The sequence below is a fragment of the Arthrobacter halodurans genome (assembly GCF_041877255.1).
Taxonomy (GTDB): domain Bacteria; phylum Actinomycetota; class Actinomycetes; order Actinomycetales; family Micrococcaceae; genus Arthrobacter_N; species Arthrobacter_N halodurans.
In genome coordinates this window covers 57,672-113,836 of sequence record NZ_JBHDLJ010000011.1, presented here as the reverse complement: position 1 = coordinate 113,836, position 56,165 = coordinate 57,672, and the positions used below count along the sequence as shown (strand labels likewise).

The following is a 56,165-nucleotide window of genomic DNA, read 5'->3' as shown; positions in this document are numbered from 1 at the left end:
GGCTGCGCGCGGGCCGCCAATGGAGCGATCCGCCCGTCCCACAACCGGTCCACGGCGGCCTCCAGTTCGGCGGTGGTTCCGGAGTTGTCCAGCACGACGTCGGAGACCGCCGCGCGTTCCGCGTCGGACGCCTGGGAGGCGATGCGTGCCTCGGCCTCCTCCGCGCTCATCCCGCGGCTCGCGACCATGCGCCGGATCCGCTCGTCCCTCGGCGCCTGGACGGTCACCACGAGGTCGAAGTTCTTCGCCTGGCCGCTTTCGACGAGCAGGGGGATGTCCTGGACGACGATCGAGCCCGGCTCGGCCCCGGCCCGGCGCCGGGCCGCCGCGGCCCGCACGAGCGGGTGGACGATGCCGTTGAGCAGCGCCAGGGCGTCCGGGTCCCCGAAGACCAGCGCGGCGAGGGCGGGACGGTCCAGCGATCCGGCCGGCCCCACGACGCCGGGGCCGAAGGCCTCGACCACGGCCGCGAGGCCGGGGGTCCCGGGTTCGAGGACCTGCCGGGCCAGCACATCCGCGTCGATCAGCACGGCGCCGCGTTCGGCCAGCCGCCGCGCGACGGCCGATTTCCCCGCGGCGATTCCTCCGGTGAGCCCGATGTTCAGCATGGTCTCAGCGTAGTGGCTCGCCTTCCGCGGCGCCCGTCCGGTGCCCAGGGGGCGGTAGGGTGCACCCAGAGGCACGGACCGGATGGACCACGGAGCTGAGACGGAGAGCCACCCATGACCACACCCCACGACGGCGCTGCCACCGGCCGCGCCGCGGCCGCCGCCCGCGCCACGACTGCCGCGCAAGCCGCCGCCGCCACCGAACCAGCCGCCGCCGCCGCGCAAGCCCCCGCCGCCGAACCAGCCGTCCTCGCGGACGCCGCGCTCGCGGACCGCGCCGCGGTCGCGGACCTCGCAGCCGCCCACGGCCTGGCCCTTGATCCGCGGTCCGTGCGGTTCAACGAGGCCGGGCTGGACTACCGCGTGGCGTTCGCGAACGACGCCGACGGCGCTGCGTGGGTGTTGCGCATGCCGCGGCGCCCCGACGTCGCGTCCAAGGTCGGCGAGGAGGCGGCCATCCTCCGGCACGTGCGGCCGCTGCTGTCGGTGGCCGTGCCCGACTGGCGGATCCAGGGCGAGGACCTCATCGCCTATCCGCTGTTGCCGGGAGCCGTCGGGCTGACCCTGGACGACAACAACGAACCGGTCTGGCACTACGACCGCGAGTCGCCGCGCCATGCCCGTTCCCTCGGCCTGCTCATCGCCGAGCTCCACGGCCTCGACACCGGTACGGCGCGGTCCGCCGGGGTCCCCGGCCAGACGCCGGAGGAGGTGCGGCGGGAGTGGTCGTCGGTTCTCGCGGACGTGCGGGCGGAGTTCGCGGTGGCGCCGGAACTGTCCGCGCGGTATTCGGCCTGGCTGGACGACGACGGCCTGTGGCCCGGAGAGACGGTCTTCACCCACGGGGAGCTGTACCCGGCACACCTGCTGCTGGACGAGGACCAGGACATCGTCTCGGTCCTCGACTGGACGACGGCCCGGGTGGGGGATCCCGCGCTCGATTTCGCCTTCCACCACCAGATCTCGGGCCCGGCCGCCTTCCGAACGGCGGTCGACGCCTACACCGAGGCGACCGGCAGGGCCCTGCCTCGACTCGAGGAGCGCTGCGCCGCCATTTTCTCCGCCGCGCCGCTCACCTACGCCCGCTTTGCGCTGACCACGGGCGTTCCCGAGCACGCCGCCGCCGCGGCCGCACTGCTCAATCCGGCCGGCGGCTAAGCTTGTCCGGTGGATGAAGACGGCAGCATCGCGACCAGCTACACGACCCTCGCCGGAGACCACGTGCGGGAAATCCAGATCCGGCGCTCGCGCTTCATCACCCACCTGCGCCGCTCCGGGACGGAGGACCAGGCGCGCGCCCTGGTCGCCGAGCTCCGCAAGACACATGTCGACGCGCGGCACCACTGCAGCGCGTTCGTGATCGGACCGGACCGTGCCGTCCAGCGCAGCAGCGACGACGGGGAACCGTCGGGAACGGCTGGCGCGCCCATGCTGGAAGCGCTGACGCGTCGGGAAACCGCCCCGGGACGCGCAGACCTCAGCGACGTGGCCGCCGTCGTCGTCCGCTATTTCGGCGGCGTGCTTCTCGGCGCGGGGGGCCTCGTGCGGGCCTACTCCGAGGCGGTGTCCGCCGCCTTGGACGACGCCACCCTGGTGCACCGGCAGCGCATGCGCCTGTTCGGCATCGACGCGGACCACGCCCGGGCCGGGCGGCTGGAGAACGAGTTGCGCGGGTTCGGAACAGAGGTCCTCGGCACCGACTACGGCGCGTCCGCGGCCACGCTGAGGATCGCCGTGCCGGACGACGCGGAAGCGGTCGCCTCCTTCGCCGAGCGGCTGGCGACGCTGACCGCCGGCGCGGCCACCGCCGTGCCCGGCGGCACGCGCTGGGTGGACCTCCCGTGAGCGGCGACGTGCGGCCGCCGGGCGACGCCCCGTCGCCGGGCCGCGCCGTCGAAGCGGGAGCCGTCGACGACGGCGTCGTCGCGGCGGGACCCGTCGCCGGAGGCGCCCTGGACTTGGACGCTCTGGACTTGGGCGCCCTGCGCCGCTGGCCCGACGTCGAGGCGCCGAACCTGCACGCGTACGACGCCGGCGACCGGCTGCTGCTGGAGACCGCCGGCTCGGCGGGCCTCCTGCCCGGGGTCGACGGGCGGGTCGCCATCGTCAACGACCACTACGGGGCCCTCACCCTGGGCGCACTGGCGATGGGCGCCAGCGGTCTGCGGGTCCACCAGGATGCGCTGTCCGGGGAACGCGCGATCGACGCCAACGCGGCCCGGCTCCACCCCGGCCGCCCGGCACCGGGCGTTCCCGGCTACCGCCACGTGCCGCTCGGACCCGCGCTGCTCGAGGGCGCGGCGGCCGTGCTGCTGCAGTTGCCGCGGTCCCTGGACGCGCTCGAGGAGATCGCGGCCCTGGCCGCCGCCCATGCGGCCCCCGACGCGGCCCTGCTGGCCGTCGGCCGGGTCAAGCACATGTCCCGGGCCATGAACTCGGTCCTGGACCGGTACTTCTCGGGCGTCGGCGCCGGGCTGGCGCGCCAGAAGTCCCGGGTCCTCACAGCGCGCCTCCCCCGGTCCGCGGCCGAGCGGCCGGGGCCGCGCTTTCCGCTGGCGGCGTCCCACGACGTCGGCCTCGCGAGGCCGTTGGAACTGCGCGCGCTCGGGGCGACCTTCGGCGGGGCCAAGCTGGACCCCGGCACCCGGTTCCTGCTGCCCCACCTGGCCGGCCTGCGGGACGTCCGCTCCGCCGTCGACCTTGGGTGCGGCAACGGCACCATCGCCGCCTACCTCGCCCTCGCGCGTCCGGGGGTCCGCGTGCTGGCCTGCGACCAGTCGGCGTCCGCCGTGGACTCCGCCCGCGCCACGGCCGCGGCGAACGGCGTCGCCGACCGGGTGGAGGCCATGCGCGACGACGCCCTGTCCGCCGTTCCCGACGGATCGTGCGAGGCCGTGGTGCTCAATCCGCCGTTCCACATGGGCAACACGGTGCACGCCGGCATCGCGCTGAAGCTCATCGCCGACGCGGGGCGGGCGCTGGTCCCGGGCGGGGAGCTGTGGTGCGTCTGGAACTCCCACCTGGGCTACCGGCCCCACCTCCAGCGTCTGGTCGGTCCCACGCGCCAGGTCGCGCGGAACCCCAAGTTCACCGTCACGGTGTCCACGCGGTCCGTGTCCTGACTCCTCCCGGCGGTCCCCCCGCATGCCGGGGACCCCGGCGCCGGCGAGGTGCCGCCCCCAACGACGAGGGTCCCCCCGCCTTGCGGCGGGGAGACCCTCGTGTGCTACCTCAGGCGGCGCGGACGCCGCCGTGGGTGGGCGACTTAGGCGCCGGTGAGCTTCTCGCGCAGTGCGGCGAGAGCCTCGTCGGAGGCCAGGGTGCCGGCCTCCGGGGCCGGAGCCTCGGAGGAGTAGCTCGTCGACGCGGACTCGCCGCCACCCTCGGTGGCTGCGGTGTCCTCGGCCATGTGGCGCGCGACCTGCTTCTTGTGCGCTTCCCAGCGGGCCTGGGCGTCGGCGTACTGCTGCTCCCAGACGGCGCGCTGGCTCTCGAAGCCCTCGAGCCACTCGTTGGTCTCCGGATCGAAGCCCTCGGGGTACTTGTAGTTGCCCTCGTCGTCGTACTCCGCGGCCATGCCGTAGAGTGCCGGGTCGAACTCGGTGCCCTCGGGGTCGACCCCGTCGTTGGCCTGCTTCAGCGAGAGGCTGATGCGGCGACGCTCCAGGTCGATGTCGATGACCTTGACGAACAGCTCGTCGCCCACGGAGACGACCTGCTCGGCCAGCTCGACGTGGCGCACGGCCAGCTCCGAGATGTGCACGAGGCCCTCGATGCCGTCCTCGACGCGCACGAACGCGCCGAACGGAACGAGCTTGGTGACCTTACCCGGGACGACCTGGCCCAGGGCGTGCGTGCGGGCGAAGGTCTGCCACGGATCCTCCTGCGTGGCCTTGAGCGACAGCGAGACGCGCTCGCGGTCCAGGTCCACCTCGAGAACCTCGACGGTGACTTCCTGTCCGACCTCGACAACCTCGTTCGGGTGGTCGATGTGCTTCCAGGACAGCTCGGAGACGTGCACGAGGCCGTCGACGCCGCCCAGGTCCACGAAGGCGCCGAAGTTGACGATCGAGGAGACGACGCCGGGACGGACCTGGCCCTTCTCCAGCTTGTTGAGGAACGTCGAGCGCACCTCGGACTGGGTCTGCTCGAGCCACGCACGGCGGGACAGGACCACGTTGTTGCGGTTCTTGTCCAGCTCGATGATCTTCGCCTCGATCTGCTGGCCGATGTACGGGGCCAGGTCGCGCACGCGGCGCATCTCGACGAGGGACGCCGGGAGGAAGCCGCGCAGGCCGATGTCGAGGATGAGACCACCCTTGACCACCTCGATGACGGTGCCGGTGACGACGCCGTCCTCTTCCTTGATCTTTTCGATGTCGCCCCAGGCGCGCTCGTACTGCGCGCGCTTCTTGGAGAGGATCAGACGGCCTTCCTTGTCCTCCTTGGTGAGGACGAGTGCCTCGACGTTGTCGCCGACGGCGACGACGTCGCCCGGGTCAACGTCGTGCTTGATGGAAAGCTCGCGGGAAGGAATGACACCCTCGGTCTTGTAACCGATGTCGAGCAGAACTTCATCGCGGTCGACCTTGACGACGATGCCCTCGACGAGGTCCCCATCGTTGAAGTACTTGATGGTGGCGTCGACGGCGGCGAGGAAGTCTTCAGCAGTACCGATGTCGTTGATCGCGACCTGAGGGGTACCGGTCTTCTCGTTGGAGGTGATGGTCATGTAGTAGGGGCTCCGATGTGGATAGTCTGTGGTGAGTCGGGCGGCCGGAAGTCCCGGCATTTTCCGACAGGTGAAAACTCTGTGGACGCGTTTCTTCCGCGCGCGGTTGCACGCGGGAGACGCCCGATAAGTCTAACGGCTCAGCCAAGGCCGGTCAAAGGACGCACCGTGCCCGGCGGGAGCCGGAATCCGGGCCTCAGAAGTGGGTGATGCAGTACGGGCGCTCCGCGGTGCCGAAGAGCCGCTGCAACGCCTCCACTCCCGTCCCGTCGACACCGGGCAGGCGCCCCGCGGACGCGAGGGTCCGGGCTCCCGCCCCTCCCAGGTACAGCGACCCGAGGACGTCCACGGCGACGCGGGCGTCGACCGTTGCGTCGTCCCGGAGCCGCTCGACGCCCGCCCGGCCGGCCGCCACGTCCACGCGGAACCGGCCCGCGGCGAGGCCGAGGTCGTCGACGATCTCCAGCGAGACCTCGCCGTCCCGCTCGTACGGCCGCGCGGACAGCGCCGCGACGGGGTCCAGCACCCGCAGCCACAGCACGTCCTCGACGGACTTGACCTCGTAGCCCCGGCCGTCCAGCATGCTCCACGGCAGCGGGTCCTCCACGGGCGCCGCGGGAAACCGCACGCGCTCGACGAGGTCCACCGCGCCGAGGTACCGCCAGAGCTCCACGTAGGCGTCCTGGGAGGCGGCGACCAGGTCCACGATCTTCAGCGTCGGCGGCTTCGTCTCCCACCCGGCGAACTTGTAGCTGGCGTAGCCGTCGGCGCGGCCCTCGGCGTCGTAGTGCACGGCGACGCGCAGGGCCTTGTCGACCTCGGGCTTGTCGCCGCCCCAACGGCCGGAGGCGCGCTTCGCGTAGCCGAACTGGCGCCCCACGGATCCGGTGGTCCGGCCGTGGAAGCGTTCGAAGATCCGCGGGGCCAGCCCGAGCATCGACGCCGGGTCCGCGACCTCGACGCTGCCCGTCGCCGGCGCGCGCAGGCCGAAGCGCTCGCGGACGTCGACCTCGACCTCGCGGGTGAACGTCGCCACCCCGAAGCCGAAGCGGCCGTAGATGGTCGCCTCCGAGGCGGTGAGCGCGGCCATGGCCAGCCCCCGGGACGCGGCCCGGCGGAGGTCCTCGGTCATCATGGCGCGCAGGATGCCGCGGCGGCGGTGCGTCGCCCGGACCGTGACGGCGGTGACCTGGTGCGTGGGCAGCATGCGGCCCGCCCCGACGTTCAGGTCGTTCTCCAGGGTGGCGTAGGTCGCGACGGGGACCTCGGGGTCCCACACGCCGGGGCGCTCGGTGTCGTCGTAGGCTCCCCAGAGCGTGCGCCCGTCCGCCATGTAGGCGCGGGTGAACTCCGCGTCGTGCGCGGGGTCGGCCGCGCCGTCGTGGAATCCGAAGCTCACCGCCTCGAACCAGGCCTGCGTGCGTGCGTCCGGCCGGTCGCCGTCGAGGCCGGCGGGGAAGCGTTCGATACGGATCTCGCCGCGCGTGGCGGTGCGCGGGTCCGGTGTTGTGGTGTCCATGCTTCCCGAGCCTAGTGGCCGGCGGCGTGCCAGTTCGCGCCGGTGCCGACCGACACGTCCAACGGGACGGTCAGCTCCGCGGCCGAACCCATCCACTCGCGCACCATCGCGTCGACGGCCGCCAGCTCGCCGGGCGCGACCTCGAGCACGAGCTCGTCGTGGACCTGGAGCAGCATCCGGGACTGCAGCCCCTGCTCCCGCAGGCCCTCGTCGACCCCCAGCATGGCGCGCTTGATGATGTCGGCCGCGGACCCCTGGATGGGCGCGTTGAGCGCGGCCCGCTCCGCCATGTCGCGCAGCTGCCGGTTGTCGCTGGAGAGATCCGGCAGGTAGCGGCGCCGGCCCTCGATGGTGGACGTGAATCCGTCGATCCGGGCCTGGTCGACGACGGAGCGCAGGTAGTCGCGCACCGCGCCGAAGCGGGTGAAGTAGTTCTTCATCAGCGTGCGCGCCTCGTCGACGGGGATGTTCAGCTGTTTGGACAGGCCGAAGGAGCTCAGGCCGTAGGCCAGCCCGTAGGACATCGCCTTGACCTTCGACCGCATCTGCGGCGTCACGTCCTCCGGCTCGACGCCGAAGACCTGGGCGCCCACGAACCGGTGCAGGTCCTCGCCGTCGCGGAACGCCTGGATCAGGGCCTCGTCGCCGGAAAGGTGGGCCATGATGCGCATCTCGATCTGCGAGTAGTCGGCGGTCAGGAGCGTCTCGTAGCCCTCGCCGACGACGAAGACCTCGCGGATGCGGCGGCCCTCCTCGCTGCGCACGGGGATGTTCTGCAGGTTGGGGTTCAGGGAGGACAGGCGTCCGGTGGCCGCCACGGTCTGGGCGTAGGTCGTGTGGATGCGGCCGTCGTCGGCCACCGACTTCCGCAGGCCCTCGACCGTCTGCCGCAGCTTGGTGGCGTCGCGGTAGGCCATCAGGGAGGCCAGGAACGGGTGCCGGGTCTTTTCGAGCAGGTCCGCCAGCGAGTCGGCGTCCGTGGTGTACCCGGTCTTGATCTTCTTGGTCTTCGGCAGCTCGAGCTCCTCGAAGAGCACGACCTGCAGCTGCTTCGGGGATCCGAGGTTCACCTCGTGCCCGATCGCCGCGTAAGCCTCCGAGGTCGCCCCGTCGATGGTCTTCGTGAAGTCGGACAGCAGCGTGTCCAGCTTCCCCGTGTCGATCGCGATGCCGGTCCGCTCCATGTGCGCGAGGACGACCGACAGCGGGATCTCCATGCCGCGCAGGAGCGTGCCCGCCCCCCGCTCGACGACCTGGCCCGCCAGGTACAGGCTGAGCTCGCGGACCACGTGGGCGGCCCGGGCGGCCGGGGCCGCGGCGTGCGCACCGCCGAGCTCCAGCGGGAGCTGGCCCTCGGCGGACGCCGGCGCCGCGTCGAGCGCGATCCGCAGGTGGTACTGCGCGATGTCCGCGAGCTCGTGGCTGCGGCGGTCGGGCTGGATCAGGTACGCGGAGACCATCGTGTCGTCCACGACGCCGCCGAGCTCGATGCCGCGCTCCAGCAGCAGCTTGTAGCCGGCCTTGAAGTCGTGCAGGGCCTTCTTGTAGTCCGCGGAGTGGAGGACCTTCGCGAGCGCGGTGGCCGTCGCCGCGTCGGACTGCTCCAGGTCGGCGTAGGCCGTGGCGCCCTCGGAGGCGAACGCGACGCCGACCGCGTCCAGCGCGCCGCCGGCGGCGGGCGCGGTGGCCAGGTGGACGCCGATCGTGTGCGCGCCGTGGTCGCCGAACCACGCCTCGACGGACTCCGGCGTCGTCAGCAGGGTGGGTTCCGGCACGTCGGCGGCATCCTCCGTCTCGGCCTCCTCCTCCCCGAAGAGGTCGAAGAGCCGCTTGCGGAGGGTGTTGAACTGCAGGGCGTCGAAGAGCTCCTCGATGGCCTCGCGGTTGGGGTGGTCCAGCTCCAGGGCCTTCAGCGTCACGGGAAGCTCGAGTTCGCGCAGCAGGTGGTTCAGCTCGCGGTTTCGCTTGACGTTGTCGACGTTCTCGCGCAGCGAGTCGCCGACCTTGCCCTTGATCGCGTCGAGGTTCTCGAGGATCCCCTCGAGCCCCCCGTACTGGTTGATCCACTTCGCGGCGGTCTTCGGGCCCACCCCGGGCACGCCCGGCAGGTTGTCGGCGGTCTCGCCGACCAGGGCCGCGAGGTCCGAGTACCGCTCGGGCCGGACGAAGTACTTGGCCTCCACCGCGTCGCCGTCCATCGGCGGGATGTCGGAGACGCCCTTCTTCGGGTAGAGCACCGTGGTCTTGTCGGTGATCAGCTGGAACGCGTCGCGGTCGCCCGAGACCACCAGGACGTCCCATCCGGCGTTTTCGCCGCGCGCGGCCAGCGTGGCGATGATGTCGTCGGCCTCGTACCCGTCGAGCGTGATCGACGGGATGTTCATGGCCTCCATGACCTTCTGGATGAGGTCGATCTGCCCGAAGAACTCCTCGGGGGTCTTGTTCCGGCCGGCCTTGTACTCCGTGTACGCCTCGGAGCGGAACGTGGGCGTGTCCAGGTCGAAGGCCACCCCGACGTGCGTGGGCTTCTGCTGGCGGATCATCGTGAGCAGCATCGAGACGAAGCCGTAGACGGCATTGGTGTGCTGTCCCGTGTCCGTGGAGAAGTTCTCGACCGGGAGCGCGTAGAACGCCCGGAACGCCATGGAATGGCCGTCGATGACGAGAAGTCGCTGGGGCGCGCTGGCTTCGGTTTTGGCTGTTTGGCTCACAGGTGCCAGCCTAGTTGCCATGACTGCGAATTTCACAGGCGGACCCGGCTCCCCCACGACGCCCCGCGACGACGCGCGGACGGACGCGGGGGGCGCGGCGCCGGAGGCGGGCGGCGCGGGACCGGGCGAGCCGTTCGAGGCCCAGCTCGCCGCCCACGGCGTGCCCCGGGAGATGCGCGCGCGGTTCCGCGCGCACGGCGTCGGAACGCTCGTGGAGAAGCTGGGCATCGTGTTCACCGAGCTGACCGCGGACCGCGTCGTCGCGACGATGCCCGTCGAGGGGAACCAGCAGGTCGCCGGCATCCTGCACGGCGGCGCGAGCGTGGCGCTGGCCGAGACGCTGGGGTCCTTCGCCGCCGCCGTCCACGCGGGGGCCGCGAAGCGGCCCGTCGGCGTCGACATCTCGGCGACGCACCACCGACCGGGCCTCTCGGGGCTGGTCACCGGGGTCTGCACGCCGATCCACCTCGGGCGCACCATCACGACGCACGAGATCGTCATCACCAACGAGGACGGCAAGCGGGTGTGCACCTCGCGCATCACCAACATGCTCCTGGACCGCTGACGGGCGCGCACGCCGCGCGTTGCCGACGCGCTCCCGGACGGCTGACGCCCAGAATGCGGGGAGTCCGTCAGGAGTCCGGGCGGGCCGGCGCCGGCCTGACGATGTCGTAGCGCGTCTCGTGGACCCCGCGGCCGTGGTCGGTGTGGGAGATCTCGGCAAGCCGCGCCGTGCCGCGCAGGGCGAAGAGCGGCTTCCCGCCTCCGAGGACCACGGGCACGGTGAAGTGGATCAGCTCGTCGAGGAAGCCCCCGTCCACGAACTGCCCCGCCACGGATCCCCCGCCGACCACCCAGACGTCCTTGCCGCCGGCGTCCTCCGCGATGTCGTCCACCCATTCGGACACGTCGCCGCGGATGAAGGTGAGGTTCGCCCCGGGGAAGGCCGCGAGCTCGCGGTGGGTGAAGACCCAGGTGGGTAGATCGGCGTAGGGCCAGTCCCCGTCGGCGTGGGCCAACAGCCAGCCGTAGGTGTCGGCGCCCATGACGAGCGCGCCCACCTCGGCCAGGAAGGACGACATGGACTCCTCCTGCCCGTCGAATTCGACCTCGAGGAGCCAGTCGAGGTTGTCCCGCTCGTCCGCGATGTAGCCGTCCGCGGACGAGGCAACGTAGTACCGGAAGCGCGCCATGCACCCCATGGTAGGCGGTCGTCCCGCCGTCGTCAGCGGCCGCGGCCACGGATCGGCGGCGACCCCGGTTAGGCCGCCGCGGGCGCCGGTGCGCGGAGCCTGTGGAGGGTGGTGCGGTGCCCGAGGTGGGACTCGAACCCACACGCCTTGCGGCGCCGCATTTTGAGTGCGGTGCGTCTGCCATTCCGCCACTCGGGCCAGCTCTTCCGCGTGCCGCGTCCGCGCGCCGGGACGGGCGTTGGACAGGCGAAGATCACAGCGAAAGCGTTGCGGTAAACCACTGTACATGCCGATAGGCTTGACCCGGAATCCGTTCACCACCCACGCCCGGACGCGCTTCGGGCAGCCAGGAGCACCAGTCATGACGGAAGCAATCGCCGAGGAATCCCCCGTGCCCGCGCGCCGGGTCGTGGTCGCCGAGGACGAGACCCTGATCCGCCTCGACATCGTCGAGATCCTGCGCGGCGAGGGCTACGAGGTGGTGGGCGAGGCGGACAACGGCGAGAAGGCCATCGCGTTGGCCCGCGAGCTGCGCCCGGACCTGGTGCTCATGGACGTCAAGATGCCGGTGATGGACGGCATCACCGCCGCGGAGACCATCGTCAAGGAGCGGATCGCCCCGGTGGTTCTCCTGACCGCCTTCAGCCAGAAGGAACTGGTGGAGCGCGCCCGCGAGGCCGGCGCGATGGCCTACGTCGTCAAGCCGTTCGGCCCGAACGACCTCATCCCGGCCATCGAGATCGCCATGTCCCGCCACGAGGAGGTCATCGCCCTCGAGAAGGAGGTCGGCGACCTGCAGGAGCAGTTCGAGACCCGGAAGCTCGTCGAGCGCGCCAAGAGCGCCCTGACCACCAAGATGGGCCTGTCCGAGCCCGAGGCGTTCCGCTGGATCCAAAAGACCTCGATGGACCGCCGGCTGAGCATGCGCGAGGTGGCGGAGACCATCATCAACCAGGTCAAGTAGTCACCCTCGCCCCGCCGCGCCTTCGGCGGCCGCGATGTGGCGCACGGTCCGCAGGAAGCTGTCGGGGTTCAGGGAGATCGAGTCGATTCCCTCGCCCACGAGGAAGCGTGCGAAGTCGGGGTGGTTGCTGGGGCCCTGCCCGCAGATGCCGATCTTGATGCCCGCGGCGTGGGCCTTGCGGATCGCCTCGGCGATCATGCGCTTCACGGCCTCGTCGCGCTCGTCGAACAGCGCCGCGAGGTCCCCGGCGTCGCGGTCCACGCCCAGGACCAGCTGGGTGAGGTCGTTGGACCCGATGGAGAACCCGTCGAAGCGCCGCGCGAACTCCGTCGCGAGGACGACGTTGGAGGGCACCTCGCACATCATGTAGACCCGCAGCCCGTGCCGGCCCCGCTCCAGGCCGTGCTCGGCCATCACGCCGAGCACGCGGTCCGCCTCCGCCGTCGTGCGGCAGAACGGCACCATGACCACCACGTTGTCGAAGCCCAGCCGCTCCCGGACGGCGCGCAGGGCCCGGCACTCGAGCCCGAACCCCTCGCGGTACCGCGGGTCGTAGTAGCGCGAGGCGCCGCGGAACCCGAGCATCGGGTTCTCCTCGTGCGGCTCGAACGCGGCGCCCCCGAGCAGGTGCGCGTACTCGTTGGTCTTGAAGTCGCTGAGCCGGACGATCGCGGGATGCGGGTGGTAGGCGGCGGCGAGCTTGGCGATGCCGAGTGCCAGCCGCTCCACGAAGTACTCGCGCGGGTCCGCGTAGCCCGCGGTCAGCTCCGCGATGCGCCGCAGGTCCTCGGGGTCGGCGACGCGTTCGGGGTGCACCAGCGCCATGGGGTGGATCTTGATGAGGTTGTTGATGATGAACTCCATGCGCGCCAGCCCGACGCCGGCCGCGGGCAGACGCCACCAGCGGAAGGCCGCCGCGGGGCTGGCGATGTTCACCATGACATCGGTGCGGGTGGCCGGGAGGTCGCCGAGATCGATCTCCTCCGTCTCGAACGCGAGCGCGCCGGCGTAGACGTGCCCCACGTCCCCCTCCGCGCAGGAGAGCGTGACGGTCGACCCGTCGGCGAGGACCCGGGTCGCCGTGCCCGTTCCCACGAGCGCGGGCACCCCCAGCTCACGGCTGACGATGGCCGCGTGGCTAGTCGGTCCGCCGTGCTCGGTGACGATCCCCGCGGCGCGGCGCATCACGGGCACCCAGTCGGGATCGGTCATCTCCGTGACCAGGATGGAGCCGTCGCGGAAGTCCTCGATGTCGCGGGGGTGGCGCACCACGCACACCTGCGCCACGACAATGGCGTCCCCGACCGCGCTGCCCGAGACGAGCCGGTCCCCCGTACCGGTGAGCCGGTGGACCGTGAACCGCAGCCCGTCCCGGCGGGCCTGCACCGTCTCCGGCCTGGCCTGCACCATGAACAGGGCGCCGGTCGTGCCGTCCTTCGCCCACTCCATGTCCATCGGCCGGCCGTAGTGGCGCTCGACGACGACGGCCCAGCGCCCGAGCTCCAGGATCTCGTCGTCGCTCAGCACCGCGGCGCGGCGCTCGGCGTCCGTCGTCTCGACGAGGCGCGTGGCGCCTCCCGCGTCGGCGTCGTAGACCATCTTCACGTTCTTCGCGCCGATCGACCTCTCGAGGATCGGGACCACCCAGGGGCGTCCGAGCAGCGGCTTGAAGACAACGTACTTGTCCGGGTCCACGCTGCCCTGCACCACCGTCTCCCCCAGCCCCCACGCCCCGCTGATCACGGCGGTCCCCGGGAATCCGGTGTCGGGGTCGATCGAGAACATGACGCCCGAGGCGCCGACGTCGGCGCGGACCATCCGCTGGACGCCGATCGAGAGCGCGATGGAGAAGTGGTCGAAGTCCTTGGCCTCGCGGTAGCTGATGGCCCGGTCGGTGAAGAGGGACGCGAAGCAGCGGCGGCACGCGTCGAGGAGGTCGTCCTCGCCACGGACGTTGAGGAACGTCTCCTGCTGTCCGGCGAAGCTGGCGTCCGGCAGGTCCTCCGCGGTCGCGCTGCTGCGCACGGCGACCGGCGGGTCGGGGGCGCCGGCGCGGCGGCCCAGCTCGCGGTACGCGGAGCGGATCGCCCCGGCGGTGGCCTCCGGGAACGTCCCGCCGAGGAACAGGGCGCGGAGGCCCTCGCCCGCGGCGCGCAACGTGGTCGTGCCCGCGCGGTACCCGCCGACGAGGGCGCGCAGCGCGTCCTCGATCCCGTTGTCCGCGACGAACGCGCGGTACGCGTCGGCGGTCGTGGCGAATCCCTCCGGGACCCGCACGCCGGAGGAACCGAGCGCCCGGGTCATCTCCCCCAGCGAGGCGTTCTTGCCTCCGACACGCCCGACGTCGCCCATGCCGACGCCCTCGAACCAGACCACGTGCTCCGGCGCCATGCCGCCACCTCCGCCGTCGTGCGGACGGCACCGGGCGGCGCCGCCGCTGTGTCCCGCCGATCAGGCCTCAGGTGGCCCAGGCGCGGATGAGTTCGGTGCAGGCCCGCTCGCAGCGCAGGCAGGCCTCGGCGCTGAGCACGCAGTGCCGGTACGTCTCCGCGTGGCGGGCGCACACGGCCTCGCACTCGCGCACGGCCTCGGTGCAGGCCTCGACCAGCGCGGCGATGAGCGGCCCCGCCTCGGATCCCGTCCGGGACAGGACCGCGGCGGTGGCCAGGCAGACGTCGGCGCAGTTCTGCTGCACGCGGATGCAGGCGCGCAGGTCCAGGGCCTCGTCCTCCTGCAGGCAGGCGTCCGCGCCCGTCAGGCAGGCCTGGGCGGCGGCGAGGCAGGCCTCGATGCAGGCGCCGTCAGCGAGCCGGTCGTCGGGGTCGCCCTCGGGGGCCGAGGGGTGCGCGGCGAGCACACGGCGGGTCCACGTCATCTGGTCCTCCTCCACGGGGTTCGCGCGGGCCGTCCCGACTGCCGTGGGCGGTGCGGGGACGCTCCGGCGCCTTGAACACAGGGTACGCCCGGCGCGCGCAAACGTCGCCGGGTTGCGCGCGGGTTTAAGTCACACGGGGCATGACGCGGGGGCCGAACGGGCGAAGGACCGGCGCCCCGCAGGGGAACCGGTCCTTCGCGGCCGCGGGCGACGGCCTCGTCCGCCCCAGGCGACGGCCGAGGCGGCCGGGGCCGGACCCCGGCGGTGGGCCTGGCCTAGGCCTCGCCCCGCATGCGCGCGATCATCTCGGCCATCGCCTGCTCCTTCGTGCGCCACGGGCCGACCTTCTCCCGCTCGGGGACCTTGGCGCCCTCGACGAGCTGCCCGGCGTCCGCCACGTCCCCGATGCGGTGCACGCGCAGGGAGTTCGTGGAGCCGGCCTGCCCCGGCGGGGAACCGGCGACGATGACGACGAGGTCGTTGGCCTCGGCCAGGCCCTCGTCGAGCAGGGCCTGGTCGACCTGGGCGGTCATCTTGTCCGAGTGGTCGGCGAACTCGACCAGCCGCGGCTGGATGCCCCAGATCAGCGTCATGATGTTGTACGTGTGCTTCAGGGGCGTGAAGCCGAGGATCGGCAGCTTGGGCCGCAGCCGCGACAGCCGCCGCGCGGAGTCGCCCGACTGGGTGAACGCGACGATGTACTTGGCGTCCAGCTGGTCACCGATGTCGACGGCGGCACGGGTGATGGCGCCGCCGCGGGTGCGCGGCTTGCTGCCCAGCGGGGGAATCCGCTGCAGTCCGTGGTCCTCGGTGGCCGAGATGATCCGGGCCATCGTCTCCACGGTCTCGATTGGGTAGGCGCCGACGCTCGTCTCGCCGGAGAGCATCACCGCGTCCGCCCCGTCGAGCACGGCGTTCGCGCAGTCGGAGGCCTCGGCGCGCGTCGGCGTCGGGCTCTCGATCATGGACTCCAGCACCTGCGTCGCGACGATGACCGGCTTCGCCCAGCGGCGGGCGAGCTCCACGGCGCGCTTCTGGACCAGCGGCACCTCCTCGAGGGGCAGCTCCACGCCGAGGTCCCCGCGGGCCACCATGATCGCGTCGAAGGCGTCGATGATCTCCTCGAGGGCGTCCACGGCCTGGGGCTTCTCGACCTTGGCGATGACGGGCAGGCGGAGGCCCTCCTCGTCCATGATCTCGTGGACCCGGTCGATGTCGGCGGCGTTGCGCACGAACGACAGCGCGACCATGTCGACCCCGGCGCGGATGGCCCAGCGCAGGTCCTCCTCGTCCTTGTCGCTCAGGGCGGGGACGTTGACGGCGACGCCGGGGAGGTTGATGCCCTTGTTGTTGGACACCTCCCCGCCGACGACGACCTCGGTGACAACGCTCGTGTCGGTGACCTCCACGGCGCGCAGCGCGACGCGGCCGTCGTTGACCAGCAGGCGGTCCCCGACGGCGACGTCGTGCGGCAGTCCCTTGAACGTCGTCGAGCACAGCTCGCGGGTCCCGGGGACGTCCTCGACCGTGATCGTGAACCGGTCCCCCACCTTGAGCAGGTGCGGCCCGTCCGTGAAGCGGCCCAGCCGGATCTTCGGTCCCTGCAGGTCGGCGAACACGCCGACCGGGCGGCCGAGCTCCGCGGACGCCTGTCGGACGTTCGCCAGGTTCTCCGCGTGCGTGGAGTACTCGCCGTGGCTCATGTTCAACCGGGCGACGTCCACCCCCGCCTTGATGACCTGGAGCGTCTTCTCGTAGGTGCCGATCGCCGGCCCAAATGTCGCAACAATCTTCGCGCGTCTCATATCGTCAGCCTCTCCGCCTTTCCTTGTCCGGTGCCCGGCGGCGACGTGCCGCCGTCAGAGCATGGTGATGGCGTGGTCCGTCGGCGCCACCGGCGCCGGCAAGCGGGTCTCACCCATCAGGTACTTGTCCACCGCGGCGGCGCAGGCGCGCCCCTCAGCGATGGCCCACACGATCAGCGACTGTCCGCGGCCAGCGTCGCCGGCGGCAAACACGCCGGGCGTGTTGGTCATGTAGTAACCGTCACGGGCGACGTTGCCCCGGTTGTCGAACTCGGTGCCAGCCTGCTCCGCGAGCCCCGCGGGCTCGGGCCCGGTGAAACCGAGGGCCAGGAAGACGAGGTCGGCGGGGATGACGCGCTCGGTGCCGGCCTTCGGGACGCGCTTTCCGTCCACGAATTCGGTTTCCGCCACCATGATGCCCGTCACACGGCCGTCCTCTCCGACGAACTCTACCGTAGACGCGAGGTACGTGCGCTCGCCGCCCTCCTCGTGGGCGCTGGCGACCTCGAAGAGGTTCGGGAACATCGGCCACGGCTGGTGCGCGGGACGCTCGCTTGGCGGCTGCAGGCCGATCGCCAGCGTCGTCACGGAGGCCGCCTGGTGGCGGTGCGCCGTGCCGATGCAGTCGGCGCCGGTGTCGCCGCCACCGAGGATCACCACGTGCTTGCCGCGCGCGTGGATCTGCTCCGGGACCTCCTCGCCCGCGACCGCGCGGTTGGATTGGACCAGGTAGTCCATGGCGTAGTGCACGCCGTCCAGGTCCCGGCCCGGAATGGGCAGGTCGCGCGGCACGGTGGCGCCGGTCGCGACCACCACGGCGTCGTAGCGCCGGCGCAGCTGGTCCCAGGAGATGTCCTTGCCGAGTTCCACATTGGTGCGGAAGCGCGTGCCCTCGGCCGCCATCTGCTCGAGGCGGCGGTCCAGCACGGACTTCTCCATCTTGAAGTCCGGGATGCCGTAGCGCAGCAGCCCGCCGATGGCATCGTCGCGCTCGTACACGGCCACGGTGTGCCCGGCACGGGTCAGCTGCTGGGCGGCCGCCAGCCCGGCCGGGCCGGAGCCGACCACGGCGATGGTCTGGTCCGTGTGCCGCTGCGGCAGCACGGGGACCACGACGCCGTCGTCGAACGCCTGGTCCGCGATGGACACCTCGATCTGCTTGATCGTGACCGCGGGCTGGTTGATCCCCAGCACACAGGACGACTCGCACGGCGCGGGGCAGAGGCGGCCCGTGAACTCCGGGAAGTTGTTGGTCGCGTGGAGCCGCTCGCTGGCGTCCCCCATGCGTCCCTTCCAGACCTTGTCGTTCCACTCGGGGATCAGGTTGCCCAGCGGGCACCCCTGGTGGCAGAACGGCACTCCACAGTCCATGCAGCGCCCGGCCTGCTCGCGCAGCGTTCCCTCCTGCTGCCGCTCGTAGACCTCTTTCCAGTCCATGATGCGCACCGGGACCGGGCGCCGGGGCTGGGTTTCGCGTTCGCGTACCTTCAGAAATCCACGCGGATCAGCCACGGGTCGCCTCCAAAATCCTGGTCCAGACGGCATCGCCGTCGGGGTCGAGTCCTTCCGCCTCGGCGGCGGCGCGGGTGCGCAGGACGGCCGCGTAGTCGCGCGGCATCACCTGCGTGATGCGCGCGGCGGTGTCCTGGAAATCGAGCAGCAGCGTGGCCGCCAGCCGCGAGCCGGTCTCCTCCGCGTAGCGGGACAGCAGGCCCCGCACGGTCTCGGTCTCGTCGGCCGGCAGCGGCTGCAGCTGCAGCTCGCCCGAGTCGATGGCCTGGCGGTTGACGCTGCCGCGGTCCAGGTCGAGCACGTAGGCGACGCCGCCGGACATCCCGGCACCGAAGTTGCGCCCGGTGGGTCCGAGGACCAGCGCGGTGCCGCCGGTCATGTACTCGCAGCCGTGGTCGCCGATGCCCTCGGCGACCGCAATGGCCCCGGAGTTGCGCACCAGGAACCGCTCGCCCACGATGCCGCGCAGGAAGATCTCCCCGCTGGTGGCGCCGTAGCCGATGACGTTGCCCGCGATGACGTTCCGTTCCGCCGCGAACGAATTCGCGCGGTCCGGCCGGACGATGATGCGCCCGCCGGAGAGGCCCTTGCCGACGTAGTCGTTGGAGTCCCCGAAGAGGCGCAGCGTGATGCCCTCGGGCAGGAAGGCGCCCAGCGACTGCCCCGCCTGGCCGCTGAGGGTCACGTCGATGGTGTCGGTGGCGAGCGTGTCGATCCCGAAGCGGCGCGTGACGGCGTTGCCGAGCATCGTGCCCACGGAGCGGTCGGTGTTCACGACGTCGAGGCTGATGCGCACCGGCTGCCGGCGCTCGAGCGCGTCGGCGCTCATCTCGATCAGCCGGTTGTCGAAGTGCTCGTCCAGCTCGTGGTTCTGCGGGACCATGTTGCGCACCGGCGAACCGTCGGACCAGTGGCCCTGCAGGATCGGTTCCAGGTCCAGGCCCTCCGTCTTCCAGTGGTCGATGGCGGGCTGCTTGTCGAGCATCTCCGAGTGGCCGATGGCCTCCTCGATGCTGCGGAACCCGAGCTCGGCAAGGATCTCGCGGACCTCCTCGGCCAGGAACTCGAAGAAGTTGACCACGAACTCCGGCTTCCCGGTGAAGCGCGAGCGCAGCTCCGGGTTTTGGGTGGCCACGCCCACCGGGCAGGTGTCCAGGTGGCAGACGCGCATCATGATGCAACCCGAGACCACCAGCGGGGCGGTCGCGAAGCCGTACTCCTCGGCGCCGAGCAGCGCGGCGATGACGACGTCGCGGCCCGTCTTGAGCTGGCCGTCCACCTGCACGACCACGCGGTCGCGCAGGCCGTTGAGCATCAGCGTCTGCTGGGTCTCGGCCAGGCCGAGTTCCCACGGGGCGCCCGCGTGCTTCAGCGAGTTCAGCGGCGAGGCCCCGGTGCCGCCGTCGTGGCCGGAGACCAGCACGACGTCGGCCTTGGCCTTGGTCACTCCGGCGGCGACGGTCCCGATGCCGACCTCCGAGACCAGCTTGACGTGGACGCGGGCGCGCGGGTTGGCGCGCTTCGCGTCGTAGATCAGCTGCGCAAGGTCCTCGATCGAGTAGATGTCGTGGTGCGGGGGCGGGGAGATGAGCGCGACGCCGGGCGTGGAGTGCCGCGTGCGGGCCACCCACGGGTAGACCTTCTGGCTCATCAGCTGGCCGCCCTCGCCGGGCTTGGCGCCCTGCGCCATCTTGATCTGGATGTCGTCGGCGTTGGTGAGGTAGAGGCTGGTGACCCCGAAGCGGCCCGAGGCGATCTGCTTGACCGCGGAGCGCCGCGCCGGGTCCAGCAGGCGGTCGACGTCCTCGCCGCCCTCGCCGGTGTTGGACTTGCCGCCGAGGCGGTTCATCGCGATCGCGAGCGTCTCGTGGGCCTCCTGGGAGATGGAGCCGTAGCTCATCGCGCCGGTGGAGAAGCGCTTGACGATCGCGGAGACCGGCTCGACCTCCTCCAGCGGAACGGACTCCCGCGCACCGGAGCGGAAGCCCAGCAGGCCGCGCAGCGTCAGGAGGTCCTTCGACTGGTCGTCGACCCCCCGGGTGTAGGCCTTGAAGATGTCGTAGCGGCGCTCGCGCGTGGCGTGCTGCAGCCGGAACACCGTCTCCGGGTTGAACAGGTGCGGGGGGCCCTCGCGGCGCCACTGGTACTCGCCGCCGATCTCGAGGACGCGGTGCGGCTCGTCGTTGCCGTCGGCGGGGTAGGCCCCGGCGTGGCGGGCGGCCGCCTCCTTGGCGATGACATCCAGCCCCACGCCACCCATCTGCGACTGCGTTCCCGTGAAGTACTGGTCCACCAGCTGCTGGGACAGGCCGAGCGCCTCGAACGTCTGGGCGCCGCAGTAGGAGGAGACCGTGGAGATGCCCATCTTGGACATGATCTTCAGGACGCCCTTGCCGAGCCCCTTGATGAGGTTGTAGTGCGCCTGCTCGGCCGTGACGTCGCCGAGGTCGCCCTGGTTGGCCATCTCCTCGACGGTCTCCAGCGCCAGGTAGGGGTTGATCGCCGAGGCGCCGTAGCCGACCAGGACCGCCACGTGGTGGACCTCGCGGACGTCGCCGGCCTCGACCACGAGCGAGGTCTTGGTGCGGTTGGCGCTCTTGAGCAGGTGGTGGTGCACGGCGCTGGTGAGCAGCAGGGACGGGATCGGCGCCCACTGCGCGTTCGAGTCCCGGTCCGAGAGGACGATGTACTGCACACCGCGGTTGATCGCCGCGGAGACCTTCTCGCAGATCTCCTGCAGGCGCAGCTTCAGCTCCTTCTCGCCGCCGTCGGGCCGGTAGAGCCCGCGCACCTTGAGCGCGGCCTTGGCCCCCTCCGGGGTGCGGATGTTCGCGATCTTGGCCAGCTCGTCGTTGGTGATGACGGGGAAGTCCAGCGACACGTGGCGGGTCTTGACCTGCCCGAGGTCCAACAGGTTCCCGTCCGGACCGATCGAGGTCTGCATGCTGGTCACCAGCTCCTCGCGGATCGAGTCCAGCGGGGGGTTGGTGACCTGCGCGAAGGACTGCGCGAAGTAGTCGAACAGCAGGCGCGGGCGCTTGGAGAGGACGGCGATGGGCGTGTCCGAGCCCATGGCCCCCAGCGGCTCGGCGCCGGTGCGCGCCATCGGGTTCAGCAGGATGCGCAGTTCCTCCTCGGTGTAGCCGAAGGTGCGCTGGCGCAGCTGGACGGAGGAGGGGTTGTGGATGACGTGCTCGCGGTCGGGCAGCTCGGCGAGGCTGATGATGTTCTGCCTGACCCAGTCGCGCCACGGGTTGGCGGCGGCGACGTCGGCCTTGATCTCGTCGTCCTCGACCAGCCGGCCCGCCTCGGTGTCCACGAGGAACATCTTGCCCGGCGAGACGCGGCCCTTGCGCACGACCTTCTCCGGGGCGATGTCGACCACGCCCACCTCGGAGGCCAGGACCACGAGCCCGTCGTCGGTGACCCAGTAGCGGGCCGGGCGCAGCCCGTTGCGGTCCAGCACGGCGCCGACCAGGCGGCCGTCGGTGAAGGACACGGCGGCCGGGCCGTCCCACGGCTCCATGAGCATGGAGTGGTACTGGTAGAACGCGCGGCGGTCCGCGTCCATGCCGGCCTGGTTTTCCCACGCCTCGGGGATCATCATCATGATGGCCTGCGTGATGGGGCGGCCCGAGAGCATGAGCAGCTCCGCGACCTCGTCGAAGGACGCCGAGTCGGAGGCGCCCGGGGTGCAGATCGGGAACAGCTCCTCGGGAACCTCGCCGAGGACGTCGCCGGCCAGCTGGGACTGCCGCGCGCGCATCCAATTGCGGTTGCCCTTGACGGTGTTGATCTCGCCGTTGTGGGCGATGGCGCGAAACGGCTGCGCCAGCGGCCACGACGGGAAGGTGTTCGTGGAGAAGCGCGAGTGGACGATCCCCAGCTTGGTCTTGAAGCGCGGGTCCGACAGGTCCGGGTAGAACGGCTCGAGCTGCGCGGTGGTCAGCATGCCCTTGTAGACCATGGTCTTGGAGGACAGCGACGGGAAGTAGACGCCGTGCTTGTTCTGGGAGCGCTTGCGCAGGCGGAACGCCCGGGCGTCCAGGTCCGCGACGGCCGCGGCGTCGTCCGTGCCCTCGGCCGGGGCGATGAAGATCTGGACGAAGCGCGGCATGCAGGCGCGCGCCATGGCCCCGACGATGGAGGCCTCGACGGGGACCTCGCGCCAGCCGAGGACCTTCAGCGACTCCTGCTCGGCGAGCTCCTCGATGCCCCCACGCGCGGACGCCTCGATGCTGGGCTCGTCCGGGAGGAACGCGGTGCCGACCGCGTAGGACCCGGCAGCGGGGAGCTCGAAGTCGACGACGGCGCGGAAGAACTCGTCCGGGACCTGCGTGAGCAGGCCCGCACCGTCCCCGGTGCCCTCGTCCGCGCCGACGGCCCCCCGGTGCTCGAGGTTGCGCAGCGCGGTCAGCGCGGCGTCCACGATGTCGTGCGTGGGCTCGCCGCGCAGGGTGGCGATGACGGCCAGCCCGCAGGCGTCCTTCTCGTTCTCGGGATGGTAGAGGCCCGAGGCCTCCGGCAGGTTCGCGAAGCTGGTGAAGGGCGAGGCGGTGACCCCGCCGACAGCACGCGGGGCGTTCTGCTGGTCTCCGGTCAGTTTCATGTCGTCCTTTCTCCGTTTAATGGTGATGCACGCTCTGCGGCGGTGCAAGGATGCGGAGGGGACGGCGCTGGCCCCGGGGCGGCGGGGGACGCTGGTCCCCGTTGCCCGGAAGGTGTGGGGAGTCCGTGGCCTCGGATCCTGTCCGGCACGCTCCCGCCGAGGTGGGCCGCCCGTGTACGGCCGGTGGTCCACGGAACGGAGTTCCACATCGTTGTGGTGCGCGGCGCCCTACGGCGGTTCGCCGGCGCAGCTGCCCCGGAAATCCTGGGGCCGGGGATTGGCGCCCCGGACACAACCGAAGTATGGAGAGATTAGCATTCCGCGCGGTGGCCGCCCCAGACGCGGGCGGCTTCTTTACGCCGGACGCCCCCTATGTGTCGCCGACTCCCCCGGCGTTCCGGGGGAGCAGCGGCGTGGCGTTACGGGACGCCGGCACGCCGCGACGGGAGGCCGGCCCGGGTCGCGGCGCCGCCTCGCAGGCGGTCGCGCGAGCCGTCCGCCCGACTACCGTCGGCAGTCACGAACGTGGTCGCCGGGCCGTCGCGCAGGCGGTCGCGCGAGCCGTCCGCCCGCCTACGGTCGGCGGTCGCGCGGCGCCGGGGAGGGGTCCCCGAGGCCGTCCGCCGTGTCCCCGTCGGCGCCCTCGCGCGCGGGGTGGGCCGCGGCGTCGGCCGGAGCCGGATCCGCGGTGGTGGCCGCGTCCGCCGAGGCGTGCGGGACGGCGGTCTGCGCGGCGCCCGCCGGCGTGGCGGTGGCCCCGGCGGCCACGGCCGCCTGTCCCGCGTCCTGCTCCGCGAGTGCCCGGCCGGGCAGATACACGCCGGGATCCGGCTCGCCGCGGTGCCGGCGGAGCAGGACGACGAAAACGGTCAGCGAGACCACGAGGAGCAGCAGGCTGGTCCACACGTTCAGGCGCTGGGTGACGCCGAAGAACGTGATCATCTCCGCGTCGTCGATGCGCATGGCCTCGATCCACAGCCGGCCGAGCGTGTAGTAGGACACGTAGGCCCAGAACATCGTGCCGTGGCGGAACCGGAACCTGCGGTCCAGGAGCAGCAGGATCGCCACGCCGGCGATGTTCCAGAGGAACTCGTAGAGGAACGTCGGGTGGAACAGGGTGCCCGGGAGCGCGTCGGGCGGGAACCCCGCGGTGCCGGGATCGATCTCAAGGCCCCAGGGAAGGGTCGTGGGTCCGCCGTAGAGCTCCTGGTTGAACCAGTTGCCCCATCGGCCGATCGCCTGCGCGAGCAGGAGCCCGGGCGCGGCCGCGTCGGCGAACGCTGCGAGGCGGACGCCGTAGCGGCGGCACCCGATCCAGGCACCGACGGCTCCCAGCGCCACGGCCCCCCAGATGCCCAGGCCTCCGCGCCAGATCTGCCACGTGAGGCTCAGGTCCCCGCTGCCGTCGAAGCCGGGGCCGAAGTACGCGTCCGGCGAGGAGAAGATGTGGTAGAGCCGGCCGCCGATGATGCCGAACGGGATGGCCCAGATGCAGATGTCCCAGACGACGCCCTCGGGGCCGCCCTTGGCGTCCCAGCGGCGTGCCGTGAGCCACATGGCCGCCACGATGCCGGCCAGGATGCACAGCGCGTAGGCGTGGATGGTGAGCGGGCCGACGGAGAAGCTCGCCCACTCCTGCGGGGGGCTGGGGATCGACGCGGGCAGCGCGCCGGCGATCGCGGCGTGCGCGGAGGCGGCCAGCGCGGCGGACGGGCTCACGCGCCGCCGTCCTTCGTGCCACTCAGCTCGGCGGCCAGGCGGCCGACGGCCTCGACGCCACCGTCGCGGAGCGCCGCGACCAGGGCCGTGCCCACGATCACGCCGTCGGCGTAGGCGCCGATCTCGGCGACGTGCTCGGCCGCCGACACGCCCAGCCCGACGCAGGCGCGCTCGGCGCCGGCGGCGTGGGCGGCGGCGACGACGGCCTCGGCCGTGTTGGCGACGCTCGTCCGCGCCCCGGTGACACCCATGATGGACACGCAGTAGACGAACCCGCGGCTCGCCTCGACGGTGGCCTTCATCCGTTCCGGGGTGGAGCTGGGGGCGACGAGGAACACGCGGTCCAGCCCGTACCGGTCGGAGACCTCGAACCACTCGGCGGCCTCGTCCGGGATCAGGTCGGGCGTGATGAGCCCCGCTCCCCCGGCGTCGGCCAGGCGGCGGCCGAACTCGTCGACGCCCATGCGCAGGACCGGGTTCCAGTACGTCATGACCATGACGGCGGCGTCGCAGCGGTCGGTGATGCCGCGCACCACGTCGAAGACCTGCGAGACCCGGAAACCGTCGGCGAGGGCCTGCACGGTCGCGGCCTGGATGACGGATCCGTCCATCACCGGGTCGGAGTACGGGATGCCGACCTCGATGATGTCGGCGCCGTTCTCGGCCATGGCCACGGCGGCGTCGATGGTCGTCTGCACGTCCGGGTATCCGGCGGGAAGGTAGCAGATCAGCGCCGGGCGCCCCTCGGAGCGGGCGCGCTCGATCGCTGCGGCGGACTTGCTCGGCATCAGTTGTCCTGTCCTTCGGCATTGTCGATGAGGTTGAACCACTCGGCGGCGGTGGCCACGTCCTTGTCGCCGCGGCCGGAGAGGTTGACGACGATGACCGTCTCCCCCGGCACGGCGCCGGCCTCGACCTTGCGGCGGCCGATGCGCAGCGCGCCGGCCAGCGCGTGGGAGGACTCGATGGCGGGGATGATGCCCTCCGTGCGGCACAGGAGGCTGAAGGCCTCCATGGCCTCGGCGTCGGTGACGGCCTCGTAGGTGACGCGGCCGATGTCGGCGAGGTACGAGTGCTCGGGCCCGACGCCGGGGTAGTCCAGCCCCGCGGAGATCGAGTGCGACTCGACCGTCTGGCCGTCCTCATCCTGCATCAGGTAGGACCGCGCCCCGTGGAGGACGCCGGGGCGTCCCAGCGCGATCGTGGCCGCGTGCCGCCCGGTCTCGACGCCGTCGCCCCCGGCCTCGAGTCCGTAGAGCTCGACGGACGGGTCGTCCAGGAAGCCGTGGAAGATGCCGATGGCGTTCGAGCCGCCGCCCACGCACGCGCACACCGCGTCGGGGAGCCGTCCGACCTGCTCGAGGATCTGGGCGCGGGCCTCCTCGCCGATCACCTCGTGGAAGTAGCGGACCAGCGCGGGGAAGGGGTGCGGGCCGGCCGCGGTGCCGAGCAGGTAGTGCGTGTTGTCGACGTTGGCCACCCAGTCGCGCAGCGCCTCGTTGATGGCGTCCTTAAGCGTCTGGGAACCGGCCGTCACGGGCACGACGGTCGCGCCGAGCAGCTCCATCCGCGCCACGTTCAGGGCCTGCCGCCGGCAGTCCTCGGCGCCCATGTAGACGACGCATTCCATGCCCATGAGGGCGGCCGCCGTCGCGCTGGCGACTCCGTGCTGCCCGGCCCCCGTCTCGGCGATCAGCCGCGTCTTGCCCATGCGCTTGGCCAGCAGCGCCTGGCCCAGCACGTTGTTGATCTTGTGCGAGCCGGTGTGGTTGAGGTCCTCGCGCTTGAGGAAGATCCGCACGCCGCCGGCGTGCTCGGCGAACCGCTTGGCCTCGGTCAGCAGCGACGGTCGGCCGGCGTAGTTCTTGTTGAGCTCGGCGATCTCGGCGACGAACGAGGGGTCGGCCTTGGCCTTCTCGAACGTGTCCTGGAGTTCGTCCAGGGCCGCGATGAGCGACTCCGGCATCCAGCGGCCGCCGTAGCTGCCGAAGTAGGGGCCCGGGGCGTGCCGCAGGCTTCCGGCGGCCAGGAAGGCGTCGACCGGCTCCTGCTCGGCGGGCACCTGGTCGGCGGGCTGGCTGGGGGTCTCGGTCATGGTGGGCCGTCCTGTCTGGCGGGGAGGGGGCTGGGGTGTGGCGCTCAGGCGCGCCGGGGCGGGCGCGCCGCGGTGCCGGCGGCGATGAAACGGCGGAGGGCGTCGGCCGGCGCGTTGTCCCGCACCAGGGCCTCGCCCACGAGGATGGCGTCGGCGCCGTGCGCCGCGTATTCCGCGACGTCGTCGGCGTCGCGCACGCCCGACTCGGCGATGACGACGGCGGAGGGCGGGATCCTGCCCGCCAGGCGCGCGAAGTTGGAGCGGTCGACGTCGAGCGTCTTGAGGTTGCGCACGTTGACGCCGATGATGCGCGCGCCGGCCGAGACGGCACGGTCGACCTCGTCCTCGGTGTGCGTCTCGACGAGGGCCTCCATGCCGAGCTCGCGGGCCAGGCCCAGCAGCTCGCGCAGCGGACCGTCGTCGAGCGCGGCGACGATGAGGAGGACGAGGTCGGCGCCGTGGGCGCGGGCCTCCCAGACCTGGAACGGCTCGACCGTGAAGTCCTTGCGCAGCAACGGGAGGTCCACGGCCGCCCGCACGGCGTCGAAGTCGGCCAGCGACCCGCCGAAGCGCCGCTCCTCCGTCAGCACGGAGATGACCGACGCGCCGCCGTCGCGGTACTCGCGCGCCAAGTCGGCTGGTGCGGGGATGTCGGCCAGCGCGCCCTTGGACGGGCTCTTGCGCTTGACCTCGGACACCACGCGCAGCACGGTGTCCCGCCCGGTGCCGTCTGCGGTGCCGCCGAGCGCGGCGAACGCGTCCCGCGCGGGCGGCGCGGCGAGGGCGCGCGAACGGATCGCGGCGTCGTCGATGCCGGCGCGGCGGGCCTCGAGGTCCTCGCGGACCCCGGCGATGATGTCCTCGAGTACGGTCACGCCTAGTGGTCGCTGTCCTTGGACTTGCTGCCGCCCACGCCGTAGCCGATCCTCTTCATGAACCAGCCCACCACCAGGCCGAGCACCACGATCACGGCGCCGGCGCCGAGGACGACCGTGTTGGCCAGGCCGAAGCCGATGCAGCCCACGAGGACGCCCACCAGCATCACGCCCACCGCGCTCCACGCGGCGACGCTGTTGCCGTGGCCCACGGCCTCGGCGTGCATCGGGTCGATGCCGTATTCGTTGTTGACTGCGGCTTTGCTGGCCATGGCTCGGTTACTCCTCATCAGCTGAGCGTGCCGGGGAGCGGTCCCCCGGACGGAAGTCCCTTACATTCTGCCACTCTTTTGGCCGCCGGGCCGCCATGTTGCGGGCCGTCGGCGGGGCCTTTAGCGCGTGGGGTCGTCGCCCCGGGAGAGGCTGTCCCACCCGTCGATTTCGTCCATCGCGCCGGCGGCCACCGGCGTGCCGTCGCCGGCCGCGGCGGGGGGCGCGTAGCGGCGGCTCGACGTCCAGCGCCTCCCGGCCACGGCGAGCACCACGGCCGACGCGGCGATCCACGCCCCCGCCGCGGCCGCCAGCCACGGCCAGGGCAGCACCCGGTACTCGCCCTCCACGGTGGGGGTTCCGACGGCGGCGCCGACGGCGCCCGACGCGGCGGCGGCCGGATCCATCGCCACCGCCAGCGCGGCGGCGACGATGCCGATGCCCGCGGCGGCGAGCAGCGCGGCGATCACGTAGCGACCGACCCTGCCCGCGATCGCCGCGGCCACGGCGCCCGCCAGCGCGACGACGGCCAGCGCGGCCACCGCGGTCGCCGCGTCGGATCCCGGGACCTCGATGGGAGCGGCGGTGAGCGACCCCTCGGCCGGGACCACCCGGATCCACGTGCGCGTCACCGAGCCGAGGGCCGCGAGGGAGCCCACGACGGCGGCCAGGACAACGGCGCGGCGGGTCAGCCGGGTGGTGCGCCGCGGCGCCTGCGCCGCGGTCACGGCCGGATCCATGCCGCGGGATCCGTGTCGGCGACGGACCGCATGCTCGCGGCCGCCCAGACGGCCCGCAGCGGGGCCGCCGACTTGTTCACGCTCTCCTGGGACTCGGCCTCCGGCTGGGAGTCGGCGACGATGCCGCCGCCCGCCTGGACGTAGGCCCGGCCGTCCTTGATGAGCGCCGATCGGATCGCGATGGCCATGTCCATGTCGCCGGCGAAGTCCAGATAGCCCACCACTCCTCCGTAGACGCCGCGGCGGTGCGGCTCCATCTCGTCCAGCAGCCGGAGGGCGCGCGGCTTCGGCGCGCCGGAAAGCGTGCCGGCCGGGAAGGTCGCCGCCAGCACGTCGTAGGAGCTGGCGCCGGGGGCGAGCCGGCCCACGACGTTGCTGACCAGGTGCATGATGTGGCTGAACCGCTCGACCTCCATGAACTGGCTGACCTCGACGCTGCCCGGCACGCAGACCTTGGAGAGGTCGTTGCGGGCCAGGTCGACCAGCATGAGGTGCTCGGCGCGCTCCTTCTCGTCCTCCAGCAGGTCCTTTTCGTACACCAGGTCGTCCTCGTACGTCGCCCCGCGCGGTCGCGAGCCCGCGATCGGGTGGGTCACGACGTGCCGGTCGTTGACCGTGACGAGGGCCTCGGGGGACGAGCCCACGATCGCGTACCTGCCGCCGTGGGTGTCCTCGAGGTTGAACAGGTACATGTAGGGGCTCGGGTTGGTGGTCCGCAGGATCCGGTACACGTCCAGCGGGTCGGCGGAGGTCTGGAGCTCGAACCGGCGCGACACCACGACCTGGAAGACCTCGCCGTCGACGATCGCCTCCTTGCCGCGCAGGATCGCCCGCCGGTAGGAGTCCTCGTCCCAGCTGTGCGTGACCGCGTCCATCAGCTCGCCGGTGGGAACATCGGCCCCGCCGAAACTGGACACGTCGCCGGGGGCGGGTGCGTCGAGGCGGGCCAGCATCTCCTGGACGCGCTCCACGGCGTGGGCGTAGGCCCCGTCGACGCCGTCGTCGGAGCCGTCCTGGTTGATCGCGTTCGCGATGAGCGTGACCGTTCCGTCGGTGTTGTCGTGCGCGGCCATGTCCCCGACGAGGTTCATGGCGAGCTCGGGGAGGCCCAGGTCGTCGTGCGGGGGGTGCGGCAGCCGCTCCCAATGGCGGACGCTCTCCCACCCGACGAACCCGACCATCCCGGACGTGAACGGCGGAAGGCCGGGCAGGGGCTCGGTGCGCAGCATGGCCACCGTGTCGCGCAGCACCTCGACCGGGCTGCCCTCCGTGGGGATGCCCGCGGGCGGGTGGCCCAGCCAGTGGGGGCGGCCGTCGCGCGTGGTGAGGGTCGCCGGGGAACCGCAGCCGATGAACGAGTACCGGCTCCACACGCCTCCGGCCGCGGCGCTTTCCATCAGGAAGGTGCCGGGACGCCCGCCGGCGAGGCGGCGGTAGATGGCGATGGGGGTGAGCGAGTCCGCCAGCACTCGCAGGGACACGGGAATCACCCGCCGGGTGCGGGCCAGGTCGCGGAATTCCTCGAGCGTGGGGGTCAGGACGCCGAGTCGTTGCATCGTGTGGCTGCTTCCTCGTGGGTTCGGGTGGGGCGGGCTCGGACGGGCGGCTCAGCCGCCGGGCGTGGCCAGGTCGGTCACGGCCGGGATGCCCCGGCCGTCGAAGCAGGTCCTGGTGCCGGTGTGGCACGCGGCACCGACCTGGTCGACGCGCACCAGGAGGGCGTCGCCGTCGCAGTCCAGGGCGACTCCCCGGACCAGCTGGATGTGGCCGGAGGTGTCGCCCTTGCGCCAGTATTCCCGACGCGACCGGGACCAGAACGTCACCCGCCCCGTCGTGAGCGTGCGCCGCAGCGCCTCCTCGTCCATCCAGCCGAGCATCAGCACCTCGCCGGTGTCGTGCTGCTGGACGATCGCGGCCACCAGTCCGGACGCGTCCTTGGTCAGGAGCTGCGCGATCCGCGGGTCGAGGGCGGTGTGCGCGCCCGGCGGGACGCTCGGTTCTGCGGCGGGGGCTGGGTTGCGGGGCATCGCATCAAGTCTAGTCGGTTCGGGGATACCCCGAGGCGGCGCATGACGGCCGGGAGGGATCCGCGGGGGCGCGCACGTGCTAGTTTCGGTGGTGATGAGATTCGTACCCCCGTCACGCGAAGTACTGGCCGAGGTCCTGCTGGCAGCGGGGCCCGATGCGCCGACCCTGTGCGCGGGCTGGGACACCCGGCACCTGGCGGCCCACCTGGTGTTGCGGGAGCACCATCCGCTCGCCGCGGGCATCGTCCTCAAGCCGTTGGCGGGCCGCATGGAACGCACCCTCCACCGCTGGGCCGACCGCGCCAAGGCGCCCCAGGCCTACGCGGCCCTGGTCGAGCGGTTCCGCCGCGGACCTGGCGGGCTGTCTCCGCTGTCCCTTCCCGGCGTGGACCGGGCCGCGAACCTCGTGGAGTTCTTCATCCACACCGAGGACGTCCGGCGGGCCGGCGAGCGGTGGGCGCCGCGTGTCCTGGACGAGGACTACTCCGAGGAACTGTGGCGTGCGCTGGTCCGCGGTTCGGGCCTGCTGTACCGCGGCGTCGACGTCGGGGTCATCCTGCGCCGGCCCGACGGCCGCCGGCACGTCGCGCGGCGGGCGGCCACATCGGTGGCCATCGCCGGCGAGCCAGCCGAGCTGCTGCTCCACGCCTACGGGCGGCGGGGGCACGCACTGGTGACCTTCGAGGGCGCCCCGGACGCGGTCGCCCTGCTCTCCAGCGCCGAACTCGGTCCCTGAGCGCGGGCGCGCGGCCCCGACCGGCGCGCGTCGGGGCTGTCGCGGCTAGAGGCTGCGGGTGCGGTAGTGGTAGTTCGACGCCGTGCTGAAGCCGAGCGCGTCGTAGAGCACGATCGCGCCGACGTTGCTCTCGCGGACCTGGAGCCACAGCCCCTCCAGCCCCAGACCGCAGGCCTCGGAGAACAGCGCCTCGAGCACCAGCCGCGCGTACCCGCGCCGCCTGGACTCGGGCCGCGTGACGACGCAGTACAGGCCGCCGTAGCCGCCGACCAGCGCCATCCGGGCGATGGCCTCGACGCGCCCGCGAACCCGCAGCGCCGCGTACACGGCGGGCGACCCGCCGAGGATCTGCCGGGACACCGCGCGGTCCTCCGCGTCCCGCGGGCCCTCTTGGTCCCAGAAGAGCTCCAACCAGTCCGCGTCCGGCCTCTCGGCGAGCTCGACCCGCGGATCCGGTGCGGCGTCGGCGAAGCGCTGGAGCTCGCTGCCGTCCATGACCTGGACCAGCGTCGGGGTGCCCGCGGAGTAGCCGCGGCGCGCCAGCCGCTCGTCCAGGTCCCGTGGTTCGGCGGCCGGACTGATCTGGAAGATCGCGTCCAGCCAGCGCTCGGCGCTGCGGCGCTCCACCTCGGCGACCGCCGCGTCGACGTCCCGGGGCGCGTCCAGCGGCAGGACCGAGTTCGCCCGCTGGGTCACCCCGGCGGCGAACCGCAGGGTCCACCCCTCGACGGACCCGTGTTCGACGGCGGGCCAGCCGTCGTTCATCAGGCGATCGAGGAACGCCGGATCAGCGAACAGGAAAACCAGCCTCCTCGATGGCCCGCTTGACCTGCGCGACCATGTCCACCGGACCGAAGTGGAAGATCGACGCCGCCAGGACGGCGTCGGCCCCGGCGGCGATGGCGGGCGGGAAGTGCTCCGGACCCCCGGCGCCGCCGGACGCGATGATCGGCACCTTCACCGCGGCGCGCACCGCGCGGATGAGCTCCAGGTCGAATCCCTCCTTCGTCCCGTCGGCGTCGATGGAGTTCAGCAGGATCTCGCCGACGCCGCGCTCGGCGGCCTCGCGGGCCCACTCCACGGCGTCGATCCCGGTCCCGGTGCGGCCGCCGTGGGTGGTGACCTCGAACCCCGAGGCGGCGCGCGGGTCGTCGGTGCGGCGGGCATCGAGCGAAAGGACCAGGACCTGGGAACCGAACCGCTGGGTGATCTCGCTGATCACCTCGGGCCGCGCGACGGCGGCCGTGTTGATGGAGGCCTTGTCGGCCCCGGCGCGGAGCAGGCGGTCGACGTCGTCGACCCCGCGCACTCCCCCGCCCACGGTCAGCGGGATGAAGACCTCCTCCGCGGTGTGCCGCACGACGTCGTAGGTGGTCTCCCGGTTGCCGGAGGACGCCGTCACGTCCAGGAAGGTCAGCTCGTCGGCACCGGCGGCGTTGTAACGCTTGGCCAGCTCCACGGGGTCGCCGGCGTCGCGCAGCCCCTCGAAGTTGATGCCCTTGACGACGCGCCCGGCATCGACGTCGAGGCAGGGGATGACGCGGATGGCAACGCTCACGAGCGGCTCCTTAGATGCGGCAGGCGTGGATGGTGCTGACCAGGATGGCGCGGGCGCCGAGGTCGTAGAGCTCGTCCATGATCCGGTTGGTCTGCGACTTGCGGACCATCGAGCGCACGGCCACCCAGTCGGAGTCCTGCAGCGGCGAGACGGTGGGCGACTCGAGCCCCGGGGTGAGGCGGCAGGCCTCGTCCACCAGGTCGCGGGAGATGTCGTAGTCGAGCATGGCGTACTGCCGGGCCACGAGGACGCCCTGCAGGCGGCGGATCAGGACGTCGAGCCCGGGGGGGTTCTCGCCGGTACGGCCGATGAGCACGGCCTCGGACTGCAGGATCGGGTCCCCGAAGGTCTCCATGCCGGCCGCCTTGAGCGTGTTCCCGGTCTCCACGACGTCGGCGATCGCGTCCGCGACGCCCAGCCGGACGGAGGATTCGACGGCGCCGTCGAGCCGGACGACCGTCGCGTCGATGCCGCGCACGGCCAGGTACCCGCGCAGCAGGCCGTCGTAGCTGGTCGCGACGCGGCGGCCCGCGAGCTGCTCGGCGGAGGTGAACTCGCCCGCGGGACCCGCGAAGCGGAACGTCGACACCCCGAGGCCCAGCGGCAGGCGCTCCTCGGCATCCCCGTTGACCTCGGCATCCAGGAACAGGTCGCGGCCGGTGATGCCCACGTCCAGGATGCCGCGCCCGACGTAGACGGCGATGTCGCGCGGCCGGAGGTAGAAGAACTCGATGTCGTTGTCCGGGTCGACCATGACCAGTTCGCGGGTGTCGCGCCGCTGGCGGTATCCCGACTCGTTGAGCATGGAGGAGGCCGCCTCGGACAGGGCGCCCTTGTTGGGCACGGCTACTCGCAGCATGGCGTGGCTCTTTTCTCGTGGTGGGTGAAACGTGGCTGGGCCGTCCGGCTCGGACCGCCGCCCGCGCCGGGGCGCGCGGCGGCGGCTAGAGATGCCGGTAGACGTCCTGAAGCGTCAGGCCCTTCGCCAGCATCAGCACCTGAAGGTGGTAGAGCAGCTGGGAGATCTCCTCGGCCGCCTCGTCGTCGGACTCGTACTCGGCGGCCATCCAGACTTCGGCGGCCTCCTCGACGATCTTCTTGCCGATCCCGTGGACACCCGAGTCGAGCTCCGCGATCGTGCGGGAGCCCGCGGGGCGGGCCTCGGCCTTTTCGGCCAGTTCGGCAAAGAGGGTGTCAAAGGTTTTCACCCTACAAGGGTAGCCGGTGGCCCGGGAGCCGCCGACAACGCCTCCGTCAATGTGACGAACTCCTCGGCCCTCAGCGGCCGCCGAGGACCAGGGCGGTCTGGAGTGCGGCGGCCATGGCCTCGTGGCCCTTGTCCTCCGCGGAGCCCGGCAGCCCCGCCCGGTCCAGCGCCTGGGCCTCCGTGTCGCAGGTCAGCACGCCGAAGCCGACCGGCGTCCCGGTGCGCACGGAAACGTCGGTGAGCCCCATCGTCGCGCCCTGGCAGACGAAATCGAAGTGCGGGGTCCCCCCGCGGATCACCACGCCGAGTGCGACGACGGCGTCGAAGCCGTGGGCGAGGCGTCCGGCGGCCACCGGCAGCTCGAACGTGCCGGGGACGCGCACGACGTCGGGCGTGCGGATGCCCGCCTGGGCGGCGGCGCGCAGCGCCCCGGCGACGAGCCCGTCCATGACCTCCTCGTGCCAGCTGGCCGCGATGATGACGGCCCTCAACCCCGCGCGGCCGGCCCCCTCAAGTTCCTCGGCTCCTGCCGCCGGCGCTCCGTGTCCGCTCATGTTCCGTCTCCTCGTGTGGTTGTTCTGTACGTGCGGTGGTTGTTCTGCTCGTGCGGTGGTTGTTCTGTTCGTGTGGTGGTGGTTCTCGTCGCGGGGCGCCGATCCGCCCCTGCGGCGGCGCCCTACTCGGGTGTCGGCGCCGTGAAGACGCCGGGGTCGATGCGGTGCTGCATGCGCTCGCGCTTGGTCTGCAGATAGCGCGCGTTTTCGGGGCGGACTGCCACGGACGTCGGCACGGCCTCGAGGACGTCGATCCCCGCCTGCTCCAGCCACGCCTCCTTCAGCGGGTTGTTGGTGAGCAGGCGGATGCGCTCCAGACCCATGCTGTGCAGGATCGCCGCGGCGGCGTCGTAGCGCCGCGCGTCCACCGGCAGGCCCAGCTGCTCGTTGGCCTCGACGGTGTCCGCGCCGCCGTCCTGGAGCGCGTACGCCCTGATCTTGTTGGCCAAGCCGATCCCACGCCCCTCGTGCCCGCGCAGGTAGACCACGGTGCCGCCCGCGGCGGCCACCGCCGTCAGCGCCGCGTCCAGCTGCTCCCCGCAGTCGCACCGGAAGGATCCGAAGACGTCGCCGGTCAGGCACTCCGAGTGCACCCGGACCAGCGGCGGCGGATCCGCCGGGGCATGGACGTCGACGGGGCCGGAGGGGGCCAGCGCCCCGCCGACCGCCGGCGCCGAGAAGGTGAGGTGTTCGTCCCCGGTGGCCCGCTCGGTCCAGGCCTGGACCGAGAACACGCCGCGCGGGGTCGGGATGGACACCACGGGGCCTCCCACGACGGCCTGGGGCTCCGGCGCGGTGGCCTGCGCGGGACCCCCGCGCGCCAGGTAGCCGGCCAGGTCCTCGATGCTGACGAGGGGGATGTCCCAGGTGGTGGCGAACTCGCGCAGCGCCGGCAGGCGCATCATGTCACCGTCGTCGTGCACCAGCTCGGCGATCACGCCCACGGGTTGCAGCCCCGCGAGCCGGCACAGGTCCACGGACGCCTCCGTGTGCCCGCGGCGCACCAGCACCCCGCCCTCCACGGAACGCAGGGGGAAGATGTGTCCCGGGCGCGTGATGTGCCCCGGTGCGCTGTCCGGGTCGGCCAGCACCCGCGCCGTGACCGCGCGGTCGGCACCGCTGATGCCCGTGGTGACGCCGGCGGCGGCATCGCAGGACACCGTGTACGCCGTGCCCTTGGCGTCCTCGTTGACGTCGACCATGGGGGGCAGGCCGAGGGCGTCGGCGCGCTCGCCGGGCAGGGGGACGCACACGACGCCGGACGTGTGGCGCACCGTCCAGCCCATGAGCTCGGGGGTCGCGAACTCGGCGGCGAAGACGATGTCGCCCTCGTTCTCGCGGTCCTCGTCGTCGACGACGACGACGGGCCGGCCGGCGGCGATGGCGGCGACGGCCGCCTCGATCGGGTCCAGGATGCTCACGGCGCGACCACCTCCGCGCCGGGGGCGGTCGGCGCGGCGGACGCCGGCGCGAAGGCGGCCAGCCGTTCGGCGTACTTGGCCATGACGTCCACCTCCAGGTTCACCGGGTCGCCGACGGCGCGCGCACCCAGCACGGTGTCGCGCAGCGTCGTCGGGATGAGCCCGACCTCGAACCACTGCTCCGCCTCGGTGGCGTCCGCGACGTCCGCGACGGTCAGGGAGACGCCGTCGACCGCGATCGACCCCTTGCGCGCGACGTAGCGGGACAACGCGCGCGGCACCGAGAAGCGCAGGCGCTCCCAGTTGCCCCGGGGCTCACGCTCGGTCAGGGCACCCACCCCGTCGACGTGCCCCTGCACCACGTGGCCGTCGAGCCGGCCCCCGGCGGGCACGCACCGCTCGAGGTTGACGCGGTCGCCGACCCGCAGCGCTCCCGTGGTGGTGTGCCGGAGGGTCTCGCCCATCACGTCGATGTCGACGCGGTCCCCGGCGATGGCCGTCGCGGTGAGGCACACGCCGTTGACCGCCAGCGAGCCTCCGAGCCCCAGATCGGCGGCGTGTCCGGGCGCGGAGACGGAGAGCACGACGGCGTCCCCGTCCCCCGCGGGCCGGATCGCCTCGACGCGGCCGAAGCCGGTGATGATTCCCGTAAACATGGTGCGTTCCTTTTCTATGCGCCGCCCGCCGCGGAAAGTCCCGCGCGCGGCATGGGTGTCAGGTGCAGGGCGATGTCGTCGCCCAGTCGTTGGTGGGAGGGGCCGCCGGCGTCGTCGGGGGCCCAGCGGACGGCATCCCGCAGGGTGCCGATCCCCAGGTCGCCCACGGCCGGCCGTCCCGCGCCGAGGAGCAGCGGCGCCTGGTAGAGCCACAACTCGTCGACGAGGTCCTCGGCCAGGAACGCGGTCGCAATCCCGGCGCCGCCCTCGATCATGGCGTGGTCGATGCCCCGCGCCGCGAGTTCCCGGAGCACGTCGGCCGGGGAGCGGGTGCGGACCTGCGTCCACCGTCCGTCGCCCCGCACCGCGGCCGCGGCGGGGACGTCGCGGCGTCCCATGACCACGCGCAGCGGCTGCCGGGGCAGCGGCGTCCCGTCACCGTCGCGCGCCGTCAACCGCGGATCGTCGGCCAGCACCGTGCCGGTGCCGACGACGATCGCCTCGGCCAGCGCACGCACGCCGTGGCTGTGCCGCCGCGCGTCCGGGCCCGTGATCCACTGGCTCGTCCCGTCCGCGGCGGCGATCCGCCCGTCGAGGGTCTGCGCCAGGTGCAGGGTCGTGAAGGGCCGTCCCGCGCCACGGGCGGCGAACCACCGGCGGTTCAGGGCCCGGGCCTCGTCGGCGAGCAGTCCGGCCTCGACGCGGACACCGCGCGAGGCCAGGTACTCGGCGCCGCCCGCGGCGCGGTCCGTCCCGTCGGCCACGGCGTAGACCACGCGCCCGATGCCGGACTCGGCGATGGCCACCGCGCACGGTCCCGTCCGGCCGGTGTGGTTGCAGGGCTCGAGCGTGACGACCATGGTGAGCTCGCCGGCCGCGGAGCGCGGGACCGGTCCGAGCGCGGCCAGCGCGGCGGCCTCCGCGTGCGGCGTGCCGGCGCCCCGGTGGTGCCCCGTGGCCAGGACGCTTCCGCCGGCGTCCAGCACAACGGCGCCGACCAGCGGGTTGGCGCCGCGGACCCCGCGGCCCGCCGCTCCGAGCGCCGAGGCCATGGCGTCGCGTTCCGCCGCGGTGAACGTCATCGGGGACCCCCGGCCCGGCCGACGGGGCTGTCGCACGGGGTGTCGGCGGACCGTCCGGGCACGGGGGCGCCGGCCGGCGCCGCTGCGCTGGCCCGCCACCAGACGAAGAACCCCGCCAGGGTGAACAGGCCGTAGAACAGGTACATGAAGGCACTCGCGTAGTAGCCCGCCCCGAACAGCAGCGGCACCCCGACGACGTCCACCGCCACCCAGACCAGCCAGAATTCCACCCAGCCCTTGGCCATGCCGAAGGTCGCCACGAGTGATCCCACGAAGGTCCAGGCATCGGCCCATACCGGTTCGTAGGAGCCGAGGTGCCGGAAGACGGGGGTGACGGCCAAGGTGCCGATCAGGAGGACCGCGACGAGGCCGATGCGTTCCGTCCCGGTGGCCCAGCGTGGCGTGATGGCCGCTCCCCCGCCCCGCCTTCCCTCGAGCCAGCGGTGCCAGCCGTAGATGGAGACGGCGATGAACAGGAGCTGCCGCCCGGCCTGGCCCCACAGGTTGGCGGCCTGCGCCGAGTCGAAGACGCTGCCGACGAAAACGGTGAGGAGGATGAGGTTGCCGACGATGCCGACGGGCCAGGCCCAGAGCCTGCGGCGCATCCCGCCGAGGGCGCTCGCGAGCCCGAACAGGTTGCCCACGACCTCGCGGACCAGGAGCTGGCCGCCGCCGACGGGGAGGTGGGCGTTGAACGCGTCGAGCATCCAGCGCATCGGTTCCATCGTTCCTCCTCGAGCCGTGGCGGCTCCGGGGTACGACAGTTCGGCACGGCCGCGGACACCCCCACGGGTGCGCCGATCGACCGCCTTCTCTGTACGCGCTTCTCCCATCCAGACTTTAACTGTCGGTGCCGGAATTTCACCGGCTCAACCGTGGCGCCAAGGCGCCGCGGGTCGCGGACTGTCACCGCCGGTTCGGAATTACACCGACCCCGGAGCACGTATTTGTGTTTGACGATTACATCATATTCGGCGCCGGCCGGGCGGCAGCCTGCGCCGTTTTGCGCAATGTGTCGACCGCCGCCGCGGGGTCCGCGGTTCCGTAGACGCTCGAGCCGGCGACGAAGACGTCGGCGCCGGCCTCGGCGGCGCGCAGGATCGTGTCCCGGGTGATGCCGCCGTCGACCTGCAGGGCGACGGGAAGCCCGGCGCCGTCGATGGCCGCCCGCGCGCGGCGGATCTTGGGCAGGACAACGTCCAGAAAGGCCTGGCCGCCGAAACCCGGCTCCACGGTCATGAGCAGCAGCATGTCCAGCTCGGGGAGCAGGTCCAGGTACGGCTCGACGGCGGTCGCGGGGCGCAGCGCCATCGCCGCCTTGGCGCCGCGCGCCCGAAGCTCGCGCGCCAGCCGCACGGGCGCCGCGGAGGCCTCGGCGTGGAACGTGACCGAGGCGGCTCCGGCGTCGGCGTAGCCGGGCGCCCAGCGGTCGACGTCCCCGATCATCAGGTGGACGTCCAGCGGCAGGTCGGTCACTTCGCCCAGGCGCTTGACCACCGGCAGGCCGAGGGTCAGGTTCGGCACGAAGTGGTTGTCCATGACGTCCACGTGCACCGCGTCGGCGCGCGCGATGCGACCCAGCTCCGCGGCCAGGTTCGCGAAGTCCGCGGAGAGGATGCTGGGGTGGATGGCGCACGTGCTCATCGGTTCAGCCTTTCGTGGCGGTCTGTGCCGGCGTGCCGGCGTCGAGGGTGATCAGCGCGAGGAACATGGCGTCGGTGCGGTGGAGGTGCGGCCAGAGCTGCACGGTGGAACCACCGGCCATCGGGTGCGCGGCGTCGAGGGGCGCCAGGCCGACCCCGTCGATCGCGGATCCGGCGTCGAGCAGGCGCGCCGAGGGGTGGCGGCGCAGCGCGTCCTCGACGACGGCGAGCGTCTCCGCCGGATGCGGCGAGCAGGTGACGTAGGCGACGACGCCTCCCGGTCGGATCGCCGCGAGCGCGGCGTCCAGCAGCTCGCCCTGCAGGATGGTCAGCTCCGCGATGTCGCGCGGGGTCTTGCGCCAGCGCGACTCGGGCCGGCGGCGGAGGGCGCCGAGCCCGCTGCACGGGGCGTCGACCATGATTCTGTCGAACCTCTGGTCGGCGGGGATCCCCGCGTAGCGGCGCCCGTCGCCGACGACCACGGACCAGGCGTCGCGGGGCACGGCCACAAGCGCCTTGCGGACCAGCTCGGCGCGGTGCGGCGCCGGTTCGTTGGCGGTCAGCTCGGCGCCACGTTCCGCCGCGAGCGCCGCCAGCAGCGCGGCCTTGCCGCCGGGTCCCGCGCACAGGTCCAGCCAGTCGGTGTCGCGGCCCTCAAGCGGGACGCCGGCCAGCGCGCGGGCCACCAGCTGGGATCCCGCGTCCTGCACACGCGTCGTGCCCGCGCGGACGGAACGCAGCCTGGAGAGCTCCCCGCCCGCGGAGTAGGCCGAGTCGGGCGCGAGCGTGCCCGGTTCGGCGCCGGACGCGAGCGCCTCCTCGAGGTCCCCGAGGCCGGGCAGCGCGACGAGGTTCACGACGGGGGCGAGGTTGTCCGCCTCGAGCAGCGCACCGATCTCCTCGGCGGACCGGCCGTGGGCCACCAGCGACTGCCGCATGGCGCGGACGATCCACTCGGGATGGCTGTGGGCGATGGCGTCCCGCGCCGCCGGTTCCGTCACGCCCTCCAGGAGGTCGGCGATCCAGGCGTCCAGGCTCCGCGCGGCGACCTTGCGGAGGACGGCGTTGACCAGCCCGGACGGACCCGCGCCGATGACGGCCCGGGCGAGCCCGACGGTCTCGTCCAGCGCGGCGTGCGTCGGCACGCGCATGGCCAGCACCTGGTGCGCCCCGAGCCGCAGGGCGTCGAGGATGGCCGGGTCCAGCTGGTCCAGGGGGCGGTCCACGCAGCGCGCCAGGATGGCGTCGTAGAGGCCCTGGCCCCGCAGGGCACCGTAGGCCAGTTCCGTGGCGAAGCCGGCGTCCCGGCGGTCCAGCCCGCGGTCGCGGATGCGCGCCGGGAGGACCAGGTTCGCGTAGGCGTCCTCGGTGGCCACGGCCCGGAGCACCTCGAAGGCCGCGAGCCGCGCGGGATCCGCGATGCGCTTGCGCTGCGACGGCGCCGAGGTGCTGAAGCGCCGGGGCGCGGCGCCGCCGCGGTTGCGCTCGCGGCCCTGTTCGTTGCGCCGCGGGCCGCCGGGGTGCCCGTCGCGGGGGCCGCCCCGTCCCGCGCCGCCGGCTCGGCCGCCGCCGGTTCCATCGCTCATTCGAAAACCACCCTCGTCGCGGTGCCCGCGCTCGCGGGGGCACCTCCGAGTCCGCGCGCCCAGTCGGCGGCCGACATCAACTTCTTCCCCGCGGGCTGGACCGTGTCCAGCCGGACGGCGTGCGAGCCGGTGCCCACGAGGACCTGCGGCGACCTGCCCGGCACGATCCTGACCTCGCCCGGCGGCAGGCCGCGCTCCCCGGCCTCCGGGCCGACGGGGCCGAGCTTGAAACGCTGGCCGTTCCACGTCGTCCATGCGCCGGGTTCCGGCGTCGTCCCGTTGATCCTCCGGCGGATCGCGAGGGCCGGCTGGCTCCAGTCGACGCGGCCGTCCTGGAGGCCGAGCTTGGGGGCGTGGCTGACGTCCCCGGATTGGGGCACGGGGACCAGGCGACCGGCGTCGATCCCCGCCAGTGTCTGCGCGAGCAGCACCGAGCCGCCGACGGCGAGGCGTCCCAGCAGTCCGCCCGCGGTGTCGTCGGGGCCGATGGCCTCCGTCAGGGTGCCGAAGACGGGGCCGGTGTCCAGCCCCTCCTCCAGCGCGAACGTCACGGCCCCGGTGATTTCGTCGCCGTGGATGATGGCGTGCTGCACGGGGGCCGCCCCGCGCCAGGCCGGCAGGAGGGAAAAGTGCAGGTTGACCCAGCCGTGCCGCGGGATCGCGAGCGCCTCGGCCGGCACGAGACCGCCGTAGGCGACGATGGCCGCCACGTCCGGGGCGGCGCGGCGGATGGCGTCCTGCGCGGTCGCGTCGATGCGGTTGGCGTGGATGAGGGGCAGCCCGAGTTCCGCGGCGCGGGCGGCGACGGGCGAGGGGGTCGGGACGCGCTTGCGCCCCGTGGGCGCGTCCTCGCGCGTCAGCACCGCGACGATCTCGTGGCCGTCCGCGGCGAGCCGCTCGAGCGAGGGGACGGCGACGGCCGGGGTTCCGGCGAAGAGGACCCTCACAGGCTGCCGCCGAAGCTGGATCCGAGCGACGCGGAGCGGCTGGCGACGGTCGCGCCCGCCACCCGGTTGTAGGAGGCGTCGCGGATCTTCCGGAGCGCGTCCTTCTTGTCCTCGCCGGTGAGCCGGTCGATGTACAGGATGCCGTCGAGGTGGTCGGTCTCATGCTGCAGGCAGCGGGCCAGCATGCCCTCGCCCTGGACCACCACGGGGTTCCCGTCCATGTCGACGCCGGTCGCGCGCGTCCAGCGTCGGCGGGAGACGGGATAGCCGAGGCCGGGGATCGACAGGCACCCCTCCACGCGGTCGTCCTGCAGGTCGTCGCTGAGTTCCAGCACGGGATTCACGATGTGGCCGCGCTGGCCGTCGATCTGGAAGGTGAAGACGCGCAGGCCGACGCCGACCTGCGGGGCGGCGAGGCCTGCGCCCTCGACGTTCTCCATCGTCTCGTCCATGTCGCGCACGAGGCGCCGGAGTTCGGGGCCGAAGTCCCTCACGGGATCCGCCGCCGTCCGCAGGACCGGATCGCCGACGATGCGAATTGCCAGAACCGCCATGGGGATGGACTCCTCCCGCCGGCCGAACCGGCAATGTGCTGTGGATGCGTGCGCCGGTCCGCGGGGCGGCCCGGCGCCCTGCCATTCTACGGTGCCGGGCTCGCCTGCGCGGCGCCGGGTCCGCCCGGCGTTGCCGCGGCGGTCCCCGCGGCGGGCGCCGCCGCCGGCGGCGGGCCGACGGGCCGGAGCGCGACCCCGGCGTCGGCGACCTGCATCGTCGCCTCCCAGACCTGCCGGAGGGCCCAGAAGCGCCGCCAGTACACGGGGAGCACCGACGGGCTCGCCATCATCGATTGGACCTCGGTCTCCCCGATGGCCACGCCCAGCAGCATCGGATCCGCGCCGTAGCGCCAGGGCTCCCACGTTCCCGCCTCGGCGTCGACGACCATTTCCTCGGCCTTGTAGCCGGCGACGAGCTGCATGACGACCTTGGGGTCCAGCTGCTTCACCCGGCCGTCGCGCCCGGTGCCCTTCGTCTTGTAGTCGATCAGGCACAGCCGGCCGCCGACCTCGGCGACGAGGTCCAGGGTGCCGGCGTAGCCGACCTGCTGGTTCCACACCGTCACCTCGGCCGCGAGCGGAACGACGCCGTACTCGTCCCACCAGTCGTCGAAGCGCGCGGCGAAGGCCCCCTCCCCGTGCTCGTCCAGGCGGGCCCGGTGCTCGGCGGCCGCGTGGGGGCGGCCGAGCGCGCGCAGCGCCACCTGCTCGCAGTACCCGTGCACCCGGTCGCCGCGGGCGGCGGCGGCGTTGCGGAACGTCTCCGCGGCGCCCGACGCGTCGCGCGCCACGGCGCGAAGCTTCGCCGGGCTGCCGATCGCGCCGGCCAGGCGCTCGTCGTTGACGACGGCGCTCGCGGCCATGTGCCCGATCCAGCCCTCCATCCCCGACGCAGCCTGGCTGATGACGGTCGTGATGGAGGGAACCTCCGGCAGGCCGCCGACGCGTCGCGAGTACATGCGTCCGAAGTCCGTCTGGTGGGCGAGAGCGGGTGAAGTCATGCCATCGATTCTGGCACGGACCGCCGACGGAATGGGGCGCGGTCCGGCGCCGCGGAGCAGCCCGCGCGGACCGCCGACACGCGTCCCCCGGACCCGATTTGGACGAACGGCAAAACGTCGTATAGAGTTTTTACTCGTTGGAAAGCACCGGATCGGGCGGGTCAAACCGCCGCTCCCGGGGCGTCTTTTTCCTTCACGCGGACATAGCTCAGCTGGCTAGAGCGCCACCTTGCCAAGGTGGAGGTCGCGGGTTCGAATCCCGTTGTCCGCTCGCAAGTCACTGTAGTGGCCGACTCGTCGGCCATCCGGGCACGGTTCTCCGTTCCAGGGCATGGTGGGGTGGCCGAGTGGCTAGGCAGCGGCCTGCAAAGCCGTCCACGCGGGTTCGAATCCCGTCCCCACCTCGCATGATGTAGGCTTGCAACACCCTAACAAGGGCGATTGGCGCAGCGGTAGCGCGCTTCCCTGACACGGAAGAGGTCACTGGTTCGATCCCAGTATCGCCCACGAGGAATCTCCGCTTCGGCGGGGATTCTTTCATGTGTTGACCATCCCGCCCGCGGGCATGGACGCACGCGGACATAGCTCAGCTGGCTAGAGCGCCACCTTGCCAAGGTGGAGGTCGCGGGTTCGAATCCCGTTGTCCGCTCCACGCGCCCTTTCGGGCGAAAGAACCCCGGCCCCCGGCCGGGGTTCTTTCTTTTGGCCGTCACGGCTTCTCCCGGAAAGGTTCCTCCGGTTCTTGCCATTCCCGGGGAGGGCTTTCCCGGGAGGATTCTTCCGGGACGACGATTCTTCCGGGAGGACGCCGGCAGCCCCACCCCCCGGACCCGCGCACTGTCCCCTTGCCAATCGGGCACGGTGGCCTAGGATGGTGCTCAGCGGGAGCACGCCTGGCTCCCCGACCGGAGGGAGGTGCCCATTGTCTGAATTTGACGAGCTCGAGGGCAAGGCCGAGGAACTCGGACGCACGACGGGCGGTCTCTCGCTCACCTAGTTCCTCCCGCGTCCCAGGACGCCGCCCGCTCCCGAGCGCGGCAAACGGGTGCCGGTACCGCCGCGAGGCGGGACCGGCACCTGTCGCTTAAGCCCGCACCCCGCCGGCCGCTTCGGGGCGATGTGCCGGCCCGAAGCGGCCGGACCGCCGCACCCTCCGGGGACGCTGCGGTCCGCGGCGCCGGTCCGCGGCCCTCAGCCGGGTGCCGGGGCGGGGTTCACGATGGTCAGCACGCCCGCCGCGCCGGTCGCGGACGCATAGGTGTGCTCCCCCGCGCTGCTCCAGCTCGCCGTCTCGCCGGGACCGAGGGAGCGTTCCGCGCCCGTCGCGCCTACGGCCGCGGTTCCCTCGACCAGCGTGAGGTGCTCCACGACGCCGGGCCCGTGCCCCGGCGACACCCGCCGCCCCGGGCCGATCTCGAGCCAGTAGACCTCGACCAGCCCTCCGCCGGCGGCGGCGCGCGCCTCCAGCAGGGTGGCGGTGACCGTGCCGTCGGAGATCCCCGGGGGCCGCGGCGTGCGGGGAACACCGCCCGGCGCCGCGGCCGCGGCCGTGCCCACGCCGGCGGCGGCCGCACCGCCGGCCGGTCGGGCGGCCGGCCGGGCGGCCGCCGGCGCATCGTCGGCGCCGGACGTCCCGGCGACCAAACGGGCCAGCGGGACGCGCAGGACTCCCGCCACGGCGTAGAGCGTTCCCAGCGTCGGATTGCGCTCGCCCTGCTCGAGTTCGGAGAGCGTCCCCTTGCCGATGCCGGCCGCGGCGGCGAGCCGGGACAGGCTCATGCCTTCCGCCAGGCGCAGGGCGCGAATGCGGCGCCCCACGCCCGCGAGCCGGGGATCGATTGCCGGTGCCATGCGGACAGACTACTGTGGTCAAACGTTCCGTAAACAGAACAGCGCGAAAGGCGGCACCGTGCATCCCGAAGCGACCTCCCCGCGGCCGTCGTCGCTCGCGCGCCCGGTCGTCGCCGGTCTCGTGACCGCGCTGGTCGGCTTCACGTCCTCGTTCGCCGTCGTTCTGGCCGGCCTGCAGGCCGCCGGGGCGTCGCCGACGCAGGCCGCCTCCGGCCTGCTGGCCCTGACGATCGCGTTCTCGCTGTGCACGATCGCCCTGGCATGGGCCACGAGGCTCCCCATCACCACCGCCTGGTCCACACCCGGAGCCGCACTGCTGGCCGCGGCGGGAGGGCTCGCGCTCGGCTGGGACGAGGCGGTCGGCGCGTTCCTGCTCTGCGGACTGCTCATCGCGCTGACCGGGGCGGTGCCCGCGCTGGGGCGCCTGCTGGCCTCGATCCCGGTCCCGCTGGCCCAGGCCATGCTGGCGGGCGTCCTCTTCGAATTGTGCCTGGCGCCGTTCACGGCGCTGGCCACCGTCCCGTGGCAGGCTGGCCCCGTGGTCTTCGTGTGGCTGGCCACGATGCGCTGGATGCCGCGCTGGTCCGTACCCGCGGCCATGCTGGCCACGCTCGCGGTCATCGGCTGGCACATGGGCTCCGCGGGGACGCCGATGCCGGCGGAGGTCCTGCCCCGGCTCGAGTTCACGGCGCCCCGGTTCACGGCCGAGGCCTTCGCGGGAATCACCCTGCCGCTCTTCGTCGTGACGATGGCCTCGCAGAACGTCCCGGGCGTGGCCGTCCTCGCGGGCTTCGGCTACCGGGTGCCGTGGAGCGCGTCGATGCTGGCCACGGGGGCGGGCTCCGTGGCGGCCTCCGTCTTCGGCGGGCACGCGATCAACCTCGCGGCGATCTCGGCGGCACTGGCGGCGGGCGAGGAGGCCGGCGAGGACCGGGATCGGCGGTGGGTCGCGGCCGTGTCGGCCGGATGCTTCTACCTGGTCCTGGGGCTCTCCTCGGCCGCCGTCGCCGCCCTCGCGGCCGCGGCCCCCGCGGGGCTTTTGGCCGCGGCCGCCGGGCTCGCGCTCCTGGGCACGCTCGGCAACGCCGCCTCCTCCGCCCTGGCGGACCCGGCGTCGCGGCTCGGCGCCCTGACGACCTTCCTGGTCACGGCGTCCGGCATCGGCTTCGCCGGCGTCGGGGCGGCCTTCTGGGGACTGGTGGGCGGCCTGGCCGTGCGCCTCCTGGTGGAGGCTCCGCACCGCCGGGCGGGGGCCAAGGCGCGGGCGGGGTCCTAGAGGAGGACCTCGCCCTTCTGGCCCTCCCGCGCCAGCGCCGTCAGCCTCGAGACGGCGCGGAAGTACTTCTTCATGTAGCCGCCGGCCAGCATCTCCTGCGTGAACAGCTCGCTGAACGGCGCCCCGCTGGCCACGATCGGGACGTCCTTGTCGTACAGCCGGTCGGCCAGCACGACGAAGCGCAGGGCCAGGGACTGCTCGGTGATCGTGTGCACGTTGTGCAGGACCAGCACGTCGATGCCGTCGAGCAGCTGGCGGTAGCGGCTGGGGTGCACGCTGGAGAGGTGCCGCACCAGCTCGGCGAAGTCGTCGACCGCCAGCGTCCGGTCGCCGTAGCGCGACGACGCGTACTCCTCGAGTTCGCCGTCGCCGATCGGCTCCGGGGCCTGCGGCAGCCCGCGGTGGCGGTAGTCCTCGCCGTCGATCCGTGCGACGTCGAACTGGTCCGCCAGGACCTGGATCTCCCGCTGGAAGTCGACGGCGGCGAAGCGGCCGTCGCCGAGCGACCCCGGCAGGGTGTTCGACGTGGCGGCCAGCTTGACCCCGGCGTCGGACAGCTCGCGCATGAGCCGCGACATGAGCACGGTGTCCCCCGGGTCGTCGAGCTCGAACTCGTCGATGCACACCAGCTTGTACCCGCTGAGGACCTCCACCGTCTTGCGGAAGGACAGCGCGCCCACGAGATTGGTGTACTCCACGAACGTGCCGAAGGCCTTCGGCCCCGGCGCGGCGTGCCACAGGGAGGCCAGGAGGTGGGTCTTGCCGACGCCGAATCCGCCGTCGAGGTAGATGCCCGCCTTCGCGGCCGGCCGCCGGCCGCCGAAGATCCTGCCGAAGAGGCCGCCCCCGGAGGCGGAGCCGATCCCCGCGGCGAAATCCCGCAGGCGCTGCACGGCCTCGCTCTGCGACGGCTGCGACGGGTCCGGGCGGTAGCTGTCGAAGGACACCTCCCCGAAGCGGTGAGACGGATGGAAACCGGCCAGCAGTTCATCGGCGGTCACTTGCGGAGTCCGGTGTGTCAGGTGCTGGATGGGGGCCACGGGCTGCGTCGGTTCCTTCGGTTCTCGGGCGGGTGGGCGCGCTCGGCGCGCCTTCGCCACTTTACGCCCCGCGCCGCCTCCACTCCCACACCGCGGCGGCGCGCGCCTCCCGCCGCGCGCCGCCCGCACTTCGCGCACCACCCCGCAGACCGGCCCGCGGCCCGTGAAGCCGTCAGCGAAATGTGGCGCGCACCGCGGTCCGGCCCCCGCCGGCGGCCGCGGGCACGGATAGTCTGGAGGGTGAAGACAACCGCAACCGCGAACCGAGGTTTCACCATGGGCGTCGCCGCCGACAGCAATCAGAAGTTCTCCTCCTACGCGCATCCGGAGCGCCTGGTGTCCACGGCCTGGCTGGCCGAGCGGCTGGGCGAGGACGGCCTGGTCGTCGTGGAGTCCGACGAGGACATCCTGCTCTACGAGACGGGCCACATCCCGGGTGCCGTGAAGATCGACTGGCACACGGACCTGAACGACGACGTCACGCGCGACTACATCCAGGGCCGCCGGTTCGCCGACCTCATGGGCGCGAAGGGCATCTCCCCCGACACCACGGTCGTGATCTACGGCGACAAGAGCAACTGGTGGGCGGCCTACGCCCTGTGGGTGTTCACCCTCTTCGGCCACGCGGACGTCCGGCTGCTGGACGGCGGCCGCGACAAGTGGATCGCCGAGGGCCGCGAGCTGACCCGCGCGAAGCCGTCGCCGGCCGCCGTCGAGTACCCGGTCAGGGAGCGCGACGACGCCCCGATCCGCGCATTCCTGCCCGACGTGCTGGCCCACTTCGGCAAGCCGCTCATCGACGTGCGCTCCCCCGAGGAGTACTCCGGCGAGCGCACGCACATGCCGGCGTACCCCGAGGAGGGCGCGCTGCGCGGGGGGCACATCCCGACGGCGGCCTCCGTGCCGTGGGCCCGCGCGGCCGCCGCCGACGGCACGTTCAGGACCCGCGCCGAGCTCGAGGACATCTACCTCGGCGACGCCGGGCTGCGCCCCGGGGACGACGTCGTCGCCTACTGCCGCATCGGCGAACGTTCCAGCCACACCTGGTTCGTGCTCAGGTACCTTCTCGGCTTCGAAACGGTGCGGAACTACGACGGCTCGTGGACGGAGTGGGGCAACGCGGTGCGCGTTCCCATCACCCGCGGCACCGAACCCGGCGAAGCCCCCGCGCCGAAGGCGGCCTAGCCGTGGCCGCCGCGCTGCCCCCGCAGCTCGCCGAGATCGTCGAGGACTTCAACGCGCTCTCCGAACAGGAGCGCCTGGAGCTGCTGCTCGAGTTCTCCGACGGTTTGCCGGAGCTGCCCGAACGCCTGGCCGGGCACCCGGAGCTACTCGAGCAGGTCGTGGAGTGCCAGTCCCCCGTATTCCTGACGCTCGAGGTCGGGACCGGCTCGGACCGGCCGGTCAGCCTGTACTTCTCCGCGCCCCGCGAGGCGCCGACGACGCGGGGCTTCGCCGGCGTCCTCCACGAGGGCCTCGACGGACTGCCCGCCGCGGACGTCCTCGCCGTGCCGGACGACATGCCGCACCAGCTGGGCCTCACGCGGGCGATCACGCCGCTGCGCATGCGGGGCATGACGGCGATGCTGGGCCGGATCAAGCGCCAGGTCCGCGAGGCCCTGGCCTCCGGAGACTAGCCGGGACGGGGCGGAGGACCATGGCGCGCCGCACTGGCGCCGGGGGCGGTGAGGCCGGCGGCCGTCCCGCGGCCGGCGCGACGCCGGCGACCGCGGCGCTGGACGCGGCCGGCGTTCCCTATGCGCTACACCGGTATCCGCACGACCCCGCGGCCGCTTCGTTCGGCCTCGAGGCGGCCGAGGCGCTGGGCGTCGATCCGGCCCGGGTGTTCAAGACGCTGCTCGTCTCCACGGGTGGAGGCCTCGCCGTCGGGCTCGTGCCCGTCGCGCGCAGCCTCGGCCTGAAGGCCATGGCGGCCGCGCTCGGCGTGAAGAAGGTGGAGATGGCCGACCCCGCGGCGGCCGAGCGGCGCACGGGCTACGTGGTCGGGGGCATCTCGCCGCTGGGCCAGCGCCACCGCTCCCCCTCGGTGATCGACGCGTCGGCCCGGGACCACGGAACGGTCTTCGTGTCCGGGGGGCGGCGCGGCCTGGAGATCGAGCTCGCGCCCGACGCCCTCGCCCAAACCGTCGGCGCGTCCTTCGCGGACCTCGCCACCGGTGGGGGCCGGCGTTCCTAGCGCGCGGTGCCCACCGCGTCGGGCACCGCACCGGGGTGCGGGGCGTCCAGCACGGGGCCCAGCCACGCGGTGACCGTGGCCGACCAGTGACCGGGGTCCACGTTCCACTCGCGCGTGTGCTTGGCCTGCGTGAAGCGTTCGAACGTCACGAACGCCGGATTCAACTCGGCGAGCTCGGCGGAGGGCCCCACGGGCACGAAGTCGTCGTCCTCGCTGTGCAGGATCAGCGTCGGCACGCGCAGGTGGTCGGCCCGGGCCACCCAGTTGAGGTCCTTGAGGTTCACGGGCGAGGCCAGGCCGGTCACCCAGCGCCCGCCGCGGTTCGCGAGCATCCACTGTCCGAGGCGTCCCACCGGCTCCGGGATCCGGTTCACCCGGGCGTGGTGGCGCAGCACGTCCATCCAGTTGACCACCGGGCCGTCGAGCACCAGCGCCTGGAGCCGCCGGCGGTGCCGCGACCGGTCGGCCACCTGCAGGGCGATCGCCCCGCCCATGGACCAGCCGAAGAGCACGACGTCGCGCGCCCCCTGCCCCACGGCGTAGTCGATCGCCGACTCGACGTCGCGCCACTCGGTGCTTCCCAGCCCGTAGCGCTGGTCGGTGGCGTCCGGCGCCTGGCCGTCGTTCCGGTACGACACGAGCAGCGCGGTCATGCCGAGCCCCTGCACGGTCGGCAGGGCGCGGATGCCCTCGGCGCGGTTCGCCCCGCGGCCGTGCACCATGATCGCCCAGGTCCGTGAGCGGTGGCTCCCGGGAACCAGCCACGCAGGGGCCGCCCCGCCCTCGACCGGGACCATGACCTCCCGGGCCTGCACGTCGATGTCGGAGGGCTCGCCGTAGACGACGCCGGACCACCGGCCGCGCACCGCTGCCGCCAGGTTCCCGGAGTAGACGTGTTCGACGCGCCGGGCGATCGTCCCCTCGGCGGGGGTGTAGGACGTGATGGCGCCGATGCGGGCGTGCCCGCGGCCGGCGTCGAAGAAGAGGGAATAGGTGCCGGGGACCGTCGTCTCCCCGTTCGCCGGGAGGATGACCTCGGTGCCGTCGGCGGTGGTGACCACCGCGAGCACCGCGAGGTCCTCCCCCAGCACCCGGGCGGGGGTCACGACCTGCCGGGCGAAGTGGCCGGCGAGCGCCGAGACGCTTCCCGCGAGGAGCGACCCCGCGGCGAGGCCGACGCCGGCGCCCATCACCCCCCACCGGAGCATCGGGGCGCTGGCCAGCGGCGGACGGGGGGACGTTTTCATCGGACCCATGGCCCCATCATCCCAAGTTCGGCGCGGGACGGCGAATCGCCACGGTCCCCGCGGTGCCGGGAATGGGCCCGGCTCCTGGTTCGTTGTCACGGACGTGAGCAACCTCGACAAGAGCAACCCAGACCAGCAACTCCCCGACGCCGTTCCCGTGGCCAAGAGCGACGACGAGTGGCGGCGCGAGCTGACCCCCGACGAGTACCGCGTGCTGCGCCAAGCCGGCACCGAACGGCCCTTCACCGGCGAATACTGGGACAGCCGCGAGGAGGGCGTCTACGCGTGCCGCGCGTGCGGGGCGGAACTCTTCGCCAGCGGCCAGAAGTTCGACGCGCACTGCGGCTGGCCGTCCTTCTGGGCGCCACTGGCGGAGGGCTCCGTCCGGTACCTGCGCGACTCGGCGCTCGGCATGGAGCGCATCGAGGTCCGGTGCGCGTCCTGCGACTCGCACCTGGGCCACGTCTTTGAGGGCGAGGGCTTCGGCACGCCGACGGACCAGCGCTACTGCATCAATTCGGTCTCGCTGAGCCTGCGCCCGGCGCGGTAGCCGACGGTTCGGGGGGCACCGGCTGCGCCGAGCATCCCCCCGGCTGTGCCTCCGAACGGTGGGCGCGATGTCGAGCACGCAGGATGCTTATGCTCGGCATAACCGACAGTTAGAAAAACTTTCCTGTGGCTACGCTGGAACCACGATCCCGCAACGCCGGACCTTCTCCTCACCGTGGAGATCCGCAGATGGAAAGAGGTGCCCCCATGTCCCAGGCCACGATCACCACCCGTCCCGCCGATGCGGCGGACCTCGCCGCCCACCCGGCATGGCTGGCCCTCAAGGGCGCGGCCACGCGCTTCCAGTCCCTGCAGGTCAAGGACGGGTCCGTCCCCGCCGCGGGGGACCACGCGCTCGCCGCCGAGCTGACGGAGACCATCGTCGGCGCGGTGGCGGAGCTGGCACCCCACTTCCCCCACGACGCCGAGTACCTGGACCTGCTGGTCCGGGACTTCCGCCGCTGGGCCGGAGCGGGCTTCGGCGTCCCGGACTTCCTCGACTCCCTGGTGGCCTTCCGCCCGCAGCTGCACCGGGTCGACGGCCTGCGCCACCTCGTCGTGTTCCCCATGTATACGCAGAACGGTTCCACCAACCGCTGCGTCGAGGCCGTGCTGGTCGAGGTGATCTGGCCGGACTTCATCGCCGACCTGGAGGCCGGCGAGTACTCCAACAAGCTCTTCGTCCCGCTGCGCTTCCTGGACTTCACGCCGGGCTACGACACCAACTCGGCGGTGCTCTTCCCCGAGTCCGTCGCCCTGCGCGAGACGCCCACGTTCACCTGGGGCGCCATCTTCCAGGACCGCGAGGCCGCCCGCTACGGCCGCGTCGTGCGGGCCGCCGCCGCGACCACCAACCTCGAGCTGCCCGCGGACGCGGCGGAGCTGCTCTCCGACCAGCGGCTGGCGGAGGAGACGTTCGTGATGTGGGACCTCATCCACGACCGCACCCACATGCGGGGGGACCTGCCGTTCGATCCCTTCATGATCAAGCAGCGCATGCCCTTCTTCCTGTACTCCCTCGAGGAGCTGCGCTGCGACCTCACCGCGTTCCGCGAGAGCGTGAAGCTGCAGGCGGACAGGAGCGCCCCCGAGGCCGCCCGCCGGCACGCCAAGCTGGTGCAGTACGCGGTCATCTTCGACCGGATCTTCCGCTTCTCCATCACGGGTTCGCGCGTGCGCAACTACGACGGGCTGGGCGGCCAGCTCCTCTTCGCATGGATGCACCAGCACCACGTACTGCACTGGACCGACACGAAGCTCACCATCGACTGGGACGCCGTGCCCGGCGTGGTGAGCGCGCTCGGGGACGCCATCGACGAGTTGTACTGGCGCTCCATCGACCGGCCCAAGCTCGCCCACTGGCTCGCCGCCTACGAGCTGGTCTCGGCGACGGTCACGCCCCACCCCGCGTCCACGTGGGCCCGCGGCAAGGACGCGCTGCCGCTGACGGCGCCGCTGCGGGAGATGACGGACCTGGTGATGGACGACGAGTTCCCGCTCTCCATGTTCTTCGAGGCCCTGTCCAAGAAGATGAAGCCCGTGATCGAATCCACCGTGGGGATCACAGCCGCCGACGCCGCCGGGGCGAACGCCTAGACTCGTTCGCATGACATCCCTTGACGGCCTGACGGTGCTGGTGGCGGGCGCCACCAGCACCTCCGGCGTTGCCGCCGCCCACGCCCTGCACGACGCCGGGGCCACCGTCCTCGCGGCCGGAACCGACGCCGGCCGGCTCGGGGAGCGCCTGCCCTTCGCCGCGGCCCGCTACGCCGTCGACCTCGCGGACCCCGCCGCCGTGGCCGGGCTCGCCGCCCGGATCCGCGGCGAGCACGGGCGCCTCGACGGGCTCGTCCACCTGGTGGGCGGCTGGCGCGGCGGCCAGGGCCTGGGCGGGCAGACCGACGAGGACTGGGACTTCCTGCACCGCAACGTCCTCACGACGCTGCGCAACACCTCCCGCGCCTTCTACGACGACCTGGCCGCCTCCGACCGCGGCCGCCTCGCCATCGTCTCGGCGACGGCGGTCGCGAACCCCACGGCCTCCGGGGCCAACTACGCCGCGGCCAAGTCCGCGGCGGAGACGTGGACCCGCGCCGTGGCCGCGGGCTTCCGCGCGGCGCAGTCCGGCAGCAAGGACGGACCGCAGCCCCAGCGCTCGGCCGCCGTCGTGCTGGTGATCAAGGCGTTCGTCGACGCCGCCGCCCGCCGGGCGGCCCCCGGCAAGGAATTCGCGGGGTTCACCGACGTCGAGGACTTCGCGTCCGCCGTCGTCCGCCTGTTCGCCCAGGACGCCGCCGCCCTGAACGGCGCGCGGATCTCGCTGGTCCCCGGGACCGACCCCGCCCCGGCCCGCTAGCCCGGGCCGCCCCACCGCACCCGGCGGCGCCGCTCCCCGGCCCGCCCCCACCCGAATCGAGGACCCCATGACGTCGTCCCTGTCCCAGACCCCCACGCTGCACGACCGCTCGGTGCGCGGCTTCGCGTCCGACAACTACTCGGGCGTGCACCCGGAGATCCTCGACGCGCTGGTCGCCGCCAACGGCGGACACCAGGTCGCCTACGGCGAGGACGACTACACGCGACGGCTCCGGGAGGTCGTCGAGGACCATTTCGGCGACGGCGCCGAGGCCTTCCCGGTGTTCAACGGCACCGGGGCGAACGTCACCGCGCTGCAGTCCGTGCTCCCCCGCTGGGGCGCCGTGGTCTGCGCGACGACCGCGCACATCAACGTCGACGAGAACGGGGCCCCCGAGCGCATCGGCGGCATGAAGCTCCTCGGCGTCCCCACGGACGACGGCAAGCTCACCCCCGAGCTGATCGACCGCGAGGCCTGGGGCTGGGGCGACGAGCACCGCGCCCAGCCGCTCGCCGTGTCCATCACGCAGTCCACCGAGCTGGGGACGCTGTACAGCGTGGAGGAGCTGCGCGCGATCGCCGACCACGCCCACTCGCTGGGCATGCGGCTGCACGTGGACGGCGCGCGCCTGTCCAACGCCGCCGCGGCCCTGGGCCTGCCGCTGCGCGCGTTCACCCGCGACGTGGGCGTGGACATCCTCAGCTTCGGCGGCACCAAGAACGGACTCATGTTCGGCGAGGCCGTGGTGGTGCTGAACCCGGAGGCCTCGACCGGCCTGCCGTACCTGCGGAAGATGAACATGCAGCTGGCCTCCAAGATGCGCTTCGCCTCCGCCCAGCTCGTGGCCCTGTACGAGGGCGACCTGTGGCTGCGCTCGGCGTCCCACGCCAACGCGATGGCCGCCCGGCTGCGCGCCGCCGTCGACGGCATCGACGGCGTGGAGGCGACCCGGCCCACGCAGTCCAACGCCGTGTTCGCCCGCCTCCCGGCCGGCGTCGCCGACCGGCTGCGCGCGTCGTTCCGCTTCTACGACTGGGACCAGGCCACCGGGGAGGTCCGGTGGATGTGCACGTTCGACACCACCGAGGAGGATGTCGACGCGTTCGCCGACGCCATCCGGCGCGAGCTCGCCGCCGGCTGATGCGGCGCGGCGTGCCGCCCCGGCGGCGCCGCCCGCGCGGCCTAGACTCGTGGGCGTGAGCGCATCCGGCGACCTCTCGCAGGTACCCCCAGACTTCATGACGGCCCTGGCCGCTTTGCGCCGCGCCCGCGCCCGGAGCGAGGTGCGGCTCCGGGAGGTGCCGGCCCCGGCGCGGCTGGCGCCGTTCGCCGTCGCGCTCTCCGCCGAGGTGGCCGCGCCCGCCGCCGCGGCGCGGCGCCCCGTCCACGGACCGGCGGCGGCCGCGCTCGCCGACGCGGGGGTCGCCCCGGGGGGCGACGAACTCGCCGCGGGGCGCTTCATCCTCCTCCACGACCCGGACGGCTCGGCCGTGTGGAAGGGCAGGTTCCGCGTCGTGACCTACATCCGCGCGCAGCTCGACGCCGCCATGGGCAACGACGAGATGCTCGGCTCCGTCGCGTGGACGTGGCTGGTGGAGGCGCTCGACGGGCACGGTGCCTCCTACGCGCAGGCCGGCGGCACGGCCACGCGGGTGCTGTCGGAGAGCTTCGGCGGCCTGGCCGAGCGGCCGGGGACGATCGACATCGAGTTGCGCGCCTCCTGGACGCCGCGCGACGCCGACGTCACCCGGCACCTCGAGGCGTGGAGCGACATGGTCTGCACGTTCGCCGGCCTGCCGCCGCTCCCGGCGGGGGTCACGCCGCTCCCACACCGCCGCCGGTCCGCGGCCCGGTAGAATCGGAAGAACCATGACCTCCGCGCACACCGCCCTCAGCCCCGTAGCAGCCCCCGCCGACGCGGACGGCGTCCCCGACGCGCAGGCGGCCCCGCCCGCGGAGCCAGTCCCCCTGACGGAACCGCGCGACGGGGTCCCCGCGGTCATCGACACCCCGTCGGGGCTGCGGCGCGCCGCCGCCGCCATCGCCGCCGGCCGCGGCCCCGCGGGCGTCGACGCCGAGCGCGCCTCCGGCTTCCGGTACGGGCAGCGTGCGATGCTCGTCCAGATCCGCCGCGAGGGCGCCGGCACCTGGCTGATCGATCCCGAGCCCTTCGACGACCTGGCCCCGATCAACGCCGCGCTCGCCGGGGTCGAGTGGATCCTCCACGCCTCGACGCAGGACCTGCCGTGTCTCGAGGAGGTCGGCATGCGCCCGGACCGGCTGTTCGACACGGAACTGGCGGCGCGGCTCGCCGGGCTCCCGCGCGTGGGGCTGGGCGCCGTCGTCGAATCGCTGCTCGGGCTCAGCCTGGCCAAGGAGCACTCCGCCGCCGACTGGTCCACGCGGCCCCTGCCGGAGCCGTGGCTGCGCTACGCCGCGCTGGACGTCGA

At 72.8% G+C, this 56,165-nt stretch carries 51 protein-coding genes, 5 tRNA genes and 1 riboswitch (2 of these 57 cut by a window edge); of the genes, 20 read left to right on the top strand and 36 right to left on the bottom strand.

Going from position 1 to position 56,165, the window contains the following annotated elements:
• A protein-coding gene (gene coaE / locus ACETWP_RS13220) for a dephospho-CoA kinase (RefSeq protein WP_373972716.1) crosses the window boundary here: on the bottom strand, window positions 1-608 show its 5' portion. It extends 25 nt beyond the left edge of the window; only the first 608 of its 633 coding nucleotides appear in the window; its start codon is at window positions 606-608; the stop codon falls past the left edge of the window.
• 114 nt (window positions 609-722) lie between these two features.
• Between coaE and ACETWP_RS13215 the strand changes: the two genes are divergently transcribed.
• The 3 genes from ACETWP_RS13215 (at window position 723) to ACETWP_RS13205 (ending at window position 3,730) form a co-directional block, all read left to right on the top strand.
• Window positions 723-1,766: a macrolide 2'-phosphotransferase gene (locus ACETWP_RS13215; protein ID WP_373972715.1), complete on the top strand. Its 1,044-nt coding sequence runs from the start codon at window positions 723-725 to the stop codon at window positions 1,764-1,766.
• Window positions 1,767-1,775: 9 nt separating this feature from the next.
• The gene (locus tag ACETWP_RS13210) at window positions 1,776-2,453 is read left to right on the top strand and encodes a YigZ family protein (RefSeq protein WP_373972714.1); all 678 of its coding nucleotides are present in this window, start codon (window positions 1,776-1,778) and stop codon (window positions 2,451-2,453) included.
• Window positions 2,454-2,566: 113 nt separating this feature from the next.
• A complete protein-coding gene (locus tag ACETWP_RS13205) occupies window positions 2,567-3,730 on the top strand; it encodes a class I SAM-dependent methyltransferase (protein ID WP_373972731.1) in 1,164 nt (387 codons plus the stop codon).
• 143 nt (window positions 3,731-3,873) lie between these two features.
• Here the strand turns inward: ACETWP_RS13205 and rpsA are convergent, their stop codons facing one another.
• The 3 genes from rpsA to polA all read right to left on the bottom strand — a co-directional run bounded on the left by rpsA (window position 3,874) and on the right by polA (window position 9,504).
• Window positions 3,874-5,340: a 30S ribosomal protein S1 gene (rpsA, locus tag ACETWP_RS13200; protein WP_373972713.1), complete on the bottom strand. Its 1,467-nt coding sequence runs from the start codon at window positions 5,338-5,340 to the stop codon at window positions 3,874-3,876.
• 196 nt (window positions 5,341-5,536) lie between these two features.
• Window positions 5,537-6,859, bottom strand: coding sequence for a GNAT family N-acetyltransferase (locus ACETWP_RS13195; RefSeq protein WP_373972712.1), 1,323 nt, complete (start codon window positions 6,857-6,859; stop codon window positions 5,537-5,539).
• Between the two features lie 11 nt (window positions 6,860-6,870).
• Window positions 6,871-9,504 (bottom strand): DNA polymerase I, encoded by a 2,634-nt coding sequence (gene polA / locus ACETWP_RS13190; RefSeq protein WP_373972730.1) that lies wholly within the window; start codon window positions 9,502-9,504, stop codon window positions 6,871-6,873.
• Window positions 9,505-9,742: 238 nt separating this feature from the next.
• On the opposite strand from polA, the gene ACETWP_RS13185 reads away from it, so the two are divergent.
• Complete coding sequence (locus ACETWP_RS13185; protein WP_373972729.1) at window positions 9,743-10,135, top strand: hotdog fold thioesterase; 393 nt, start codon at window positions 9,743-9,745, stop codon at window positions 10,133-10,135.
• A 67-nt stretch (window positions 10,136-10,202) separates the two neighbouring features.
• Here ACETWP_RS13185 and ACETWP_RS13180 read toward each other — a convergent pair whose 3' ends face one another.
• Window positions 10,203-10,763 carry a dihydrofolate reductase family protein gene (locus ACETWP_RS13180; protein ID WP_373972711.1) on the bottom strand — a complete coding sequence of 187 codons (561 nt, stop codon included), beginning with the start codon at window positions 10,761-10,763 and terminating at the stop codon, window positions 10,203-10,205.
• A gap of 117 nt (window positions 10,764-10,880) precedes the next feature.
• A tRNA-Leu gene (locus tag ACETWP_RS13175) sits at window positions 10,881-10,961 on the bottom strand.
• A 163-nt stretch (window positions 10,962-11,124) separates the two neighbouring features.
• Here ACETWP_RS13175 and ACETWP_RS13170 point away from each other — a divergent pair.
• Window positions 11,125-11,727: an ANTAR domain-containing response regulator gene (locus ACETWP_RS13170; RefSeq protein ID WP_373972710.1), complete on the top strand. Its 603-nt coding sequence runs from the start codon at window positions 11,125-11,127 to the stop codon at window positions 11,725-11,727.
• Here ACETWP_RS13170 and ppsA read toward each other — a convergent pair whose 3' ends face one another.
• The 13 genes from ppsA to hisI all read right to left on the bottom strand — a co-directional run bounded on the left by ppsA (window position 11,728) and on the right by hisI (window position 30,254).
• Complete coding sequence (gene ppsA / locus ACETWP_RS13165; protein ID WP_373972709.1) at window positions 11,728-14,118, bottom strand: phosphoenolpyruvate synthase; 2,391 nt, start codon at window positions 14,116-14,118, stop codon at window positions 11,728-11,730. It abuts the gene before it with no gap.
• A 67-nt stretch (window positions 14,119-14,185) separates the two neighbouring features.
• The gene (locus ACETWP_RS13160; protein WP_373972708.1) at window positions 14,186-14,602 is read right to left on the bottom strand and encodes a four-helix bundle copper-binding protein; all 417 of its coding nucleotides are present in this window, start codon (window positions 14,600-14,602) and stop codon (window positions 14,186-14,188) included.
• 275 nt (window positions 14,603-14,877) lie between these two features.
• Window positions 14,878-16,407: a pyruvate kinase gene (gene pyk / locus ACETWP_RS13155; RefSeq protein ID WP_373972707.1), complete on the bottom strand. Its 1,530-nt coding sequence runs from the start codon at window positions 16,405-16,407 to the stop codon at window positions 14,878-14,880.
• Window positions 16,408-16,461: 54 nt separating this feature from the next.
• A complete protein-coding gene (locus ACETWP_RS13150; RefSeq protein WP_373972706.1) occupies window positions 16,462-17,919 on the bottom strand; it encodes a glutamate synthase subunit beta in 1,458 nt (485 codons plus the stop codon).
• On the bottom strand, window positions 17,912-22,528 hold the full coding sequence (gene gltB, locus ACETWP_RS13145; protein WP_373972705.1) for a glutamate synthase large subunit: 4,617 nt from the start codon (window positions 22,526-22,528) through the stop codon (window positions 17,912-17,914). The genes ACETWP_RS13150 and gltB overlap by 8 nt, the downstream gene beginning before the upstream one ends.
• A gap of 573 nt (window positions 22,529-23,101) precedes the next feature.
• Window positions 23,102-24,229, bottom strand: a complete 1,128-nt coding sequence (gene lgt, locus ACETWP_RS13140; protein WP_373972728.1) for a prolipoprotein diacylglyceryl transferase — start codon at window positions 24,227-24,229, stop codon at window positions 23,102-23,104.
• Window positions 24,230-24,243: 14 nt separating this feature from the next.
• Window positions 24,244-25,035: a tryptophan synthase subunit alpha gene (gene trpA, locus ACETWP_RS13135; protein ID WP_373972704.1), complete on the bottom strand. Its 792-nt coding sequence runs from the start codon at window positions 25,033-25,035 to the stop codon at window positions 24,244-24,246.
• Window positions 25,035-26,342, bottom strand: a complete 1,308-nt coding sequence (gene trpB / locus ACETWP_RS13130) for a tryptophan synthase subunit beta (protein ID WP_373972703.1) — start codon at window positions 26,340-26,342, stop codon at window positions 25,035-25,037. Before trpB ends, trpA begins: the two co-directional genes overlap by 1 nt.
• 44 nt (window positions 26,343-26,386) lie before the next feature.
• Window positions 26,387-27,217, bottom strand: a complete 831-nt coding sequence (gene trpC / locus ACETWP_RS13125) for an indole-3-glycerol phosphate synthase TrpC (RefSeq protein WP_373972702.1) — start codon at window positions 27,215-27,217, stop codon at window positions 26,387-26,389.
• Window positions 27,218-27,219: 2 nt separating this feature from the next.
• Complete coding sequence (locus tag ACETWP_RS13120) at window positions 27,220-27,489, bottom strand: HGxxPAAW family protein (protein WP_373972701.1); 270 nt, start codon at window positions 27,487-27,489, stop codon at window positions 27,220-27,222.
• A gap of 120 nt (window positions 27,490-27,609) precedes the next feature.
• Complete coding sequence (locus tag ACETWP_RS13115; RefSeq protein WP_373972700.1) at window positions 27,610-28,215, bottom strand: Trp biosynthesis-associated membrane protein; 606 nt, start codon at window positions 28,213-28,215, stop codon at window positions 27,610-27,612.
• Window positions 28,212-29,783 (bottom strand): anthranilate synthase component I, encoded by a 1,572-nt coding sequence (locus tag ACETWP_RS13110; protein WP_373972699.1) that lies wholly within the window; start codon window positions 29,781-29,783, stop codon window positions 28,212-28,214. Before ACETWP_RS13110 ends, ACETWP_RS13115 begins: the two co-directional genes overlap by 4 nt.
• A 51-nt stretch (window positions 29,784-29,834) precedes the next feature.
• Window positions 29,835-30,254, bottom strand: a complete 420-nt coding sequence (hisI, locus tag ACETWP_RS13105; protein ID WP_373972698.1) for a phosphoribosyl-AMP cyclohydrolase — start codon at window positions 30,252-30,254, stop codon at window positions 29,835-29,837.
• 94 nt (window positions 30,255-30,348) lie between these two features.
• On the opposite strand from hisI, the gene ACETWP_RS13100 reads away from it, so the two are divergent.
• Window positions 30,349-30,990 carry a TIGR03085 family metal-binding protein gene (locus tag ACETWP_RS13100; protein ID WP_373972697.1) on the top strand — a complete coding sequence of 214 codons (642 nt, stop codon included), beginning with the start codon at window positions 30,349-30,351 and terminating at the stop codon, window positions 30,988-30,990.
• A gap of 45 nt (window positions 30,991-31,035) precedes the next feature.
• Here the strand turns inward: ACETWP_RS13100 and ACETWP_RS13095 are convergent, their stop codons facing one another.
• The 14 genes from ACETWP_RS13095 to ACETWP_RS13030 form a co-directional block, all read right to left on the bottom strand.
• Window positions 31,036-31,755 carry a GNAT family N-acetyltransferase gene (locus tag ACETWP_RS13095; protein ID WP_373972696.1) on the bottom strand — a complete coding sequence of 240 codons (720 nt, stop codon included), beginning with the start codon at window positions 31,753-31,755 and terminating at the stop codon, window positions 31,036-31,038.
• 22 nt (window positions 31,756-31,777) lie between these two features.
• Window positions 31,778-32,548 (bottom strand): imidazole glycerol phosphate synthase subunit HisF, encoded by a 771-nt coding sequence (gene hisF / locus ACETWP_RS13090; protein WP_373972695.1) that lies wholly within the window; start codon window positions 32,546-32,548, stop codon window positions 31,778-31,780.
• A gap of 10 nt (window positions 32,549-32,558) precedes the next feature.
• Complete coding sequence (gene hisG / locus ACETWP_RS13085; RefSeq protein ID WP_373972694.1) at window positions 32,559-33,407, bottom strand: ATP phosphoribosyltransferase; 849 nt, start codon at window positions 33,405-33,407, stop codon at window positions 32,559-32,561.
• Between the two features lie 85 nt (window positions 33,408-33,492).
• Window positions 33,493-33,756 carry a phosphoribosyl-ATP diphosphatase gene (locus ACETWP_RS13080; RefSeq protein WP_373972693.1) on the bottom strand — a complete coding sequence of 88 codons (264 nt, stop codon included), beginning with the start codon at window positions 33,754-33,756 and terminating at the stop codon, window positions 33,493-33,495.
• 70 nt (window positions 33,757-33,826) lie between these two features.
• On the bottom strand, window positions 33,827-34,309 hold the full coding sequence (gene ribH, locus ACETWP_RS13075) for a 6,7-dimethyl-8-ribityllumazine synthase (protein WP_373972692.1): 483 nt from the start codon (window positions 34,307-34,309) through the stop codon (window positions 33,827-33,829).
• Between the two features lie 122 nt (window positions 34,310-34,431).
• Entirely contained in the window at window positions 34,432-35,730 is a 1,299-nt protein-coding gene (gene ribB / locus ACETWP_RS13070) for a 3,4-dihydroxy-2-butanone-4-phosphate synthase (RefSeq protein ID WP_373972691.1), read from the bottom strand.
• Window positions 35,727-36,386, bottom strand: a complete 660-nt coding sequence (locus tag ACETWP_RS13065) for a riboflavin synthase (RefSeq protein ID WP_373972690.1) — start codon at window positions 36,384-36,386, stop codon at window positions 35,727-35,729. Before ACETWP_RS13065 ends, ribB begins: the two co-directional genes overlap by 4 nt.
• A gap of 14 nt (window positions 36,387-36,400) precedes the next feature.
• Window positions 36,401-37,468, bottom strand: coding sequence for a bifunctional diaminohydroxyphosphoribosylaminopyrimidine deaminase/5-amino-6-(5-phosphoribosylamino)uracil reductase RibD (gene ribD, locus ACETWP_RS13060; RefSeq protein ID WP_373972689.1), 1,068 nt, complete (start codon window positions 37,466-37,468; stop codon window positions 36,401-36,403).
• Window positions 37,465-38,193: a nicotinamide riboside transporter PnuC gene (gene pnuC / locus ACETWP_RS13055; protein ID WP_373972688.1), complete on the bottom strand. Its 729-nt coding sequence runs from the start codon at window positions 38,191-38,193 to the stop codon at window positions 37,465-37,467. Before pnuC ends, ribD begins: the two co-directional genes overlap by 4 nt.
• Before the next feature lie 91 nt (window positions 38,194-38,284).
• Window positions 38,285-38,415: riboswitch (FMN riboswitch) on the bottom strand.
• A gap of 13 nt (window positions 38,416-38,428) precedes the next feature.
• Window positions 38,429-39,112 (bottom strand): ribulose-phosphate 3-epimerase, encoded by a 684-nt coding sequence (gene rpe, locus ACETWP_RS13050; RefSeq protein WP_373972687.1) that lies wholly within the window; start codon window positions 39,110-39,112, stop codon window positions 38,429-38,431.
• A 4-nt stretch (window positions 39,113-39,116) separates the two neighbouring features.
• The gene (locus ACETWP_RS13045; RefSeq protein ID WP_373972686.1) at window positions 39,117-40,697 is read right to left on the bottom strand and encodes an RsmB/NOP family class I SAM-dependent RNA methyltransferase; all 1,581 of its coding nucleotides are present in this window, start codon (window positions 40,695-40,697) and stop codon (window positions 39,117-39,119) included.
• Window positions 40,694-41,644 carry a methionyl-tRNA formyltransferase gene (locus ACETWP_RS13040; protein ID WP_373972685.1) on the bottom strand — a complete coding sequence of 317 codons (951 nt, stop codon included), beginning with the start codon at window positions 41,642-41,644 and terminating at the stop codon, window positions 40,694-40,696. Before ACETWP_RS13040 ends, ACETWP_RS13045 begins: the two co-directional genes overlap by 4 nt.
• Window positions 41,641-42,198, bottom strand: coding sequence for a peptide deformylase (def, locus tag ACETWP_RS13035; protein ID WP_373972684.1), 558 nt, complete (start codon window positions 42,196-42,198; stop codon window positions 41,641-41,643). The genes ACETWP_RS13040 and def overlap by 4 nt, the downstream gene beginning before the upstream one ends.
• A gap of 86 nt (window positions 42,199-42,284) precedes the next feature.
• Window positions 42,285-43,199: a cytochrome gene (locus tag ACETWP_RS13030; RefSeq protein WP_373972683.1), complete on the bottom strand. Its 915-nt coding sequence runs from the start codon at window positions 43,197-43,199 to the stop codon at window positions 42,285-42,287.
• Window positions 43,200-43,396: 197 nt separating this feature from the next.
• On the opposite strand from ACETWP_RS13030, the gene ACETWP_RS13025 reads away from it, so the two are divergent.
• The 4 genes from ACETWP_RS13025 (at window position 43,397) to ACETWP_RS13010 (ending at window position 43,851) form a co-directional block, all read left to right on the top strand.
• Window positions 43,397-43,470, top strand: a tRNA-Gly gene (locus ACETWP_RS13025).
• 62 nt (window positions 43,471-43,532) lie between these two features.
• Window positions 43,533-43,603: transfer RNA gene (locus tag ACETWP_RS13020), tRNA-Cys, on the top strand.
• A 31-nt stretch (window positions 43,604-43,634) separates the two neighbouring features.
• Window positions 43,635-43,706, top strand: a tRNA-Val gene (locus ACETWP_RS13015).
• Between the two features lie 68 nt (window positions 43,707-43,774).
• Window positions 43,775-43,851 (top strand) — tRNA-Gly (locus ACETWP_RS13010).
• Window positions 43,852-44,390: 539 nt separating this feature from the next.
• Here ACETWP_RS13010 and ACETWP_RS13005 read toward each other — a convergent pair.
• A complete protein-coding gene (locus ACETWP_RS13005) occupies window positions 44,391-45,050 on the bottom strand; it encodes a helix-turn-helix domain-containing protein (protein WP_373972682.1) in 660 nt (219 codons plus the stop codon).
• Window positions 45,051-45,108: 58 nt separating this feature from the next.
• On the opposite strand from ACETWP_RS13005, the gene ACETWP_RS13000 reads away from it, so the two are divergent.
• Window positions 45,109-46,326: a benzoate/H(+) symporter BenE family transporter gene (locus tag ACETWP_RS13000; protein ID WP_373972681.1), complete on the top strand. Its 1,218-nt coding sequence runs from the start codon at window positions 45,109-45,111 to the stop codon at window positions 46,324-46,326.
• Here the strand turns inward: ACETWP_RS13000 and zapE are convergent.
• Window positions 46,323-47,366, bottom strand: a complete 1,044-nt coding sequence (gene zapE, locus ACETWP_RS12995; RefSeq protein ID WP_373972680.1) for a cell division protein ZapE — start codon at window positions 47,364-47,366, stop codon at window positions 46,323-46,325. The genes ACETWP_RS13000 and zapE overlap by 4 nt on opposite strands.
• A gap of 276 nt (window positions 47,367-47,642) precedes the next feature.
• On the opposite strand from zapE, the gene ACETWP_RS12990 reads away from it, so the two are divergent.
• Genes ACETWP_RS12990 through ybaK form a run of 3 tightly spaced genes read left to right on the top strand, consistent with a single transcriptional unit; the run spans window position 47,643 to window position 49,563 of the window.
• Window positions 47,643-48,551, top strand: a complete 909-nt coding sequence (locus ACETWP_RS12990; protein WP_373972727.1) for a sulfurtransferase — start codon at window positions 47,643-47,645, stop codon at window positions 48,549-48,551.
• Window positions 48,552-48,553: 2 nt separating this feature from the next.
• A complete protein-coding gene (locus ACETWP_RS12985) occupies window positions 48,554-49,003 on the top strand; it encodes a SufE family protein (protein ID WP_373972679.1) in 450 nt (149 codons plus the stop codon).
• A gap of 20 nt (window positions 49,004-49,023) precedes the next feature.
• Window positions 49,024-49,563: a Cys-tRNA(Pro) deacylase gene (gene ybaK, locus ACETWP_RS12980; protein ID WP_373972678.1), complete on the top strand. Its 540-nt coding sequence runs from the start codon at window positions 49,024-49,026 to the stop codon at window positions 49,561-49,563.
• On the opposite strand, the gene ACETWP_RS12975 is transcribed toward ybaK, so the two are convergent.
• Window positions 49,560-50,819, bottom strand: coding sequence for an alpha/beta hydrolase family protein (locus ACETWP_RS12975; protein ID WP_373972677.1), 1,260 nt, complete (start codon window positions 50,817-50,819; stop codon window positions 49,560-49,562). The genes ybaK and ACETWP_RS12975 overlap by 4 nt on opposite strands.
• A gap of 94 nt (window positions 50,820-50,913) precedes the next feature.
• Between ACETWP_RS12975 and msrB the strand changes: the two genes are divergently transcribed.
• The 6 genes from msrB to ACETWP_RS12945 all read left to right on the top strand — a co-directional run.
• A complete protein-coding gene (msrB, locus tag ACETWP_RS12970; RefSeq protein WP_373972676.1) occupies window positions 50,914-51,360 on the top strand; it encodes a peptide-methionine (R)-S-oxide reductase MsrB in 447 nt (148 codons plus the stop codon).
• Window positions 51,361-51,566: 206 nt separating this feature from the next.
• A complete protein-coding gene (locus ACETWP_RS12965) occupies window positions 51,567-52,955 on the top strand; it encodes a DUF6421 family protein (protein ID WP_373972675.1) in 1,389 nt (462 codons plus the stop codon).
• A gap of 10 nt (window positions 52,956-52,965) precedes the next feature.
• Window positions 52,966-53,715, top strand: a complete 750-nt coding sequence (locus ACETWP_RS12960; RefSeq protein ID WP_373972674.1) for an SDR family NAD(P)-dependent oxidoreductase — start codon at window positions 52,966-52,968, stop codon at window positions 53,713-53,715.
• Window positions 53,716-53,782: 67 nt separating this feature from the next.
• The gene (locus ACETWP_RS12955) at window positions 53,783-54,856 is read left to right on the top strand and encodes a threonine aldolase family protein (protein ID WP_373972673.1); all 1,074 of its coding nucleotides are present in this window, start codon (window positions 53,783-53,785) and stop codon (window positions 54,854-54,856) included.
• A gap of 97 nt (window positions 54,857-54,953) precedes the next feature.
• The gene (locus tag ACETWP_RS12950) at window positions 54,954-55,571 is read left to right on the top strand and encodes a DUF3000 domain-containing protein (protein ID WP_373972726.1); all 618 of its coding nucleotides are present in this window, start codon (window positions 54,954-54,956) and stop codon (window positions 55,569-55,571) included.
• Window positions 55,572-55,584: 13 nt separating this feature from the next.
• Window positions 55,585-56,165 carry the beginning of an HRDC domain-containing protein gene (locus tag ACETWP_RS12945; RefSeq protein ID WP_373972672.1) on the top strand. 706 nt of this gene lie beyond the right edge of the window, so only the first 581 of its 1,287 coding nucleotides appear in the window; it begins with the start codon at window positions 55,585-55,587; its stop codon lies beyond the right edge, outside the window.

Coding starts and splice junctions, on each gene's coding strand:
- ACETWP_RS13215 (WP_373972715.1), top strand. CDS start 723: ATGACCACACCCCACGACGGCGCTGCCACCGGCCGCGCCGCGGCCGCC.
- rpsA (WP_373972713.1), bottom strand. CDS start 5,340: ATGACCATCACCTCCAACGAGAAGACCGGTACCCCTCAGGTCGCGATC.
- ACETWP_RS13195 (WP_373972712.1), bottom strand. CDS start 6,859: ATGGACACCACAACACCGGACCCGCGCACCGCCACGCGCGGCGAGATC.
- polA (WP_373972730.1), bottom strand. CDS start 9,504: ATGGCGTTCCGGGCGTTCTACGCGCTCCCGGTCGAGAACTTCTCCACG.
- ACETWP_RS13185 (WP_373972729.1), top strand. CDS start 9,743: ATGCGCGCGCGGTTCCGCGCGCACGGCGTCGGAACGCTCGTGGAGAAG.
- ACETWP_RS13180 (WP_373972711.1), bottom strand. CDS start 10,763: ATGGCGCGCTTCCGGTACTACGTTGCCTCGTCCGCGGACGGCTACATC.
- ACETWP_RS13170 (WP_373972710.1), top strand. CDS start 11,125: ATGACGGAAGCAATCGCCGAGGAATCCCCCGTGCCCGCGCGCCGGGTC.
- ppsA (WP_373972709.1), bottom strand. CDS start 14,118: ATGGCGCCGGAGCACGTGGTCTGGTTCGAGGGCGTCGGCATGGGCGAC.
- ACETWP_RS13160 (WP_373972708.1), bottom strand. CDS start 14,602: ATGACGTGGACCCGCCGTGTGCTCGCCGCGCACCCCTCGGCCCCCGAG.
- pyk (WP_373972707.1), bottom strand. CDS start 16,407: ATGAGACGCGCGAAGATTGTTGCGACATTTGGGCCGGCGATCGGCACC.
- gltB (WP_373972705.1), bottom strand. CDS start 22,528: ATGAAACTGACCGGAGACCAGCAGAACGCCCCGCGTGCTGTCGGCGGG.
- trpA (WP_373972704.1), bottom strand. CDS start 25,035: ATGCCGAGCAAGTCCGCCGCAGCGATCGAGCGCGCCCGCTCCGAGGGG.
- trpB (WP_373972703.1), bottom strand. CDS start 26,342: ATGACCGAGACCCCCAGCCAGCCCGCCGACCAGGTGCCCGCCGAGCAG.
- ACETWP_RS13120 (WP_373972701.1), bottom strand. CDS start 27,489: ATGGCCAGCAAAGCCGCAGTCAACAACGAATACGGCATCGACCCGATG.
- ACETWP_RS13110 (WP_373972699.1), bottom strand. CDS start 29,783: ATGCAACGACTCGGCGTCCTGACCCCCACGCTCGAGGAATTCCGCGAC.
- hisI (WP_373972698.1), bottom strand. CDS start 30,254: ATGCCCCGCAACCCAGCCCCCGCCGCAGAACCGAGCGTCCCGCCGGGC.
- ACETWP_RS13100 (WP_373972697.1), top strand. CDS start 30,349: ATGAGATTCGTACCCCCGTCACGCGAAGTACTGGCCGAGGTCCTGCTG.
- ACETWP_RS13095 (WP_373972696.1), bottom strand. CDS start 31,755: ATGAACGACGGCTGGCCCGCCGTCGAACACGGGTCCGTCGAGGGGTGG.
- hisG (WP_373972694.1), bottom strand. CDS start 33,407: ATGCTGCGAGTAGCCGTGCCCAACAAGGGCGCCCTGTCCGAGGCGGCC.
- ribH (WP_373972692.1), bottom strand. CDS start 34,309: ATGAGCGGACACGGAGCGCCGGCGGCAGGAGCCGAGGAACTTGAGGGG.
- ACETWP_RS13065 (WP_373972690.1), bottom strand. CDS start 36,386: ATGTTTACGGGAATCATCACCGGCTTCGGCCGCGTCGAGGCGATCCGG.
- ribD (WP_373972689.1), bottom strand. CDS start 37,468: ATGACGTTCACCGCGGCGGAACGCGACGCCATGGCCTCGGCGCTCGGA.
- pnuC (WP_373972688.1), bottom strand. CDS start 38,193: ATGGAACCGATGCGCTGGATGCTCGACGCGTTCAACGCCCACCTCCCC.
- rpe (WP_373972687.1), bottom strand. CDS start 39,112: ATGAGCACGTGCGCCATCCACCCCAGCATCCTCTCCGCGGACTTCGCG.
- ACETWP_RS13045 (WP_373972686.1), bottom strand. CDS start 40,697: ATGAGCGATGGAACCGGCGGCGGCCGAGCCGGCGGCGCGGGACGGGGC.
- def (WP_373972684.1), bottom strand. CDS start 42,198: ATGGCGGTTCTGGCAATTCGCATCGTCGGCGATCCGGTCCTGCGGACG.
- ACETWP_RS13030 (WP_373972683.1), bottom strand. CDS start 43,199: ATGACTTCACCCGCTCTCGCCCACCAGACGGACTTCGGACGCATGTAC.
- ACETWP_RS13005 (WP_373972682.1), bottom strand. CDS start 45,050: ATGGCACCGGCAATCGATCCCCGGCTCGCGGGCGTGGGGCGCCGCATT.
- ACETWP_RS12990 (WP_373972727.1), top strand. CDS start 47,643: ATGGGCGTCGCCGCCGACAGCAATCAGAAGTTCTCCTCCTACGCGCAT.
- ybaK (WP_373972678.1), top strand. CDS start 49,024: ATGGCGCGCCGCACTGGCGCCGGGGGCGGTGAGGCCGGCGGCCGTCCC.
- ACETWP_RS12975 (WP_373972677.1), bottom strand. CDS start 50,819: ATGGGTCCGATGAAAACGTCCCCCCGTCCGCCGCTGGCCAGCGCCCCG.
- ACETWP_RS12965 (WP_373972675.1), top strand. CDS start 51,567: ATGTCCCAGGCCACGATCACCACCCGTCCCGCCGATGCGGCGGACCTC.
- ACETWP_RS12960 (WP_373972674.1), top strand. CDS start 52,966: ATGACATCCCTTGACGGCCTGACGGTGCTGGTGGCGGGCGCCACCAGC.
- ACETWP_RS12955 (WP_373972673.1), top strand. CDS start 53,783: ATGACGTCGTCCCTGTCCCAGACCCCCACGCTGCACGACCGCTCGGTG.
- ACETWP_RS12950 (WP_373972726.1), top strand. CDS start 54,954: ATGACGGCCCTGGCCGCTTTGCGCCGCGCCCGCGCCCGGAGCGAGGTG.